This is a genomic window from Leptospira vanthielii serovar Holland str. Waz Holland = ATCC 700522 (assembly GCF_000332455.1).
GTDB classification, from domain to species: Bacteria; Spirochaetota; Leptospiria; order Leptospirales; family Leptospiraceae; genus Leptospira_A; species Leptospira_A vanthielii.
The window spans coordinates 114,085-171,755 of record NZ_AOGY02000014.1; the positions used below are offsets into that span (position 1 = coordinate 114,085).

Annotated in this window: 51 protein-coding genes and 1 pseudogene (2 of these 52 only partly in view); 23 read left to right on the forward strand and 29 right to left on the reverse strand. The window is 39.4% G+C overall.

Annotation, left to right across the window (positions count from 1 at the left end):
- Nucleotides 1–1,161, forward strand: the 3' portion of a protein-coding gene (locus LEP1GSC199_RS02810) for a sigma 54-interacting transcriptional regulator (protein ID WP_002977203.1). The gene continues 336 nt to the left of window position 1, outside the view; only the last 1,161 of its 1,497 coding nucleotides appear in the window; its start codon lies beyond the left edge, outside the window; it ends in the stop codon at nucleotides 1,159–1,161.
- 62 nt (nucleotides 1,162–1,223) lie between these two features.
- Nucleotides 1,224–2,273, forward strand: a complete 1,050-nt coding sequence (locus LEP1GSC199_RS02815) for an OmpA family protein (protein WP_002976881.1) — start codon at nucleotides 1,224–1,226, stop codon at nucleotides 2,271–2,273.
- Between the two features lies 1 nt (nucleotide 2,274).
- Here LEP1GSC199_RS02815 and LEP1GSC199_RS02820 read toward each other — a convergent pair whose 3' ends face one another.
- The 3 genes from LEP1GSC199_RS02820 to lepB are packed head-to-tail and all read right to left on the reverse strand — an operon-like array spanning nucleotide 2,275 to nucleotide 6,599.
- A complete protein-coding gene (locus LEP1GSC199_RS02820; protein WP_002976805.1) occupies nucleotides 2,275–4,179 on the reverse strand; it encodes a motility associated factor glycosyltransferase family protein in 1,905 nt (634 codons plus the stop codon).
- On the reverse strand, nucleotides 4,180–5,991 hold the full coding sequence (locus tag LEP1GSC199_RS02825; RefSeq protein WP_002977041.1) for a penicillin-binding protein: 1,812 nt from the start codon (nucleotides 5,989–5,991) through the stop codon (nucleotides 4,180–4,182).
- Between the two features lie 2 nt (nucleotides 5,992–5,993).
- Entirely contained in the window at nucleotides 5,994–6,599 is a 606-nt protein-coding gene (gene lepB, locus LEP1GSC199_RS02830; protein WP_002977223.1) for a signal peptidase I, read from the reverse strand.
- An 89-nt stretch (nucleotides 6,600–6,688) separates the two neighbouring features.
- Between lepB and thrC the strand changes: the two genes are divergently transcribed.
- The 3 genes from thrC to LEP1GSC199_RS02845 are packed head-to-tail and all read left to right on the forward strand — an operon-like array spanning nucleotide 6,689 to nucleotide 9,959.
- Nucleotides 6,689–8,038 carry a threonine synthase gene (gene thrC, locus LEP1GSC199_RS02835; protein WP_002976814.1) on the forward strand — a complete coding sequence of 450 codons (1,350 nt, stop codon included), beginning with the start codon at nucleotides 6,689–6,691 and terminating at the stop codon, nucleotides 8,036–8,038.
- A 50-nt stretch (nucleotides 8,039–8,088) separates the two neighbouring features.
- Complete coding sequence (locus LEP1GSC199_RS02840) at nucleotides 8,089–8,799, forward strand: hypothetical protein (RefSeq protein ID WP_002976848.1); 711 nt, start codon at nucleotides 8,089–8,091, stop codon at nucleotides 8,797–8,799.
- Nucleotides 8,799–9,959 (forward strand): LIC10486 family protein, encoded by a 1,161-nt coding sequence (locus LEP1GSC199_RS02845; RefSeq protein WP_002977243.1) that lies wholly within the window; start codon nucleotides 8,799–8,801, stop codon nucleotides 9,957–9,959. The genes LEP1GSC199_RS02840 and LEP1GSC199_RS02845 overlap by 1 nt, the downstream gene beginning before the upstream one ends.
- A gap of 137 nt (nucleotides 9,960–10,096) precedes the next feature.
- Here LEP1GSC199_RS02845 and leuS read toward each other — a convergent pair whose 3' ends face one another.
- Nucleotides 10,097–12,700 carry a leucine--tRNA ligase gene (gene leuS, locus LEP1GSC199_RS02850; protein ID WP_002976834.1) on the reverse strand — a complete coding sequence of 868 codons (2,604 nt, stop codon included), beginning with the start codon at nucleotides 12,698–12,700 and terminating at the stop codon, nucleotides 10,097–10,099.
- A gap of 553 nt (nucleotides 12,701–13,253) precedes the next feature.
- On the opposite strand from leuS, the gene LEP1GSC199_RS02860 reads away from it, so the two are divergent.
- Together LEP1GSC199_RS02860 and LEP1GSC199_RS02865 are read left to right on the forward strand one after the other, a co-directional pair.
- Nucleotides 13,254–14,030 carry an ABC transporter ATP-binding protein gene (locus tag LEP1GSC199_RS02860; protein WP_002977073.1) on the forward strand — a complete coding sequence of 259 codons (777 nt, stop codon included), beginning with the start codon at nucleotides 13,254–13,256 and terminating at the stop codon, nucleotides 14,028–14,030.
- Nucleotides 14,027–16,570, forward strand: a complete 2,544-nt coding sequence (locus LEP1GSC199_RS02865; protein ID WP_002977262.1) for an ABC transporter permease — start codon at nucleotides 14,027–14,029, stop codon at nucleotides 16,568–16,570. Before LEP1GSC199_RS02860 ends, LEP1GSC199_RS02865 begins: the two co-directional genes overlap by 4 nt.
- Before the next feature lie 58 nt (nucleotides 16,571–16,628).
- On the opposite strand, the gene fcpA is transcribed toward LEP1GSC199_RS02865, so the two are convergent.
- The gene (gene fcpA / locus LEP1GSC199_RS02870) at nucleotides 16,629–17,531 is read right to left on the reverse strand and encodes a flagellar coiling protein FcpA (protein WP_039925880.1); all 903 of its coding nucleotides are present in this window, start codon (nucleotides 17,529–17,531) and stop codon (nucleotides 16,629–16,631) included.
- Nucleotides 17,532–17,764: 233 nt separating this feature from the next.
- On the opposite strand from fcpA, the gene LEP1GSC199_RS02875 reads away from it, so the two are divergent.
- From LEP1GSC199_RS02875 to panB, 3 genes are read left to right on the forward strand one after another with little or no spacing between them, the layout of a single operon-like run.
- Nucleotides 17,765–18,628 carry an ATP-binding protein gene (locus LEP1GSC199_RS02875; RefSeq protein WP_039925882.1) on the forward strand — a complete coding sequence of 288 codons (864 nt, stop codon included), beginning with the start codon at nucleotides 17,765–17,767 and terminating at the stop codon, nucleotides 18,626–18,628.
- Between the two features lie 4 nt (nucleotides 18,629–18,632).
- The gene (folK, locus tag LEP1GSC199_RS02880) at nucleotides 18,633–19,106 is read left to right on the forward strand and encodes a 2-amino-4-hydroxy-6-hydroxymethyldihydropteridine diphosphokinase (protein ID WP_002976798.1); all 474 of its coding nucleotides are present in this window, start codon (nucleotides 18,633–18,635) and stop codon (nucleotides 19,104–19,106) included.
- Complete coding sequence (panB, locus tag LEP1GSC199_RS02885; protein ID WP_002977088.1) at nucleotides 19,081–19,887, forward strand: 3-methyl-2-oxobutanoate hydroxymethyltransferase; 807 nt, start codon at nucleotides 19,081–19,083, stop codon at nucleotides 19,885–19,887. The genes folK and panB overlap by 26 nt, the downstream gene beginning before the upstream one ends.
- Here the strand turns inward: panB and LEP1GSC199_RS02890 are convergent.
- Genes LEP1GSC199_RS02890 through LEP1GSC199_RS21410 form a run of 4 tightly spaced genes read right to left on the reverse strand, consistent with a single transcriptional unit; the run spans nucleotide 19,884 to nucleotide 23,431 of the window.
- Nucleotides 19,884–20,936 (reverse strand): 3-deoxy-7-phosphoheptulonate synthase, encoded by a 1,053-nt coding sequence (locus LEP1GSC199_RS02890; RefSeq protein WP_002976923.1) that lies wholly within the window; start codon nucleotides 20,934–20,936, stop codon nucleotides 19,884–19,886. The two genes, panB and LEP1GSC199_RS02890, sit on opposite strands and share 4 nt — an antisense overlap.
- A gap of 2 nt (nucleotides 20,937–20,938) precedes the next feature.
- Nucleotides 20,939–21,280 carry a rhodanese-like domain-containing protein gene (locus LEP1GSC199_RS02895; protein ID WP_002977207.1) on the reverse strand — a complete coding sequence of 114 codons (342 nt, stop codon included), beginning with the start codon at nucleotides 21,278–21,280 and terminating at the stop codon, nucleotides 20,939–20,941.
- A complete protein-coding gene (locus LEP1GSC199_RS02900) occupies nucleotides 21,280–23,220 on the reverse strand; it encodes an ABC-F family ATP-binding cassette domain-containing protein (RefSeq protein ID WP_002976855.1) in 1,941 nt (646 codons plus the stop codon). Before LEP1GSC199_RS02900 ends, LEP1GSC199_RS02895 begins: the two co-directional genes overlap by 1 nt.
- A 49-nt stretch (nucleotides 23,221–23,269) precedes the next feature.
- Entirely contained in the window at nucleotides 23,270–23,431 is a 162-nt protein-coding gene (locus LEP1GSC199_RS21410) for a hypothetical protein (protein ID WP_002977273.1), read from the reverse strand.
- A gap of 110 nt (nucleotides 23,432–23,541) precedes the next feature.
- Between LEP1GSC199_RS21410 and LEP1GSC199_RS02905 the strand changes: the two genes are divergently transcribed.
- Nucleotides 23,542–24,378: a YihY/virulence factor BrkB family protein gene (locus tag LEP1GSC199_RS02905; RefSeq protein WP_002976930.1), complete on the forward strand. Its 837-nt coding sequence runs from the start codon at nucleotides 23,542–23,544 to the stop codon at nucleotides 24,376–24,378.
- On the opposite strand, the gene LEP1GSC199_RS02910 is transcribed toward LEP1GSC199_RS02905, so the two are convergent.
- Nucleotides 24,363–24,776: a hypothetical protein gene (locus LEP1GSC199_RS02910; RefSeq protein WP_039925935.1), complete on the reverse strand. Its 414-nt coding sequence runs from the start codon at nucleotides 24,774–24,776 to the stop codon at nucleotides 24,363–24,365. The two genes, LEP1GSC199_RS02905 and LEP1GSC199_RS02910, sit on opposite strands and share 16 nt — an antisense overlap.
- Before the next feature lie 152 nt (nucleotides 24,777–24,928).
- Between LEP1GSC199_RS02910 and LEP1GSC199_RS02915 the strand changes: the two genes are divergently transcribed.
- Genes LEP1GSC199_RS02915 through LEP1GSC199_RS02930 form a run of 4 tightly spaced genes read left to right on the forward strand, consistent with a single transcriptional unit; the run spans nucleotide 24,929 to nucleotide 27,807 of the window.
- Nucleotides 24,929–25,369 (forward strand): hypothetical protein, encoded by a 441-nt coding sequence (locus LEP1GSC199_RS02915; RefSeq protein ID WP_002976990.1) that lies wholly within the window; start codon nucleotides 24,929–24,931, stop codon nucleotides 25,367–25,369.
- Nucleotides 25,350–25,922, forward strand: coding sequence for an LIC12231 family lipoprotein (locus LEP1GSC199_RS02920; RefSeq protein WP_002977119.1), 573 nt, complete (start codon nucleotides 25,350–25,352; stop codon nucleotides 25,920–25,922). The genes LEP1GSC199_RS02915 and LEP1GSC199_RS02920 overlap by 20 nt, the downstream gene beginning before the upstream one ends.
- Before the next feature lie 5 nt (nucleotides 25,923–25,927).
- On the forward strand, nucleotides 25,928–26,953 hold the full coding sequence (locus LEP1GSC199_RS02925) for a sulfite exporter TauE/SafE family protein (RefSeq protein WP_002977205.1): 1,026 nt from the start codon (nucleotides 25,928–25,930) through the stop codon (nucleotides 26,951–26,953).
- 53 nt (nucleotides 26,954–27,006) lie between these two features.
- A complete protein-coding gene (locus tag LEP1GSC199_RS02930) occupies nucleotides 27,007–27,807 on the forward strand; it encodes an EAL domain-containing protein (protein ID WP_002977065.1) in 801 nt (266 codons plus the stop codon).
- Here LEP1GSC199_RS02930 and LEP1GSC199_RS02935 read toward each other — a convergent pair.
- Nucleotides 27,804–28,988, reverse strand: a complete 1,185-nt coding sequence (locus tag LEP1GSC199_RS02935) for an Acg family FMN-binding oxidoreductase (protein WP_002976914.1) — start codon at nucleotides 28,986–28,988, stop codon at nucleotides 27,804–27,806. The genes LEP1GSC199_RS02930 and LEP1GSC199_RS02935 overlap by 4 nt on opposite strands.
- Nucleotides 28,989–29,040: 52 nt before the next feature.
- Between LEP1GSC199_RS02935 and LEP1GSC199_RS02940 the strand changes: the two genes are divergently transcribed.
- Together LEP1GSC199_RS02940 and LEP1GSC199_RS02945 are read left to right on the forward strand one after the other, a co-directional pair.
- The gene (locus LEP1GSC199_RS02940; RefSeq protein WP_002977146.1) at nucleotides 29,041–29,712 is read left to right on the forward strand and encodes a DsbA family oxidoreductase; all 672 of its coding nucleotides are present in this window, start codon (nucleotides 29,041–29,043) and stop codon (nucleotides 29,710–29,712) included.
- Between the two features lie 65 nt (nucleotides 29,713–29,777).
- Nucleotides 29,778–32,864: an efflux RND transporter permease subunit gene (locus LEP1GSC199_RS02945; RefSeq protein WP_002977213.1), complete on the forward strand. Its 3,087-nt coding sequence runs from the start codon at nucleotides 29,778–29,780 to the stop codon at nucleotides 32,862–32,864.
- A gap of 6 nt (nucleotides 32,865–32,870) precedes the next feature.
- Here LEP1GSC199_RS02945 and LEP1GSC199_RS02950 read toward each other — a convergent pair whose 3' ends face one another.
- The gene (locus tag LEP1GSC199_RS02950) at nucleotides 32,871–33,902 is read right to left on the reverse strand and encodes a DUF2804 domain-containing protein (RefSeq protein ID WP_002976934.1); all 1,032 of its coding nucleotides are present in this window, start codon (nucleotides 33,900–33,902) and stop codon (nucleotides 32,871–32,873) included.
- A gap of 132 nt (nucleotides 33,903–34,034) precedes the next feature.
- Here LEP1GSC199_RS02950 and LEP1GSC199_RS02955 point away from each other — a divergent pair, with 132 nt between their 5' ends.
- Nucleotides 34,035–35,783, forward strand: a complete 1,749-nt coding sequence (locus LEP1GSC199_RS02955) for a GMC oxidoreductase (RefSeq protein ID WP_002977120.1) — start codon at nucleotides 34,035–34,037, stop codon at nucleotides 35,781–35,783.
- 5 nt (nucleotides 35,784–35,788) lie between these two features.
- On the forward strand, nucleotides 35,789–36,700 hold the full coding sequence (locus LEP1GSC199_RS02960) for an ankyrin repeat domain-containing protein (protein ID WP_002977199.1): 912 nt from the start codon (nucleotides 35,789–35,791) through the stop codon (nucleotides 36,698–36,700).
- 5 nt (nucleotides 36,701–36,705) lie between these two features.
- Here the strand turns inward: LEP1GSC199_RS02960 and LEP1GSC199_RS02965 are convergent, their stop codons facing one another.
- The 8 genes and pseudogenes from LEP1GSC199_RS02965 to rpmH form a co-directional block, all read right to left on the reverse strand.
- A complete protein-coding gene (locus LEP1GSC199_RS02965; RefSeq protein WP_002976977.1) occupies nucleotides 36,706–38,340 on the reverse strand; it encodes a hypothetical protein in 1,635 nt (544 codons plus the stop codon).
- 66 nt (nucleotides 38,341–38,406) lie between these two features.
- Nucleotides 38,407–38,658: a hypothetical protein gene (locus tag LEP1GSC199_RS02970; RefSeq protein WP_002976972.1), complete on the reverse strand. Its 252-nt coding sequence runs from the start codon at nucleotides 38,656–38,658 to the stop codon at nucleotides 38,407–38,409.
- Nucleotides 38,659–38,739: 81 nt separating this feature from the next.
- The gene (gene mnmE / locus LEP1GSC199_RS02975; protein WP_002977249.1) at nucleotides 38,740–40,125 is read right to left on the reverse strand and encodes a tRNA uridine-5-carboxymethylaminomethyl(34) synthesis GTPase MnmE; all 1,386 of its coding nucleotides are present in this window, start codon (nucleotides 40,123–40,125) and stop codon (nucleotides 38,740–38,742) included.
- Nucleotides 40,118–40,849 (reverse strand): RNA-binding cell elongation regulator Jag/EloR, encoded by a 732-nt coding sequence (jag, locus tag LEP1GSC199_RS02980; RefSeq protein WP_002972218.1) that lies wholly within the window; start codon nucleotides 40,847–40,849, stop codon nucleotides 40,118–40,120. Before jag ends, mnmE begins: the two co-directional genes overlap by 8 nt.
- A gap of 28 nt (nucleotides 40,850–40,877) precedes the next feature.
- On the reverse strand, nucleotides 40,878–42,833 hold the full coding sequence (gene yidC, locus LEP1GSC199_RS02985; protein WP_039925885.1) for a membrane protein insertase YidC: 1,956 nt from the start codon (nucleotides 42,831–42,833) through the stop codon (nucleotides 40,878–40,880).
- A gap of 3 nt (nucleotides 42,834–42,836) precedes the next feature.
- Nucleotides 42,837–43,064, reverse strand: coding sequence for a membrane protein insertion efficiency factor YidD (gene yidD / locus LEP1GSC199_RS20660; protein ID WP_083901907.1), 228 nt, complete (start codon nucleotides 43,062–43,064; stop codon nucleotides 42,837–42,839).
- Nucleotides 43,061–43,366 (reverse strand): annotated as a pseudogene (locus LEP1GSC199_RS02990) (ribonuclease P protein component); the annotation flags it as partial. The gene yidD and the pseudogene LEP1GSC199_RS02990, both read right to left, overlap by 4 nt.
- A gap of 26 nt (nucleotides 43,367–43,392) precedes the next feature.
- The gene (gene rpmH, locus LEP1GSC199_RS20665; protein WP_002977245.1) at nucleotides 43,393–43,554 is read right to left on the reverse strand and encodes a 50S ribosomal protein L34; all 162 of its coding nucleotides are present in this window, start codon (nucleotides 43,552–43,554) and stop codon (nucleotides 43,393–43,395) included.
- Nucleotides 43,555–43,763: 209 nt separating this feature from the next.
- Here rpmH and LEP1GSC199_RS03000 point away from each other — a divergent pair, with 209 nt between their 5' ends.
- Complete coding sequence (locus LEP1GSC199_RS03000) at nucleotides 43,764–44,927, forward strand: MltA domain-containing protein (RefSeq protein WP_002976905.1); 1,164 nt, start codon at nucleotides 43,764–43,766, stop codon at nucleotides 44,925–44,927.
- A gap of 35 nt (nucleotides 44,928–44,962) precedes the next feature.
- Here LEP1GSC199_RS03000 and LEP1GSC199_RS03005 read toward each other — a convergent pair whose 3' ends face one another.
- The gene (locus LEP1GSC199_RS03005; RefSeq protein ID WP_002977269.1) at nucleotides 44,963–45,619 is read right to left on the reverse strand and encodes a TetR/AcrR family transcriptional regulator; all 657 of its coding nucleotides are present in this window, start codon (nucleotides 45,617–45,619) and stop codon (nucleotides 44,963–44,965) included.
- Between the two features lie 128 nt (nucleotides 45,620–45,747).
- Here LEP1GSC199_RS03005 and LEP1GSC199_RS03010 point away from each other — a divergent pair, with 128 nt between their 5' ends.
- Nucleotides 45,748–46,404, forward strand: a complete 657-nt coding sequence (locus LEP1GSC199_RS03010) for a DAPG hydrolase family protein (RefSeq protein ID WP_002977058.1) — start codon at nucleotides 45,748–45,750, stop codon at nucleotides 46,402–46,404.
- Complete coding sequence (locus tag LEP1GSC199_RS03015; RefSeq protein WP_002976868.1) at nucleotides 46,388–46,990, forward strand: glutathione S-transferase family protein; 603 nt, start codon at nucleotides 46,388–46,390, stop codon at nucleotides 46,988–46,990. Before LEP1GSC199_RS03010 ends, LEP1GSC199_RS03015 begins: the two co-directional genes overlap by 17 nt.
- On the opposite strand, the gene LEP1GSC199_RS03020 is transcribed toward LEP1GSC199_RS03015, so the two are convergent.
- Nucleotides 46,982–47,905, reverse strand: coding sequence for a cation diffusion facilitator family transporter (locus LEP1GSC199_RS03020; RefSeq protein ID WP_002977010.1), 924 nt, complete (start codon nucleotides 47,903–47,905; stop codon nucleotides 46,982–46,984). The genes LEP1GSC199_RS03015 and LEP1GSC199_RS03020 overlap by 9 nt on opposite strands.
- Nucleotides 47,906–47,988: 83 nt before the next feature.
- Nucleotides 47,989–49,881 (reverse strand): putative bifunctional diguanylate cyclase/phosphodiesterase, encoded by a 1,893-nt coding sequence (locus LEP1GSC199_RS03025; RefSeq protein WP_039925888.1) that lies wholly within the window; start codon nucleotides 49,879–49,881, stop codon nucleotides 47,989–47,991.
- A gap of 89 nt (nucleotides 49,882–49,970) precedes the next feature.
- Between LEP1GSC199_RS03025 and LEP1GSC199_RS03030 the strand changes: the two genes are divergently transcribed.
- Nucleotides 49,971–50,480 (forward strand): acyl-CoA thioesterase, encoded by a 510-nt coding sequence (locus LEP1GSC199_RS03030; RefSeq protein WP_002977187.1) that lies wholly within the window; start codon nucleotides 49,971–49,973, stop codon nucleotides 50,478–50,480.
- 22 nt (nucleotides 50,481–50,502) lie between these two features.
- Here the strand turns inward: LEP1GSC199_RS03030 and LEP1GSC199_RS03035 are convergent, their stop codons facing one another.
- The 6 genes in view from LEP1GSC199_RS03035 to pheT are tightly spaced (at most 47 nt apart) and all read right to left on the reverse strand, a layout consistent with a single transcriptional unit that may run on beyond the window.
- Nucleotides 50,503–50,880 carry a hypothetical protein gene (locus LEP1GSC199_RS03035; protein ID WP_039925889.1) on the reverse strand — a complete coding sequence of 126 codons (378 nt, stop codon included), beginning with the start codon at nucleotides 50,878–50,880 and terminating at the stop codon, nucleotides 50,503–50,505.
- A 47-nt stretch (nucleotides 50,881–50,927) separates the two neighbouring features.
- Nucleotides 50,928–51,542, reverse strand: a complete 615-nt coding sequence (locus tag LEP1GSC199_RS03040) for a class I SAM-dependent methyltransferase (protein ID WP_002977278.1) — start codon at nucleotides 51,540–51,542, stop codon at nucleotides 50,928–50,930.
- Nucleotides 51,535–52,758: an MFS transporter gene (locus tag LEP1GSC199_RS03045; protein WP_002976785.1), complete on the reverse strand. Its 1,224-nt coding sequence runs from the start codon at nucleotides 52,756–52,758 to the stop codon at nucleotides 51,535–51,537. Before LEP1GSC199_RS03045 ends, LEP1GSC199_RS03040 begins: the two co-directional genes overlap by 8 nt.
- A 44-nt stretch (nucleotides 52,759–52,802) precedes the next feature.
- Nucleotides 52,803–53,375, reverse strand: coding sequence for a gamma carbonic anhydrase family protein (locus LEP1GSC199_RS03050; protein ID WP_002976939.1), 573 nt, complete (start codon nucleotides 53,373–53,375; stop codon nucleotides 52,803–52,805).
- A gap of 11 nt (nucleotides 53,376–53,386) precedes the next feature.
- Nucleotides 53,387–55,348: a 7TM diverse intracellular signaling domain-containing protein gene (locus LEP1GSC199_RS03055; protein WP_002977034.1), complete on the reverse strand. Its 1,962-nt coding sequence runs from the start codon at nucleotides 55,346–55,348 to the stop codon at nucleotides 53,387–53,389.
- A gap of 47 nt (nucleotides 55,349–55,395) precedes the next feature.
- Nucleotides 55,396–57,671: the 3' portion of a phenylalanine--tRNA ligase subunit beta gene (gene pheT, locus LEP1GSC199_RS03060; RefSeq protein WP_002977128.1), read on the reverse strand. Its footprint extends 124 nt past the window's final position; the window shows 2,276 of its 2,400 coding nt (coding positions 125–2,400); its start codon lies beyond the right edge, outside the window — the gene reads right to left on this strand; its stop codon occupies nucleotides 55,396–55,398.

Genomic DNA, 57,671 nt, shown 5'->3' on the forward strand with positions numbered 1-57,671 from the left:
CTTGCGATTCCACTGGTCACTAGAGATTCTACCATTGGAGTTCTTAACCTAGAGTCAGATAAGGTAAATTTTTTCTCATCCGATATTATCAACCAAGCCACATTGTTTGCATCCCAATTAACAATAGTTATCCTGGAAGAACGAATTGCCAAAGAAGCTTTTGAAAAATCCAAACGAGAAGAAGACCCGGTAGAAGAAATTCTTGGTTATGATCCGAGCATACTTTTTTTAAAACATAGGATTAGGCAAGTGGGTCCCTCGGACACATCGGTGATGATCATTGGAGAAGAAGGTTCCGGGAAAAAATTAATCGCTAAGGCCTTACATTATATATCTCAAAGAAAAAATGGTCCATTTCTCTCTGTAGATTGTTCCGGCCTTAGTTATGAACTATTGGAGGCGGAACTTTTTGGTGCCCAAAGTGGAAAGATATACAATCCCGGAAAATTAGAGCAGACCAATGGTGGGTCCTTATACATTGAATCCATTGGAGATTTACCAACGAATCTACAAACTAGACTTTTTCAAACTCTGCGTGATAAAACGATGCCGAACCCCTCAGCTAAAAAGAAGGATGAGGTTCTCAACATTCGAATTTTTACCGGAAGCAAAAGAGATTTATTAGAAGATATCCAGAAAGAAACTTTTTCCATGGATTTATACTACCGCCTAGCGGAAGTTCCATTGCGTATGCCTCCGTTACGGGAAAGAAGAGGAGACGTTCCACTCCTTGCTCACCATTTTTTATACCAATACAACAAACAATACGGAAGGAACAAAACCTTTTCGACAGAAGCCCTCAAGGCATTAACAGGGATGCCTTGGAGTGGAAATGTTCGGCAACTTCAAAGTGTAATTCAATATGCTGTCCTTGTTCCCCCAGAAACGGTTTTGGAACCACATTCTTTCCTGCAAGATGGGAAACGAGAAACTGAATCGACCTCAAAAGTTCAAAGTTTTGCAGTAGGAGCTGAGATCCTTTCCCCTTCGGAAAATTTATCGCTCAACATTGCCATAGAAAGGTTGGAGGCCATCTGGATCAAAGAAGCATTCCAGCGAGTATCGACTCAGGAAGAAGCAGCCAAACTGCTTGGCATTAGTCGTGGTTCTTTGCAGTATAAGATCAAAAATAACCAATTTCTGGACGGATTCAACACTTAAGTCGAAGAAAAGAATGGATAGATTGGCCTGATCTGTCGATATGATTACAAAGGAGCTTTCACGTGGCAGATAGTTATTACCGTACCATAAGTGGTAAACAATATGATAATGAATTGTTAGAAATTGCAGAGAAAGCCACCAAACGTAGCAAAGCTCCTATTGGCAAAAATATTGCAAAGACCCTGTTTGATGCCATTAAAGATGGTGGGGACTATACAGATGTGGAAAAACGCACTGTAAAATACATCCGAGATAATTTCAAATTTAGCCCAGAGGCCGACGAATACCTTCGTTCAGAGATTCGTAAGTGGGCGGCAAAAATTTCTGTCCCTGCCGCAAAGAAAAAAACAACAACTAAGGGAACCACCAAAAAGGAATCCACTGTAAAACGTAATTCCTCTCGCTCTGCAAAATCCTCCTTTGAAGGTTTCACTCCTTATCATGAAAACTATGAAGTTGTTGATAGTTCGCAGGACGAAGTGGCACCAACGCCTGAATACAATGAATTAGTTGCTTTGAATAAATTTCAAATCACCCCTAAACAAAATCGAATCGGGCGGATCATCCTACTTTCGCTTATCCTTATATTCTTTATTGTTTTGATAGTTTTTGGAATTCGTAGTTGCAATCGAAGTTCGAAATCAACTGAAAACACCAATCAAAATACGAATGTTTCTTCGGAAGAGAATAATCGTTCTTTAGATAGAGTACCTTTATCAGAAGGAAAAGCTTCTGATAGATTTGAATCTCAAGGAAGAGCCATTCGATACATCAACGACCTTCAAATTCGTTTTATCAAACAAAGTATGCAGACAGAGGATCTTGCCGCAGACAAAATTGTTACTTTAGCAGAAGCTTTGAAATCCTATCCAGGAATTCATGTTCGAGTCAAAGGACATACATGTTTTATAGGTGAGATGGATGAAAACAAAATTTTATCTGATGAACGTGCTAAGTTTATTTATGATGAATTAGTGAAACATGGCGTAAATACATCTCAAATCGACTATCGTGGGTTTGGTGAGACTGCGGAGATTGAATCCAATTCTACTGAAGCAGGGCGGATCAAAAATAGACGTGTTGATTTTACTGTTTTATCCGTAACCGAATAGGTTACAACAATCTGTATAAAGACTTAGTAAGCATCCGTTTGGTGGACCGAACGGATTCATAAAGACCTTCATATAAAAGTAAAGACTTCTTTGCCACGCCGAGTTGCGTGTTTTCTTTTTCTTCTAAACTTAAGTGGTCATCATATCCTTCGGTGATGGTTAAAATGACTCTTTGGATTCCTAAACTCAAAATTTCATTTAGGCCTTTTTTTCCAGATACCTGTTCATCAATCGAATCCATTTGTTTGATATCTTCTGAAAAAGTTTTTGGGTTGATTTGATTTCGTTTGATTTGGTTATAAATTCTTTGGGAAACAGAGAGGCCATGTTTAACCGTTGTAACAAATTCCGACAATGCTTCTGTTGTGGACTGGATTTCTGAAACCAATTCAGTTTTATCGAAAAAAGGGACTTCTTTTCTGAGTTTGTTATGGATTTCATTACGAACTGATTGCACTAAATAGGTTACGTTTTTTATCTCACCCTCATCACTCGCAAATTCTTTTACAAATTCCGAATGGAGAATTCCTTCGAGTTTGGCACCAAACTTAGTTAAGTTGGTCCAAGGATTTTCTTTGGCATGGTCTTCGAACCATTTTTTAAAGATCAACATTTTCTCATTGGTGATATAGGTTTCTTCTAAATTCCCTGTGACTTTTTTCCTGGGCAAAGCAAAGAGTTGTTTGTAGTTATGTTTTTCTCTACGAAATTTTCTAGATTCTAAATAGTTCAACCGTTCTTCGAGAACTGCCCCTTTGGAATGGGCAAGGCCCTTGGTAAAACTCAAGTCCTGTCCGACTAAAAATACAGATTTTGCACCCATAAGAGTGGCAAGGCTTGCTGCATTGGTAGAAACAGACCCACCAAAAGGAACCGAACCAATCTCCGATGGACCTGTCCTTTCCAATAACCGAATGAGTGGAAAGGGAGAAGAGGTCACAAAACCTTTGTTTGGTCCTTTGTCTAGTCGTAGGCTTAAATAGGTAGAGGTTGGATCAAAGACTAAAATGGCATCTCCGGAATAATCTTCCAGATATTGGCTATTGAGTGTTTGCGGGTCGACAGAAAAAATCAAATCAGGTTCTACTCCAAAGGAAGTGAGGATGGGAAGAGCTGTATCCACTGCGAGCAACAAAAATTGGTTTCTATAAGTGACAAGATCCGGTATGGACTCGGAAAGGCTAGGGCCAGCGCAGGCGACAACAATAGAGATCCTACTTGCGATTCCAAAAAGGTCCGAGACAGGTCGAAACTGGGATAACTCAGGTAGGTTATAACAAATATTTTTTGCCCAAATTTTTTCAAAACGAGTGAGAGTGGCAAGGTTCACATCTTTTTTGTGAAACATCTGTTCGGCGGTGTGTTTCAGCCTTTGGTATTCGACTTCTTTCCATTGCCAAGAACCACGATGAGGAACAAAACTGATGGGATGGGTTCCTTTTCCTTTCACAGCTTCTGTGAGTTGGTCTTCCATTCCCTCACCCGTGATAAGAATTAATTTTCCCTCTAACAGTGGTTTGGAAAAATCAAAGATTTTGAATGTTTCCCAAATGAAAAAAGGATAGGGTTCCATCCAAATGATTGTGACTTTCTCTTTACTTATCAAATAGGGAAGAATATAACCCAAACCGGCACCAAACAATAGATAAATTCGTTCACTCCCGTCATGGGGAAGTTCGGTGGCAAACCGTTCGGCCTCTTTTTTGGGATCAAATCGACTATGGATCCAAACTCCATCTAATTCTAAAGTGAGATCTCCAGTTTTGGATTTTGTAAGTTCATAAGAAATTTTGGTTTCAGAACTTGAAGAGTTCATCGTACCAAATGTACTTTTTTGGTTACGCACCACTTCGGCCAATTGAGAAGGGAGGGCCGCAAGATTTTTTTCCAAGAAAGAATGATTCACTTAAGGTTCCAAAACAATTTTAATCGCGGCATTTGGGGTAAGCGTTGATCCCGCTTTCGGTTCTTGTGATTTGACAAATCCAGAACCTTCTAATTTGTATTCAGCTTTGAGTTGTTTTAAAATTTGGATGGTTTCAGAAGCAGTAAACCCTGTAAGGTCAGGCATAACAGATGGATCAAGTTTGTAGATTTTATTTTTTTCTCCTTTCAGTCGGTAAACTAGTGCCTTTTCACTTTTTTCCACAATGGGAATGATACTTTCGACCACCTCACGAAAGACTGGTGCTGCAATCCCACCACCCGTATGGGCATCCCCACCAGGTTCATCAAAAACAATAAGACCCACATACTTAGGTTTTTCTGCTGGGAAAAATCCAAGAAAACTGGCTGTAAACAAACCTGCTTGGTATCCGGCCCCAGCTTTTGCTTTTTGTGAGGTTCCTGTTTTCCCTGCGATAAAGTAGTTCTCTAAATAAGCTTTTTTCCCTGTTCCTTGAGAAACGGCCTTACTCATGGCGTTTAAGGTTTTTTTGGCCGCACCTTCTTTAATTCCAAGTAACTCGTGTTTTATGGAAAATTCATGGACCAGTTCCCCGTAAGAATTAGTGATTTGCGAAACCACAGAGGGTTCAAATAAAATCCCACCATTTACAACTGCGGCTGCTGCAGTGATGAGTTGGATCGGTGTGACAGATAAACCTTGTCCAATGGATAAAAAGTAAGGTGTACTTTTATTCCATTTGTTTAAAGGAGGTAAATAGCCTTTTGCTTCATGGATGGAAAAGTTGGTTCGTTTTCCGAATTTAAATTTATCCATATAACTATAGTAAGTGGCTTCATCAATTTTTTGGGCAGCTTTGATGATTCCTACGTTACAAGAGTATTGTAATATTTCATCCAGATTGACATGGCCATGGTTGTCTGTACAACGAATGGTTGTTTTCCCAATTTCGATATAACCCGGACAATGAAATCTTTCACCGGGAAGGATTTTACCTTCATTCAGTAACATCAGAGCAATGAAGATTTTCATTGTCGATCCCGGTTCATAAACATGGCGGATGGACCAATTGGAATGCGATTCTAAAGGAAAGTCTTGGAAATGGTTGGGATCAAAATTAGGATAAGAGGCCATTGCCAAAATTTTCCCAGTCTCTGTATCCATAATCATACCGATTCCTCGTTTGGAAGCCGTTTGGATAAAAGCCTTCTGTAACGATTTTTCTAATCGGTATTGGATGATACTATCAATGGTTAGATGGACATTGTTTCCTTTACTAGACTCTGCATCGGGTGTAGATAACAATTCCAAATTAAATAACATCTCAAGTCCTGAAAGGGCTTTGTCATCATCGTAACCAGTAAAACCAAGAAGGCTTGCGGCCAAACTTCCTTGGGGATAAATTCGTTTGTATTCTTTTTCGACTCGAACACCGGGAAGTGCCAAAGCTTTGATTTTTTCTGCTTTGGTAAGTTCTATCTCTCTTTTTAACAAAAAGTAGTTTTGTTTGTCTCTGATGGTTTCAATCAGTTTGTTGGAAGTGATTCCCAGTATGGGACCGAGCTCTTGTGCTGTGAGTTCCGGATCATAAATATTCGTTGGATCTATTCCAACGGTTGCCGACTCGCGAGAGATCGCCAGTTCAATCCCTCGTCTATCATAGATAGTTCCTCGTTGTACATACTTACTCGACTTTAGATTGATGATATTATCATTAAAATAAGTGAGATAAACAACACGAAAGAGTAAGATGATAAATAGCGAGAGTATAAATAGAATGATATACTTAAAACGTTGTTTGTATTCGGTCATTGTTAAAAATAGAAGATCACTTTGCCTTTGATTTTTTCCACAGGTACGAGTCCAAACGAACGGGAATCAGTTGAATACTGCCTATTGTCACCAAGAAGAAGATAATATCCCGGAGGAATTCTACCTTGTTTGTCCATAGCAAGAAAAGGTGAGTTATGACGATTGAGAAATATGGATGTACTTGGTTCGCTTGTGTAAGTGCCCTTCGGAAGGTAATTTTCTAACAGCTCGGTAGAATCAATCAGGACTCGTCCGGCTTCAATGGAATAAAACTCTCCCGGTAAACCTATCACTCGTTTGACGACAAGTTCCTCTTCCTTACTCACAAAAAGTACCAAATCTAATTTATCGATTTTGGGGTCCGTATACAATAGCTCGGTCCCAAAGAATTTGGCAGAAATGGCAAACCCACCCTTCCAAACAAAGACCACCGAGCCATGTTCCAAGGTCGGGTACATGGAATTTCCCTGAATGGAATAGATTTGGAATAGAAAAATACGCACAAAAAGGAGGAAACAGAGAAAGATAAAAATGAAAAGGCTGCGACGGGTGTATCGTTTGAATTTTACCCACCAGCGGGAGACTTTAGTTTCTGTTTCCATATCCATCAAAAAACGATAAAAATCATTCGTGCATTTTTCCCCTTTCTCCAGAATGGAAAAGGAACTTTCCGTAAATCTGAAGCCTAGAGAAGTCTATGTCACTTACAAAATATCAATTCCGAGCACAGTTTCGTTGCACCAATGACTCTTGTCGCAAAACCTACCCTCTCCACCAAGTGATTTATTCCTGCGAATCTTGCGGGGAACTTTTAAATGTTGAACATGATATAGACAGTCTGAAACAAGTTTCCGCGTCTGAATGGAAATCGGAATTTGAATCCAGGTTCCGTTCTAGCCAATTTCCCAATGCCTCTGGTGTTTGGGGGAAAAAGGAATGGGTGCTACCAGGAATCAGTGACGAAAATATCATCACTTCGGGAGAAGGGACTTCGCATTTGTACGATGCATCCCGTTTTGCTAAGGATTTGGGTTTGGCAAATCTGTACGTCAAACAGTGTGGTGTTTCCCATACTGGTTCTTTTAAAGATTTAGGTATGACGGTGCTTGTGAGCCAAGTCAAACAAATGATCGCTGATGGGGTTCCCATCCAAGCAGTTGCTTGTGCTTCTACGGGAGATACCTCGGCAGCTCTTGCATCTTATGCAGCAAAAGCAGGAATTCCATCCATAATCCTTTTACCAGCAAACAAAGTATCAACGGCTCAACTCATCCAACCTGTTGCCAATGGGGCCTTAGTTTTAGCGTTGGAGACAGACTTTGATGGTTGTATGGCAGTGGTGAAGGAACTTACCAAAGAAAAATCCATTTATCTTGCCAACTCTATGAATTCACTTCGCATCGAAGGACAAAAAACAATCTCTGTCGAAATCACACAACAGTTAGGTTGGAAGGTTCCAGATTGGATTGTCATCCCGGGTGGAAACTTAGGAAATGTTTCTGCACTCGGAATGGGATTTGAAATGATGTATGAACTTGGCCTAATCGATAATTACCCGAGAATCATTTTAGCACAGGCAAAAAATGCAAGCCCACTCTATGAATCGTTTAAGAGTGGTTTTGCGGACTTCTCTCCTGTGACCGCAGAAAAAACCTTAGCTTCTGCAATCCAAATTGGCGATCCTGTTTCCGTGAAAAAAGCGATCCGCATCTTAAAAAAATTCAACGGAATTGTGGAAGTCGCAACGGAAGAAGAGTTGGCAAATGCAGCGGCTCGCGGGGATCTTTACGGACTTTACAATGATCCACACACGGGAGTGGCACTTGCGGCTCTATTGAAATCGGTGGAATCGGGAGTTGTCAAAAAGGGTGAGTCGGTGGTTGTGATCTCCACAGCGAATGGACTGAAGTTCACTGAATTCAAACTTGCCTTTCATGAAGGGAAAATCCCTAATATTGATGAGAAACTGAAGAACCGAATCCAATCGTGCAAACCAAATTTCGGCGGAGTGATGGAAATCCTAGGTAAACAACTGAAGAAGCCATAAATCGCTAGACAAATCCCCTACATGTTGGCAAATTTTTTCAGTTTACCGGTATGTACCAAGAGATCCAACTAACATCCCAGTTTCGCACCTCTGTCGATCGTGCCGTTGCATTAGGGAAGAAGGTCTCTATGATCACCTACGTGCTGGGGGATATTGGAGAGGCAAAACTTAAGTACATTTTGTTCCGCATTTTAGGTTCTGTTGGTCGTGAAGATTTGATGGAGTTGTTTTATACAGCTGCGAAGGAACTCATTGTCAATTCGACAAAAGCGGCTATCAAACGAATCATCTTCGAAGAACTCAAACTCAACATCCAGAACTTACAAGATTATGAAGAGGGGATGAAATTTTTTAAGTCCAGCCTCAATGAAAGAAAGTTCCCTGCTTATAAAAAGCAAATGCGTGAGTCTGGTCTCTTTGTAAAGATCACTTGCATCTACCAAAAGGACAAAATTAACCTAGAAATTAGAAATAATTTCCCATTATTGCCAATTGAGGCAGAACGAGTAAAAGAAAAGTTTATTAATGCGAAAAAGTATGATAATCTATTCGAGTTCTTTATGGAACACGGCGATAGTACGGAGGGAGCAGGAATGGGAATCACAATGGTAGAAATATTGTTGTCTCAATCTGGTTTCGACCGTCGTTTACTCTCTATATATTCATCAGAAAGGAAAAAGGAAACAGTAGCGCGTGTGGAAGTTCATTTAAGTGGGATTCCAAAATCCTCTGAGACACACGAACAATTGTTTGTAGAATAATGTCCGAACTAAGCTCAAAAGCAGACCAACTCAAACGACAAGCAGACCTAATTGGTCTGACAAGAGAAGCCGTATTTACGGATGAACAAGCCAAAGAAGTTTTACAAGGTAAAATTACAGATGGTTACCTTGTGAAAATCAAAATTGACTTGGACAGTTTGAACGGAATGATCCTCATCCTAGTATCTTCCATTCGTAAACATCTTATGGAATTGTATGCCGTGGTGGGAACATCCCCAACGTTTCGAAGGATCCGAACTTTTGCGGACCATGTACAAATCTCAACGGACTTGGGTGATATTGGAAAAACCGGTGGGTATGATCCTGCGATTTCAGAAAATATTGGGCGTGCCGTTCACAGAGCCTTCACCAAAGAGAAGTTAGAGGAACTATTGCCCCTTTGGCAAAAAAAAGATCCTTCTCATATCGCAGAAATTTTAGAAATGCCCATCCTTGCGGCAACAAAAGGAAGAAATATAAAACTCCAAGCGGAAGTAGATAAAATTTCTACAGCAAAGTTTCGTTATGAAAACCCAATGAAAGGTATAATCCTTCCCATTCCTAAACCGGAAGATGAAACGGCTTCGGCACAAGATGTTTCGGTTCCAGGAATTTCCACCGAACCAGCGAAAGGTGAACTTTCCTCACTTGACCGTCAAATTGCCCAATTCCGGACAGCTTTTCCTAAAGAATTGAATATGAAAACGGTCATTTCACCCATCAACGGAGTGGAGTTTGATAATTTAATAGAAGGTATGGAAATTCTTTTTCGAGTTCCCACGGAAACCCCTGAAGGCCAAACGAATGCACAAATTCTTGGACTCATTGATGAAGAAGGGAAAATTTCCAAAGAACCAGTTGTCGGAAGGTTTCTTGGCATTGTCGGAAACAAAACAGAATATCATATTTTTGCAGAAGGACCAAATCAGTATTTACTTCATTCGATTGAAGAACATCCGGTGAAGGTGGCCATACCTAAACCTGCAGGTATGTCAGGTTCGGCAAACAAAGGTTCTGCGGCTCAAGGTCAAAAGAAAAAAACAGGTAATGCTTCGGCTCAGGAATCCAAGTCTTCTGGTGCCAACTTATTTATATTAATGGGTGTTTTTATCACTATCGTACTTTTTGGAGTCCTCATCTTTGTCATGGTGATTTTGTAGGCAAGAGTTTTAGAACTAAAACCCCTAACCATTCCAATGGCGAAAGGTAGGGGTTGTTTTTTAAAAGAATTTTGATTTTAGGATAAGTGATTCGATTGTAAAAGTAATTTGGATCTTCATTTCGGTCGAAATGAAACTTAACCTGCAACCACAATGTTCACAAGTTTTCCCTTCACATAGATTTCTTTTTTGATTTCTTTGCCTTCCCAAAACGGTTTTGCTTTTTCCACTGCTTTGGCGAGGGTCAAAACTTCTTTCTCTTCGATGTCCCTTGGAGCAAGAAACTCTCCTCTCATCTTTCCATTCACTTGGATCACAATGGTGATGTTGGCATCGAGTAAATACTTCTCCTCCCATTTGGGATAAGGCTGGTAAGCGAGTGATTCTTTGTGTCCGAGTTTTTCCCAGAGTTCTTCTGCCAAATGGGGAGCATAAGGAGAGAGGGCCAGAACAAACGGCTCCAAAACTTTTCTCGGTTTTCTAGGATTCGTTGTGAACTCATTGATGAAAATCATCATCTGAGATACGGCTGTATTGAATGAAAAATGATCGATATCGTCTTTTACTTTTTTAATCGTACGATGTAGTGTTTTGAGTTCGGCTTCGGTAGGTTCGATCTCTTCTACAAAGAAGGATTCGTTTTCGCCTGAATGAAAAAGTCTCCATACTCGATTTAAAAATCGAAAAACACCATCGACTCCGTTTTTACTCCAAGGTTTGGACATTTCAAACGGACCCATAAACATTTCAAAAAGTCGGAGAGTATCCGCACCAAATTCTGAAACTACATCATCTGGATTGACCACGTTGCCACGAGATTTGGACATTTTCCCTTTGTCTTCTCCCAAAATCAAACCTTGGTGGACTAACTTTTGGAAGGGTTCTGGTGAAGAAACATGGCCTAGATCAAAAAGAATTTTATGCCAAAATCTGGAGTATAACAAATGCAATACGGCGTGTTCTGCCCCACCCACATAGACTTCCACCGGCATCCAAGCTTTTTCTAGTTCTGGATCAATGAGTTTATCGTTGTTTCTTGGGTCAATGTAACGAAGGTAATAATAACAAGAACCGGCCCACTGGGGCATGGTATTGGTTTCTCTTTTTCCCACTTCTCCCGTTACAGGATCAGTGTAGACAAGCCAATCTTTCGCAAGGGCCAGTGGAGATTCTCCCGTACCAGATGGTTTGAATTCTTCTAAGTCTGGCAATACTAAGGGAAGTTCGGAATCAGAAAGAGCTTTGGAGGATCCATCGGCAAAGTGAACGAGAGGAATCGGTTCACCCCAATACCTTTGTCTGGCAAAAAGCCAATCTCTGAGTTTGAATTGGACTTTTTTGCGACCAATCCCTTTGTTTTCTGCCCAAGTGGACATGGTTTGGAAGGCATCTTTGTAAGATTTACCATCTAACTGCACTTCTGCGGAAGAAGAATTAATACAAATAGAGTCTTTGGAATCAAAAGCTAAATTTGGTTCCATCTTTCCATCGATGACTTGCTTGATCGGAAGTTGGAACTTCACAGCAAAGTCGTAGTCTCTTTGGTCGTGAGCAGGAACCGCCATGATGGCACCGGTTCCATAAGAAATTAAAACATAATCAGAAATATAAATGGGAACTTTTATAGAAGGATCTGTTGGCAAACTTGCGTAGGAACCTGTAAACACTCCGGTTTTGTCTTTATTCAATTCCGTTCGTTCCAAATCACTTTTTAACGAACAATCCTTTTGGTATTTTTCCACAGCCGATTTTTGTTCGGGAGTGGTGAGCAGAGAAACAAGTGGATGTTCTGGGGCAAGGACTAGGTAGGTGGCTCCAAAAATGGTGTCGGGTCTTGTTGTATAAACAGTGATGTCTTTGGAGAGTGAGGGAACAGGGAAACTAAGTTCCAATCCTTCGGATTTTCCAATCCAATTTCTTTGCATCTCTAAGGTGGAAGTAGGCCATTCACAAAGAGAAAGATCACTTAATAGACGTTCGGCGTAAGAAGTAATGCGCATCATATATTGGCGCATGGGTTTTCTTTCTACAGAATACCCTTTGGAAGTCCATTCTTCCACTTCTTCATTGGCAAGAACTGTTCCTAGGGCCTCACACCAGTTGACGGGAATGTTTGCCTCATACACCAATCGGAAATGGGAGAGGATATCTTCCTTTTCCTTTCGGGATTTGGACTTCCAGTCAGAAGCCGAGAATTGGATTCCTTTAGGCAGTTCCTTTCCTTCAAAAGCGGAGGAACCTTCAGTTTCCAAGGTTTTGATGAGTGTAGCAATAGGTAAGGCTTTGTTTTCTTTCCGATCAAAGTAGGAATTGTAGATTTGCAGGAAAATCCATTGGGTCCAACGGTAATAGTCTGGGTGAGTGGTAGAGATTTCCCGGTTCCAATCATAAGACAGACCAAGGCTTTTGATTTGGCGGCGAAAGGTATCAATATTGTTCTTTGTGGTGGCGCGAGGGTGAACACCCGTTGTCATCGCATACCTTTCAGCAGGTAGGCCAAAAGCGTCCCATCCCATCGGGTGAAGGACTTCAAATCCTTCCATTCGTTTGAGTCGTGAAATGATGTCGGTGGCTGTATATCCTTCAGGGTGGCCTACGTGCAGTCCTGCGCCACTTGGGTAGGGAAACATGTCTAAACAATAGTATTTAGGTTTGGTTGAATGGGCGTTTGTGCGAAAGGTCTGGTGGTCGTCCCAGTGTTTTTGCCATTTTTGTTCAATATCTTGGAATGGATAATTCATCGACTAACGTAGAGAAAGTGTAGTAATTCTACTTTCTCACGGAGTCGATGATTTTTACAAGCTTTTTGAAACTCTTCGACAAACAAACTTTGCAGAGATTGTATTGATAAAGGTTCGTGACGGATCCACATTCCGCACAAGGTTTAAGATTATTGATTTTCACATTCATAAAGTCTGCAGTATTTATCTTTGTATTGCATTCGAGCATTCTATATTTACCTGTATGAGTCCGCTTATCGACAGTGCTGTTCATAACTCCCTAAAATTCCCAAAAACAGGGAAAGGGGAAACACTACGATGAAGTTACTTTATATGAAACCCACCCTTTGGGGTCAAAAAAAATTAGGATGTACGCTCAAAAAGATAAGTAAAATTTTGTCAGATTTTTTTTCAATCTGTGCAATATAGTTGGAACGAAAATGAAAATTAAAAAAATTATAACTGTTATGGAAAAAATTGAAATATCGTTGTTAGGCGATAATTTTCTTATTAAATGCCCGTTATTAGTCATGTCTCTTTTGTTAGGTGATAAAATCTTTGGGGGAAAAACCTAGTGTTGGAATTTAAAAATGTGTTTAAATCATTTCACAATGAATCGGAAACGATTGATGTGTTGAAAAATATTTCATTTCGCATTGAAACGGGTGAATTTGTAGCGATTATAGGCCCATCTGGCTCAGGTAAGTCAACACTACTCGGTGTAGCGGCCGGTCTAGATAAACCAGATACTGGGGTTGTTGCCTTGGATGGAATCGATGTGACTTTGGAAAATGAATCGAATTTAGCTGATTTACGTGCTGATCGGATTGGTTTTATCTTTCAAAACTTCCAATTGCTTCCTGGACTCAATGCCATTGAAAACGTTGGGATTCCATTGTATTTAAAATCATCACTCACAGAAGCAGAGATCTTAAAAAAATCAGAGAAGATATTGGAATCTGTATCTATGTCCCATCGTGCGACTCACTTCCCAAAACAGTTGTCAGGTGGTGAAGAGCAAAGAATTGCCATTGCAAGAAGTTTTGTCAACGATCCTAAAATCATTTTTGCAGATGAACCTACTGCCAACTTAGATTTTAAAAACAGTAAAACAATTTTAGACCTACTTTTGTACAGAAACAAAGAACAAGGAACCACTCTAGTTGTGGTAACTCATGACCCCGATGTGGCAAAACTAGCCGATCGTGTGTTAGAAATGAAAGATGGTGAAATTATTTCGGATTCTCGGAACAAAAAGAAAAGTAAATCGGTTTCTTCCACAAAATCGATCTCAAAAAAGACCACCAAACAGACGAAAACGACTCGTATCTCAAAGCAGGCCAGTCGATGAAAGCATCTCTGTTTCGTTTTTATCTAAAACGGGAGCTCTTTTCCAGATTTCGGTATTCTCTACTCATCGTTGTTTCGATTACTCTCGGTGTGGGTTCTGTGATTGGCATCCATTCTTACAAAGACAATACCGCAAATGCCATCAAAAGAGAGGCAAAATCGATTATGGGTGCGGATATTGCCCTCCAATCCCCCCAAGAAATCACAAAAACTGCCGATACATTGGTGAAAACCACCCTTCCGAAAGGCGGAGAGACCAGTGCTTCCATCCAGTTTTTATCCATGATTTCCAATGAATCGGGAGAAGAGAATTCACTCAGTTTTATCAAAGCAGTCGAAACAAACTATCCCTTCTATGGAGAAATGAAAACCGAACCGGAAGCGGCGTACAGGAATTTAAAACCAAATCAAGTTTTACTGGATAAATCCCTGGTCGAAAACCTCAAACTCAAACTCGGTGACCGTGTGCGGTTGGGTGATAGTTTACTTGTGTTAGCTGGTGTTGTGGTGAAAGAACCAGGGGCTGTGGGATCTTTTGTGGGATCGGCTCCAGGCTCCATCATTTTGAGAGATACGGCAAACAAAACAGGTCTTGTGCAAAGAGGAAGTCGCATTCGTTATACTATCTATGCTAAATTTCCAGACACCATTGATAGTTTGGTTTGGAAGGACAAAGAGTTTGAATCTCTCATCAAAGAAGATTTAACCATCTATCACAATACAGAAGTAAACTCTGGCTCCCAACAGTTTATCAAAAACACTTTTGATTATATGGCACTCCTTGCCCTTGCTGGTTTTTTTCTAGGAACCATCTCTGTGTATACTGCTGTCAGGACAAGGTTACTGGAAAAAAGAAATGAGATCGCAATCCTAATGTGTCTTGGTGCGAAGCCAAATGTGATTTTACTTTTGGTCTTTGCAGAAATTTTGATTCTTTCTATTTTTGGAACCACACTTGGATTGGCACTTGGGTATGGAATCCAATCCATCTTACCTGATATCAGCGGGCTTATGTCTGTAGAAACAGGAATTGTATTTGGACTCTCTTTTTCTTCGATACTTTGGAGTGTTGTGCTTGGAGTTGTACTACCACTTCTCATCTCCATTCCTCTTGTGTTAGAAACAAGATCGGTGAAACCGCTTGCGGCATTAAAAGAAGTAGAATCACAAACCAGTGGAAATTTATCCACATCCAAATGGCAATTTGCCTCTTTTCTTTTGATTTATCTTTTGTTTACCAGTCTTGCGGTTCTCGAAACAGAAAGTATCTTTAAAGGAATTCTGTTTACACTGGTACTATTAACCCTACCCGTTCTTGTGTACGGATTGTACATTTTACTTGGCCTTTTCATCACAAAAATTTCAAAACTCGGATGGTTATCAAAAGAGTGGAGCCTTGTTACAAAAAAAGTCACTCGTAAATCGGGAGCTCTCAGGCTTTCCATCATCGGACTTGGGTCTGCTTTGTTTATATTGACATTGTCTCTGATCTTACAAGAGAGTTTACTCGAACTGAGTGGTGCGCGGGAAATTGAACGTAGACCGAATGTGTTTCTTTTGGACATCCGAGAAACTCAAAAAAATGACCTGCTAACAGCCATTAAAAAGTTTCCTGTGGAGAAACAATATCTGGCTCCCGTAATTGGGGCAAGGCTTTCCAAAGTCAATGGAGAACCCATCAAAAAAGAAGATACCATCAAAAACGCTATGGATCGCAATTGGCGTGCTACGGCAAGGACTCGGGAATACTTTTTATCGTATCGGGACACGCTCTATGATACAGAAGAAGTGACCAAAGGGAATTGGTGGAATGAATCGGGACTAAATGAAATTTCGGTAGAACGGGATTTTGCTGGGTATTTGCAAGCAGGAGTGGGGGATGAGCTTAGCTTCAATGTCCAAGGCCGTGAAGTTTCCGGAAAAATCACAAACCTGCGTTCGGTGAACTGGGCCGATATGAAACCAAACTTTGTGGTTCTATTTTCCAAAGGAATTTTAGAAAAAGCCCCTCGCTTTTATATTGTTTCCTTACTCATTGATACAAACGAAGACAGATACCAATTACAAAAAGTAATCGTGAATCAGTTTCCGAATATCACTGTGATTGATACGGAAAAAACCATCCAAGCCTTTATGGGAATTTTAGAAAAGGTAACACAGATGATGGCACTAATGACAGCTTTTATATTAGCAGCATCCTTTGTTCTCGTCTTTACAACCTTATATGCAAGTCAATCGGAACGAAAAAGGGAATTTGCTTTGTTACGAGTGATCGGTGCCAACAGTCGTTTTATGGGAAAACATTTTCTTAGAGAAGCACTGCTAGTTTCAGTGATTTCGTTTTTACTGGGACTCATCTACGCAGTTGTTTCCAACGAGGTGCTGAACCGGTCGGTTTTGGAGCTCCGAAGTGTGTATCCTTATGGACAACTCACTCTAGTTTTTGTGGGGATTTGTTTTGTGACGGTAAGTTTGTATGCACTCGGGCTTTTTAGTTTCTTTCGAATGCCAACAAAAACAGTTCTAAAAGAAATCAAATAAAAACAAAAAAGCCCGGGGATAAAGCCGGGCTTTCTCATTGAAAGAGATGTTTTCGGGGTTATTGTGCTACCGAAATAACCTCATCTCGGTTGATTACGTTAACAATATGTTTGTATTCAGGAGAATCTTTTCCATATTTTAACTCAGTGGCACGTAGTAAGTGAACGTTCTTTTTGTAACGATACTTGAAGAGCATATCATCTGGTCCTTTGGACTTTTTGATCATGTTTTCTTCGAAGCTATAGGCACTTGCTAGATATTTGTGAGCAGGATATTCTTTCTCGTTATCATCAATTTCGATGTAAAGTTCAAGAATTGGGATGGTTTGAGGAAGATTTTGTAGGTCATACTCAGCCATTACCCATGAACGGTAAACATCAGAAAGAAGTCTTTTAAACTCAGGTCTTTCTCTTAAGTCAGGGTTTTTAATTTCGTCAAGGTGGTTGATCGCTTTAGAGAAGTAGTTGAGAGCGTCTTGTTTCGCTTTCATTTTTTCACGGTAAACTACACGTTCTTCTCTGGATTTACGATCTACTTTTTGCCAGTACCATTTTTCATCCAAACGTTTCTTTTCCGCTTCTTCTTTGCGGTACTGTTCAACCCAATCTCTATTTTTCATAACGGTATTGATACCGGATTGGTAGTTTGAAAGAGCCAAACGGAATTGGTTGTTAGCGAAAGTTTTAGAAAGTTGGTGTAACTCTTGGAAAGTTTTGTTATACCCTTTGAAATCAGGATTCTTCCAAAGAGATTCCTGTTCCATAATTTCTTTCTTTCTCTTCTTTTGGTCTTCGGTAAGTTCCGCATCGTCATTCTCAGGAACGAGTTCGCCTTTGAGAAGTTCGTCGACTTGGTCTTTAGCCGCTTGGCTGTCTTGAGCGTTCGCAGGCTGAGTTTGTGCGAAAAGCACACTGAAGCCGGACACCAGTTGGAGAATAAGGAGATACTTTATAATCTTCATAGTCGTGTGACCCTTTTGTCTCTTTCAATATTTTGAAGGAATAGGTTTATCTATTTCTTCAATGAAAGTATCGGAATGGCAAGAGTCAATAATAACGATTTAATGCGGAAAAAAACCTAATCCTGAACTTTTTCTTTCGATTCTCTCGGATTTAAAGGGACATAAGTCCTTAAACTCCTAAAAAATCTCATTCCTTGACAGCTTAGTGAATTCGAGAAGATTGCTCCTTGGAGATGAATTTATCCGAAATTACTTCCATCCGAGACGGAAATCCGCAGTGTAAAACCTGTGGAGGGGTCGGAATTACCTTAGCAGAACATGTCCGGGGCTCACGTTCTGGGGCACTGGTACTTTGCCATTGTATAGGTAGCGACTGTAACACTTGTGAGTCGAAAGGGCAGGCCCCTTTTATGACTTTTGACAGGAAATTGGACAAAATGCTCCCTTGTGTTTGCCATAACGCTCGGTTTTCCCTTCGCAACTTAGAGAATTTGGTCGAAAAAGCAAACATTCCAGCACGGTACCGCTTCCAATTTTTGTCCACAATTGACATTGGAGACACTGCAAACGATCCCGATATGTCTTTTATCATCGCACATGACTGGGCCAATGAACTGGTTCATAAATTTAAAAATCCTGATTTTTCCCCACAAGGATTTTACCTTTGGGGTGGGACTGGGTCTGGTAAAACCTTACTGGCTTGTGTGATTTTAAACGAACTCATCTTTCGTTATGGGATCACTTGTAAGTATGCAAAGGTAAACAAAGACTTTTTGTCTGCGATTCGTGACACGTACCAGTCCGATAGCGAAACTCATGGACAAGAACGTTCCATCGAAAAGGAATTTGCAAACGTAGATGTTCTGATCATTGACGACTTTGGAGTTCAGAAGGAATCCGAATTCAACAATCGTAAGTTATACGATCTGATTGATAGTCGTTATGAACAAGAAAAACTCACACTTCTCACTTCCAACCATTCTCTTGTGGAGTGGAGGGATCGGGGCCAAGGTCGGATTTACTCACGGCTCATGGAAATGACCAAAGAAATTGAATTAAAGTGTCCGGACTATCGCACGAAGTTTGTAAAGAGGTAAGATCATGAAATATTCCAACATTGCCTTTTTGTCTCTCGGATCCAACATTGGTGACAGACATCATTTTATGGACCAGGCAATTTGGGAAATTTCGACTCTACCTGAATTACAAATTTTAAAACAATCAGAACGATTGGAAACCGCACCTTTAGAAAACACCAACCAACCATTCTTTTTAAATCAAATTTTAAAAGTAATGGTATCTTCTGCTTTTACACTTCCTTGTCTATTGGATTCATTACAAGGAATTGAAGACAAACTCGGTCGTAAACGTAGGTCTTGGAAAGGGCCTCGTGAAATTGATATCGATATCCTGACCTACGAAGCAGTGGTGATGAAAACAGATTTTTTACACCTTCCTCACCATTCTCTTTATTCTAGGCCTTTCATAAAACAATTGTTAACCGATATGGGAGAAATTGGAGTGTATACACTCTTTTTGGAACTAAACCATGAAAAACATTATTCTACAGTATAAAAAAAAGTATGATGCGGGAGAACCGATCTCCGTTGTCACTTGTTACGACTATACCTTTGCCACTCTTTTTAACCGAACCGAAGTGGATTGTTTACTCGTAGGGGATTCTCTCGGGATGGTGATCCAAGGAAACCAGTCCACACTTCCTGTGACTTTGGATGAAATCATCTACCATACAAAAGCGGTTTGTAAGGGAGCTCCCGATAAAACCATTGTTGCTGATTTGCCATTTTTATCTTACCAAACCTCCATTGAAGAAGGGATTCGTTCTGCCGGCCGTGTGCTCAAAGAAACCAATGCTTCTTGTGTGAAACTGGAAGGGGATTCTGATTTTATCATTGAACTTACCAAACGGATGACAGAATCGGGAATCCCGGTCTTTGCCCACTTGGGTCTCACTCCTCAGTCGGTTCATACTCTCGGGGGACACCGTGTCCAAGGAAAAACCGAAGCAGCTCGCTCCAAAATGATTCGAAAATCAAGGGAAATTGCAGAGGCAGGCGCCTTTGCTTTGTTACTCGAGATGGTTCCCGAATCCTTAGGGAAAGAAATTACCGAATCAATTCGCATTCCGACGATTGGAATTGGGGCTGGAAAGTATACTTCGGGACAAGTGCTTGTGATGCAGGATTTACTGGGTCTAACTGAAGACTTCCATCCTAAGTTTTTGAAGAAGTTTGGGAATCTCGGTGGGGCTGTGAAGGATGCGGTGAATCTTTACCACCGCGAAGTTTCCAAACGTGAGTATCCAGGTGAAACCCACGTTTTTTTAGATACTTAAACCTTTCTTTTTCTCGCCGCTTCCGCCAATCGTTCGAACATCGGAACGGTTGTTTCCCAAGAGACACAAGCATCGGTGATGGACTGACCATAAACTAGAGGTTTTGCATCGATGGACTGGTTTCCTTCTTTGAGATGGCTTTCAATCATTACACCTAAGATATGATTGCTTCCTTTCGCAAATTGTTCTGCAACGGCATCGATTACACCCGATTGTTTTCGAAAGTCTTTTTGACTATTGCCATGTGAACAGTCCACCATCACTTTTGCAGGAAGACCCGCTTTTTCGATTTGGGCACAAACTTCCGTTACGGAGACCTCATCAAAGTTAGGTCCTTTATTCCCACCACGTAAAATCACATGTGTGTCTTTGTTACCCGCAGTCCGAAAGATAGCACTACTTCCTTGGTTTGTTACAGAAAGGAAATGGTGGCTTGATCCTGCAGAACGAATCGCATCCACAGCAATTTGAACATTACCATCCGTTCCATTTTTAAAACCAATAGGTGCCGATAAACCCGATGCCAATTCACGGTGGACTTGGCTTTCGGTGGTTCTTGCACCAATGGCACCCCAAGCCACTAAATCAGCAATGTACTGGGGAGAAATCACATCTAAAAATTCGGTTCCGCAAGGGATTCCCATATTATTCAAATCTAATAAGAGTTTGCGGGCAAGTTGCAGGCCTTTGTTGATATGGAAAGATCCATCCAAATCGGGATCATTGATCAGCCCTTTCCAACCCACAGTGGTTCTTGGTTTTTCAAAATACACTCTCATCACAATGAGGAGTTCGTTTTTAAATTCTTCGATTTTTGGTTTTAGTTTTGATGCATATTCCATCACGGCACCAATGTCGTGAACAGAACATGGCCCAACAACAACTAACATTCGCTTGTTGTCTTTTCCGTGAATGATATCAGAAATTTCGCTTCTGGTGCGTACGACCACATCGGATGCTGCATCAGTTAATGGAAGTTCTTCGATGATGACAGAAGGAGGGATAAGACTGTGTTGTTCTAAAATTCTTAAATTAGCTGTAGGTTTCATAATTAATACTTTTGCATGGAAGGATCTACTAAATCGGAATAGGCTAAGGTTCCGCCAGCTACGTTTTTGTAGGATTTGAATCCTGCTTGGGCTAAAATTCCGCAGGCCATTCCTGACCTTCCGCCCGATCGGCAATACACTAAAATTTCTTTATCGATTTGGTTTTTTAATTCTTCGATTCGGGCAGCAAGTTCACTAACGGGAATGAGTTTGTCTGTGCCAGGAACGAGAGCAATTTGTTGTTCGTTCGGATTTCTTACGTCCAATACAAAAAAATCATCTTTGCCTTCTGCACGTGCATCCAATCGTTTCTTAAAACTTACTACATCAATTTCCGGTACCATTATGTAACTCCGCCCATTTCTTCTAGTTCTAGAGTTGCATCCTCCCAACGTTTTGTAAGGAGAGCAACTTCTCTTTTAATATCGTTATAAGTGTCCATTTCCAACTGAAAACTTCTGTTTTTAAAGAACTCCGGATCCTGTAAAAGTTCCTCTTTGTCCTTTTTATTTTTTTCCAGTCTTTCTATTTGGACTTCCAAATCGGAAATTTCTTTCTCTAATTTTTTTCGTTTATTTTTACTGGCTTGAGGATTAGCTTTTTTTTCCTCAAACTTAGCTTTGCCGACAAGGTTTTGGGCCGGGGATTCCTTTTCGTCTTCCTTATGGAACTTGAGGTAGTCGTCAAAACTACAATTTAGGTTTTGTAAAACTCCCCCTGAGAGTTGGAAGGTGCGGTTACAAAGTCCCTTCATAAAATCAGGGTCGTGGCTGATGATGAGTAGGCTTCCCGGAAAATCGATGAGGGATCTTTTGATGGCTTCCCGAATCACAATGTCCAAATGGTTTGTGGGTTCATCTAAAAATAGGCAATTGGTGGGGTGATTGACAAGAAGTGCCAATCGGAGCCGACTTTGTTCCCCACCTGATAGGTGTTTTACGGATTTAAACACTCCGTCCCCCGGAAAAGCAAAATGCCCGAGAAGGGTCCTTGCTTTTTCGTCACTCAGTTCTGGGTATTTTTTAATTACCGTTTCCACTAGGTTCAGGCTTTCGTCTAAATCTTCTCCGTGGGTTTGAGAGAAATATCCCAGTTTGGTTTTTGGGCCATAGTAGAGGGAACCGGAATCCAATTTATGTCTTTCCAAAAGACAACGCATAAGGGTTGATTTTCCGGCACCGTTCGGACCCACTAACGCTACTTTATCGCCTGCGGAGATTTCAATCTCTGCGTTTTCAAAGATTCTTTTTTTGATCCCAGTATTTTTATCAGGATAAGAGAAGGAGGCATCTTCTAAACGAAGGATGATATTACTCGAAGGGACAAATTGGAATTGGTAGTCCGGTTTCTGGTTCCAGAAGGATTCTTCTGGATTGTCCACTCGGTCTCTTTTTTCCAAACGTTTGATGACCGATTGGACTTGTCTTGCTTTGGTTGCCTGTGCGCGGAATCGTTCCACCCATTCCATTCTGGACTTAAGATAAGTTTCTTCTTTTTGAAATTGTGCTTTAAGTTGTTCTTGGATTTCGTTTTTTGCTTCAAAAAATTCTTCCAAACTTCCTTGGAACTCAAAAGTACCATGTGGATTGATTTCAATGATAGTATCAACAGTTTGGTTTAGAAATTCAGGATCATGGGTCACAAGAACAAAGGCTTGGTTTTGTGAAACAAGAAAGTCAGCTAACCAAGATTTGGTTTTATCATCCAAATGGTTTGTTGGTTCATCGAGTAGTAATAAATTATGTGGGTTGAGTAAGGCAATGGCAAGGCCAATGCGGTGGTGGTAACCCGGTGAAAATTCTCTGGTTTTGCGTAGGAAGTCTGCGGTGGAAAATCCAAGACCCGATAGAATTTTTTTGGCTCTTGCCTCTAGACCATGTAAGTCGTGTAAGTGGGCAAATTCTTCTAGATCACTTTGTTCGTGAAGCAGTTCTTCAAAGGCAGGATCTTCATGGTCTATGGTTTCGAATTTGGATTCGATGAGTTTTCGTTTGCCATCGTATTCTGCGTAGAGTTTGTTTTCATCGAGAACAGTATCGATGACCGAAGTTTCAGGACTAAATTCTGGGATTTGTTGGAAAAGAGAAAGGACTGTATTTTTGGAACGAATGACTTCCCCGGATTCGGGTTTCATCTTTCCGGCCGCCATTTGGAAGAGGGTGGTTTTCCCAGAGCCGTTTGGTCCGACAATCGCAACACGGCACCCTGGTTTGATATGCCAGCTAAATCCCTCAAAGAGGACTTTGGGGCCGAAGTGTTGGTGGATTTGGATGAATTGGATCAAGTGAGTGTGAAAACCCGCCGTAGAGGCGGGTGATTTAAGCGGACTAACCTTATTTTTTGGCTAGAAGTTCCGCCTTTCTTTCACGAAGGTGTCTTACATAAAGGCTGGATTCACCATTCATGGTTTCAACAGACTTTTTGATGGCTGCGTCAATTTCGTCTACCGTCATCTTCGCGATTTTTTTGTTCTTATTTTCTTTTTCTTCTGACATGGAAGTTTTCCCCTTTTAGGTACGTCACTGAGATTCTTCCAGGGTTTCCGTAGGAATGGAGACTGCAAGAAAAATAAGACAAAAATACAGACAAGTTCCAAACTGACCGCATGAAACGCCTCCGACGATTTTTCAGTGAAGTTTACCTGTACGATGTCCATGGCCTTGCTTCGGAACTTTCGTTTACCTTCCTTTTGACTCTGTTTCCTCTGCTCGTTGTCTTTGTGACCCTACTGGGACTTTTGCAAGATCCGAGAACCATCAATTTGATGACAGACCAAATCGGTAAGTTTCTGCCCGCACCCATTTTCCAACCCATAGACAAAAGTGTCGAAAATCTAACAAAGGTTAAAAGTTATAATGTAATTGCTCTTAGCATCGCAATTTCGTTTTTTTCTAGTTTGACTATCTTTGGAACGATCTCCAAGGCACTTCGTTTTATTTCGCGGGACGAAACCAAAGTTGGGTTTATCGCCTCACAATGGATTAACTTTCGATTGCTTGTGATCTCTCTTTTACTGCTTGTTTTGTATTTTTATCTGACTTATGGACTGGTTGCGACAGAACGATTTTTGTTTCAGAAATTTCGGTTTGGTTTTTTTCGGAACCATCCTTATCTAGCGGTATCACTTATCACTTTACCATACAGCATTGGACTTTTTACATTCTATTATGCTTATATTACGAAAGCAAAAACTACTTTAAAAGAAAATTTATCTGGTGCGATTTTAGCATCACTCCTTGTGCTTGGAATGAGTTTTGGATTCCAAGGTTATCTGAAAATGAAAAACGTGGGAGTGAATTATTCCTTAGCGTATGATTTGATTTCCAAAATGGTAGTACTTATGTTGTACACCTATATCAACTCAACCTTTTTTATTTGGGGATTTTTATGGAACCAAGTCCTTGCGGATGATCGTAATAAAAAGTCTCAATCTAAAAAATAATCGGGCTCTAAGATCCTCGGACAAAACGAAATAATGATTCCGAAGTAGTGGCGTGCCAAGGAATGGAAGAGCCATTCGCCGCCAGAAGAAAGGATGTCGTCGGCATCAAGATCGGTGTATCCTTTTTTATGAAACAACTGGTCGAGGCCCCAGTTTTCTTCACCGGGAATGACTTGGACTTTAAGGTGGGCGTAAAATTTATTATCTAACCTTTGATAACGAAATACTAACGCTCTTCCACCTAACGGATTCCTGATGGTGAAGGTGATCCAAGTGGGAAAATCATTTTCTGGTTCTGAACTTAAATGGTAGAGTTCCCAACCTATATCCTTAGCATTTCCAAAAAATTCTTGAAAGCTGGAAGTAAAAGCAGATTGGTATTCAGCTGTGATCCCCATTTGTTTTTGATGGAAATGGAACCCCATATTTAAGGCAAATTTTATCTTAATTTTCCTATTAAAGTTTTGAAATGTTTTTTGAAAAAGAAAAGGAAATTCCGGTTTCCCTAAGAATGAGATTCATTAGGATGGGGACTTGAGGTTTGTAACCTATGATTGAAACCATCAATATCAATTGGCCAAGCGGAGCCATCGATCCCGTCATCCATTGTCCTGCTTGCGGTAGTCTTGTTCTTAGTCCTTTAGAAGAGGAAGGGCCTGGTTGCCATCATATTCAGTTTATCATTGATAGTGAGTCTGGCGAATTTAACTACATCACAGAACCCTTCGATGAAATTTTAAAAGAATTCCGTAAACCTGAGGTAGAGGGATTTGACGAGTGGGATGCCACAGAAGTTTTTTTAGAAGAAGCAGAATCCAATACATTCTATGTAATGAATTTGATTTTACCTAGTAATGTTTCGATTGAGGATGATCCTGTTTGTTTACGCATTGGATTCGAATTATTTTTTTCGGAAGACCAAGAAGAATTGTACGAAGAATTAGAAAGAAGACATGACGAGGAAGGGTTACATGACCACAGCCAAAACTAAAGTATCAACTATTGCGACAGTAATCGTTGCACTTTTCATTTTTACCAATTGTTTGATCAGTTATAAGGACCATCCAAAAATCCTTCCCCTTCCTTCGGAAGAAAAAACAAACGATACCAATTTTGTTTATGCCCTCCCTACATTTCCTCAAATGAATTTGGGGGGAAGGGAAGCTCTCAAGAATTACTTTCAAAACAAAACTCGTTTTAAAAATACTGTGGAAGGTGTGGATGTTCCAAAGTCCGGGTATTTGGTGAATGTAAAAGTAAATTACCGTTCCCCGTCCCCTGAAGCGACGGTTTTTCTCGGAATTTCTACTCTTACCGCCACATTACTTCCCGCTTGGTCCACACAAGATGGTTATGATGTACAATACCTTCTCTACAAAGATGGAAAGAAGGTAGGAACGTATGATTATCATATCTTTAGAAATTATGCGCAGTGGTTACTGTTTGTTCCTATTTCTTGGTACAATTTTGAAACAGCAACCGAACGAGAAGTATTTGAAAGAACCACACTGAAGTTCTTTGAGGACGCCAAGGAACATTTCTAAAACATTTGGACTTTAACTTCCAAATTTATCATGATTTTGTTTGGGGATTTTGGCCCGGGATCATTGTAGTATTTGGAGTTGGGTTTTTTGTTGGGTATTTAGCTTCATTTTTAGGACTGGGAGGAGGGTTTATTTACACTCCCTTCTTCCATAGTTTTTTCCACCTAACTGCTGTCCAAGCCGTTGCCGTCTCTTTGGCGCAGATGCCGGTCTCGGCTCTTTCCGGGCTTGTTGTGTATCACAAAAACAAGAAAATCCGTTGGAAACAAGGATTCCTTTTGTTATGTACATCCATTCCTGCGGCCCAATACACGGCCTATAAATTTGGTAGATTTGAAGACACAGAAATCGGCAAACAGTTGTACTACGGGATTCCTTTGTCGGAATTTATTTATCTCATTGTGTTCACTGTTTTTTTGGGAATCCTTGCAGTTTATAATTTAATCACAGCGTTAAAGAGAAGGAGGAAATACTACCAAACTCTGGCAGTCCAGACTGAAAATTTAAATCCAGCTGCCATTGAGGTTTCTGCAAAATCTGATTCTGATCTGGAAACAAAATTAGATTCTGATGTGAATATGGATTTGTCGGTTAACGTAGATAAGACGAATCTGAAAGTAGAAACAGATAAAAACCAAGCTGATTTGTTTTTCTATTCACCTAAATCTGTTTTGATTGTACTTTTCACTGGAATTTTTTTCGGTTTGTTTTCTTCCCTTTTTGGGATTGGCGGAGGATTTCTTGCGGTTCCTCTCTTTGTTTACTACTTTCGTATGAGTCCCGTGGAAGCGGTCGCCACTTCCTTTTTAGGAATTTTTCTCACCTCTTTTGGAACGAGTGTACTATTTTTTCTCCAAGGAAAGTTGCATTTGGAACTTGCCCTTGTCGGAAGTTTTGGAGGGATCTTTGGTGCGAGGATTGGTTCTCTAAAAGCTGTGAATGCAAAACCATATAGCATCTTACTTGTCACTGCCATCTTCCAATTTTTGGTAGTGGTTTGGTATGTGCTCGGAAAACTTCCAAAATTCTAGTTGTCGAAATTCGTTTTTTTATTTAGATTTCGTCTAAATTGAGTAACGGTATGATGAAATTCAAATTTCCCGAAGACCAACTTGTTACCACACCAGAAGGTAAAGTTCCGAAATTATATAGTTGTGCCGAATGTCGCAGCGGTGCGGGCCTTGACTTTTCTTTTACGATGGCTTTCCAGCCCATCGTGGACTGGAACAAAAAAACGGTTTATTCGCATGAAGCTTTAGTTCGGGGAATTTCAGGAGAATCTGCATATTCGATTCTTTCTAAGGTAAATGCAACTAACAGATATCAGTTTGACCAGGCCTGTCGGATCAAAGCGATCCAACTCGCAAGCCAGATACAAATTCCCTCTTACTTAAATATTAACTTTTTACCCAATGCCATTTACCAACCGGAAACTTGTATTCGTACAACTTTAGAAGCAAGTCGTGAATTCCAATTTCCACTCAACCGATTGGTGTTTGAGTTAACCGAAGGGGAAGAAGTTCAAGACCACGACCATATCATAAAAATTTTTAAAGCATACAAACAGTATGGTTTTTTAACTGCGATAGATGATTTTGGTTCTGGTTATTCTGGACTCAACCTACTTGCAAAATTCCAACCTGATCTCATCAAATTAGATATGGAATTGATTCGAAACATTCATCTGAATCCTGTGGCCCAAAAATTAACGAATGCAATTGCGGGAGTTTGTCGTGAAATTGGAATTGCTGTCATTGCCGAAGGTGTAGAGACTATTGAAGAGTTAAAAGTTTTGGTAGATATGGGAATCCATCTCTACCAAGGGTATTTGTTTTCCAAACCTGCTTTTGAGTCGACAGGTGTAGTTCATTTTCCCAATCTCTAAATTAAAAAACTTTCTATCTCCCGTCTCGGAGAATCATATTCATAAGAACTTCTTCCCATTCTTGCAATCAATTGAATCTGTTCGTTTGGTTTTAATCCGAGTATCGTTTTTAATTGTTTGGTGAAGGTTCGACTTTCTGGATAATCTTCGACAGCTTGGTTCATTGTGTGGAAGGCAATGTTACGCACAGCACAGGCCAATGTGAAGCGTATAAAATCCCTTCCCGTTTCTATCCATGTTCTCTCATCGTCGGATCCTTCTGTGATAAAGAAAACTAATGCTTTGGATGAATACACTTGGTTCTGGAACATTTGGATTCCCGCTTCTTTGGCAGATTCGGAATGCCAACCCTCTTTCGATAAATCCACAAAGAATGTTTTGGCAAACCAGAGTTTGATTCCTGAAAGTCCGTTTCCTTCTAGGGTGAGTCCATCTCGTTTGTTGTAGATGTCTTCTTTGGACACTCGAAACCACTTTCGATTTAACTCATTGGATGCAGTACGATTAGTTTCCATCGCAAAAGCAGAATCGAGTAAGGGAAGGATGGATTCTAACTTTTTTGGATCATTGAGAAAGAGTAATTTATGTTTGGATGGTCCTGTTAACATTTTTAGGTCAGCCATTTCTTCCTCAGTAATCATTGGGCCCGAGTAAACGGACCGATTCATTCGGCGGTGGGGAAGACCGGCAAACAAAAAGTCATGCACACATTTTGACTTGGGGGAAATTTCAAATTTGGCAATGGGGTTTAGGGGAAAGGTTTGGGAGCTAGGTTTTCCTTTGGGGAAGTAAGTAATTTTCGTATCAAACATAAGTTTATCGGCCGTTAGATGAGCTAACTCTAAAAAAGCTCCATGGGTATGAAAGAATTGGCGGTTTAGGGAATCTATTTCCTGGAGTTGTTTTTCCCTATCCCCAAAAAGTAAAAACGCAGAATCCGATACCCGCTTGATTTTCCAAGGTTGGGAATTATGAGAATTGGGAGCAAGGAGGGCTGTGATGAGGATTTGGTCTAAGGGTTTGGTAAAACCCAAAGATTCCGCATACCCGAGGGGGTCTTTCCTGTGAAGGGTCGCATCCCCCGACGAATAGGCATACAATTCACTTTGTATTGTGGACAGGGAAACCAAGGCACCGGAGGCAAAACTGTTAAATAGAAATCTTTTTCTTGTGAGCTTCATAATTTTCCCATTTCTGGATTTAGACCTTAATTGAAAGGGAGTCTAACCTTAAATGTCAACCAACTCTGAACCTTTTTCCATTGATATCGTCTCCGATGTAGCTTGCCCTTGGTGTTATGTAGGAAAAAAGAAACTGGAGTTGGCCCTCCAAACAGTAGGAGATAAAATCGATCCACAGGTTCGATGGAGGCCTTTTCAATTGTCTCCCGAAATTCCTGAAGCCGGAATTGATTATAAAGAGCACCTAACACAGAAATTCGGAAGTTTGGACCGCTTGGATGGTGCTTGGCAAAGGCTGACACAAATTGGAAAGGACGTTGGTATTTCTTTTCAGTTCGATGCCATTCCAAAGGCTACGAACACATTGGTATTACATGCTCTGGTTGCTGGGCTTTCTAGCTTAGAAGAACAAGCTAAGTTGGTAGATTTGTTTTTTGCTGCTAACTTTACCGAGGGAAAAGATCTCACGGATAAAGAAATAATTTGGAAGGTAGCCGAACCAGTTTATAAAGATCGTATCAAGTTTGATGCAGTATTTGCAGATCCAGAACTCAAAGAACATATCAGGCAAGAAATTTCCTACTACCATCAAAATGGAATCAGCGGTGTTCCGTATTTTATCGTTGGAGGAAAGTATGCGGTGAGTGGAGCTCAAGACACTTCGGTTTTTGTAGAAGTGATTGAGACTGTATTAAAAGAACGCGAATCAGAAAAACAAAGTTAATAAATTTCCATTTCATCTTGACCAGGCATTCAAAATCATTAGGTTGATTAAATCGAATTATATTTATGAAAAAAATTATCCATTTCTTCGTCTACAAACCATTAGTTGCTAATTTGGTTTTTATATTTTTGTTCCTTGCGGGAATGATCTCTGTGCTTTCTATGAAACGAGAAGCATTTCCGAGAGTAAACTTTCGTCAAGTGCGTGTTCTTACTGTTTATCCTGGTGCCAGTCCCGTGGATGTGGAAAAAAAAGTAACCATTCCCATCGAAGAAAAGTTACGCGAGGTAGAAGGATTAGACTCGGTTCGTTCTATCTCTCGAAACTCAGAATCCGATATCAGTATCAAAATCGATTTAGAACACAATAACCCTGACGGTGTTGTGAACGATATCAGACGTGCTGTAGATCGTGTGACCAATTTGCCAGCAACTGTGAAAGATCGTCCGATTGTAACAGAACAAAAGAGCTCCAACTTTCCTGTGTTAGAGATGGCAATCCATGGTGCAATGGATGAGATGGAACTTCAGGAAATGGGTCGTTTCATTGAAGATGAGATGCGTAAAGTCTCTGGGGTATCTAGAGTGGATGCTTTTGGAAAACGAAAAGAGGAGTGGCGGATTCGTGTGGATCCCGACCTGAAAAAAAAGTATACTCTTGGTTTTTCCGATATCATCAATGCAATCTCCAAACGAAATATCAGTGTTCCAGCAGGATCTTTTTTGCGGCCCATCACCCAAGACATTCGTGTGACCGGTGAAATCAGCGAAATCAATGATATTAAAAATATCCCCATTCGTTCGAATGAAACAGGAAATACGATTCTTTTATCACAAGTTGCCAATGTAAAAGATACTTATGAAAGGCCACGGGTGGTTGCCATTGTGAATGGGGAACCTGCTTATGTTTTACAAATCATTAAAAAAGATAGTGCGGACATCATTCGCACAGTGGAAGCGGTTCAGGCAAGAGTTGCAGAATTAAAGAAACAAATTCCGGCTAACATTCAGTTTACGGAATTGAACAATGAAGGGGCTCGTGCGATCAAACGATTGGATGTGGTGATTACCAATTCACTTCAAGGTTTGTTTTTGGTTGTGGTGGTCCTAATTCTCTTCTTTAGTTTTAAGGATTCCCTACTCACAAGTCTTTCGTTGCCATTGACTCTTTTTGCAACTACCATCGCTTTTCCTATTTTTGATGTTTCCTTTAACTTAGTGTCCATGCTTGGGATTATTATCTCCCTGGGGATGTTAGTTGATAATAGTATTATTATTTCAGAAAATATCTATAAACATAGATCCAGAAAAATGGATTCAAGAGAAGCCGCAGTTCTTGGTGCCAGCGAACTTTTTGTTCCCATCATTGGGTCTTACCTAACAACCGTTGCTGCCTTTTTGCCAATGGCATTTATGTCAGGAATTATGGGTAAATTCATTTGGCAGATTCCTTTTATGGTGATTGTTGCTTTGACTTTATCCTTATTTGAATCGTTTTTATTACTTCCTGTTCGGTACGCACAGTTCACATCACATGAAGTCAAAAAACGTTCCAAACACCGCGATCGTTTTCGTGCGATTTTAGACAATGGGTTTGAGTCTTTAAAATCAGGATTCACACGTTTCATTACGCGAGTTGTCAAACGTCCATTCCTTACATTAGGTTCGATCCTTATTGTGTTTTTGTCCTCTTGTGGACTTGTCGGACTGATGAATTTCAATTTGTTTCCGAAAGAAGGGATTGATTATGTTTTGGTTCGTGCGGAATTTCCTCCCGATTTTTCTTCTCAAGAGACCGCAAAACAACTGCAATACTTCCAACCGATTCTGGATAAAATTCCAAAATCAGAAGTGCAAAGTGTCATTCTAAAAATAGGAATCCAACAAACAGATCCTACGGACCCACTCACTCGGATTGGGGAACAACTCGGAATGGCACAGATCATTTTAGTTCCAGAAACAGAACGTAACCGCACTGCTCAGGAAATTTTTGGCGAATTAGAACCCGAGTTAAAAAAGTTACCCAATGCGGTTTCTGTGATGGTAGATTTGGTTGTGAACGGTCCACCAATCGGTGCTGCTGTAACGGTTGCCATCGAAGGTCGTGATTACAAAGTTTTAAAACAAATTTCTAATGAGATGCAAGGTTTCCTAAAAAAACAAGAGGGAGTGATCAACATCAATGATGATTACAAACCAGGTAGAGAAGAAATTCAAATTCGAGTGAAGGACACGGCCTCAGCCATTACCGGAATCGATACAGAAATTACTGCCTACTATGTTCGCACAGCTATGGACGGACTTGAAGCATCTAACCTTCGTAAGGGAAAGGACGAAGTTCGAATCATTATCCAAAACGATGACCGGTTCCGAGATGGAATCGAAGATTTAGATACGATTCAGATTTCAAATAAATTTGGTCTCCTAACACCGATTACGGCAGTCACTACAAGAACCATTGTCCAAGGGATAGAGGCTTTATACCATAATGATTATGAAAAAGCCATCACTGTCCTTGCTGATGTCAATGAAGCCGTTACAAGTTCCTCTATTGTGAATGGAAAAATTGTAGATGAGTTTGGAAATATTGGAAAAAAATATCCGGGTTATAAAATTAAATTTAGAGGGGAACAAGAAGAAACTGCTAAGTCCATGGTTTCCCTTCTGGTAGCAGGGGTGTTGGCACTCTTTGGAATTTTTGCCATCCTTGCGATTATTTTCAATAGCATTAAAAAACCAATTCTCATTTTGCTCTCCATTCCATTAGGTTTTGTGGGAGTGGTATTTGGATTTTTGATTTCCGGTAAGGCGCTTAGTTTTCTTGCAATGATTGGTATCATTGGTCTTGCTGGAGTGATTGTAAACGCATCCATCGTACTTGTGGATACCATCCAAGAATTCCAAGCGAAAGGGGAAGGGTTGTATGAGTCGCTCATCACTGCATCTTCGGAAAGATTTCGTCCCATCCTTGTGACTACAATGACGACTATGGCAGGTATGATCCCGACAGCCTACGCTATTGGCGGATCGGATCCACTCCTCATACCCATGACACTTTCCTTGGCTTGGGGACTTGGATTTGGAACCTTTGGGTCCCTGATCTTTATCCCGGCCAGTTTCTCCGCTTATTACAAACTAAAGAAAAGAAAGTAAAACTCTTTAGTAATGATTCAGGACATCTTCGGCAAAACCGAGGATGTTCTCGAGTTTCAGTTTTTCCCCATTATCTAAAACTACTGTTCCGTTAAACTTTCCAAACACTTGGTGTTGGATTGTTTTTATGACTAAAAAATTCATATATGATTTTCTATCGACAATGGGTGTAAAATCCAATTCCAAACGGTTGTTATTGGATGTGAACTTCCAGGGAGCCATATAGTTTTCGGTATCAATGATAAATTTGACTTCATCCAATTTATGAATTTTGCCATCATAAAGGATAGTATTTTCTGAAGCCGGTGTTCTATCAGTAAATCCATATCCTAAATTGAGGCCAAATGGTTTTCCTCCAATCCATGCGGATACAGAACTCCAATACCATCTATTTTTATACGTCCATACACCTCGGCCCCAATCTAATGCTCCAAAATCTTTTTTGGGATCAAATTGATACATTGTATTCCCAACTTGCACTTGGCCTGAGGCCGGCATACAATTGATTTTAGTATTATAATAAAATGCTTTGCGGTTTTCTTTCCAAGAAGTGGCAATATTCATCGATTCCATTTTTGGTTCTGTGAGTTCAATTTTTCCATGAATTCCTTTGGAACCATCCGGTGCATCAAACGATTTGGATTCAAATTCCAAAATTCGTTTTCCATTGATCACTTCAAATCGGAGGCGAAGTTTTTTGTCTTCAAACTGAACAACCCCACTACTGTTCACACGTGGGAATCCTGTTTTTCCTAAAGGTAGAACAGAAAGAGTATCAATTTGTTTGAATGTTCCTCGTTTGAAATCTAAAAAACAAATGGCAAATAGTCCCGCATAACCTAAATCAGATGCAGTGAATGAAATTCCAAAATCTTTAGAAGGAGAAAGAACCGAATAATAATCCCATTCTTTAATTTTTAGTGCGGAGGCCGCAATATTTTCGCGATTGTAAGTCCAAAGAGGGGACCGTGCCCAACCTTCTTCTGTGAGGGTTCCGTCAGATTTGAGTAGAGGGATTTGTTTTTTGATCTCAGGCATGAACCGATTTAAAAGGATTTATAACATTCGGCTAGAAGTTTTTATCAGATTCCGTAAGAGCGAATTGACAGGAATTGAATTCCTTTGCAGACTCGGTTTCGCTTACGCACCACAAACAAGGAAAAACGAACCATGAGTCAATCCATTCCAAAAGAGCTAAATTATGAGTACGACTTTATTATAGTCGGATCTGGTTTTGGAGGATCCGTATCTGCCTATCGGTTATCTCAAAAAGGTTATAAAGTTTTGGTGATTGAATCAGGAAAACGTTGGAAGGCCACAGACTTTCCAAAAACCAATTGGAGTTTACGTAAGTATCTTTGGATGCCGAAACTAGGTTTTTATGGAATCCAAAGAATCAATTTACTCAATGACTTTTTACTTGTGAGTGGGTCTGGTGTTGGCGGTGGTTCATTAGTGTATGCATGTACCTTGTATGTGCCTTCCTCAAAAGTATTAAACTCTCCTTTGTATTCAAAAATGGGTGGGGAAAAAGCTTTATTACCTTATTATGATGTAGCAAAACACATGCTTGGTGTTACCGAAAATCCCCAACTTTGGGAACCAGACCGTCTCCTTTTAGAAACAGCAAAAACTTTTGGTAAGGAAGATACTTTCCGTAGAACTCCTGTGGGAATTTATTTTGGAAACAAAAAAGATCCCAAGGATCCTTTTTTTGGTGGGGATGGTCCAGACCGTGATCCATGTAACTTCTGTGGTGGTTGTATGGTGGGTTGTCGCCATAACGCAAAAAACACTTTGGATAAAAACTATTTATACTTAGCCGAAAAGTTGGGAGCTGTCATCCTTCCTGAAACTAAAGTCACTTCACTCATTCCAATCAATCAAAAAGGCATTCCTGATCCAGAAGCGAGTGGAGAATTTGGATATGAATTGGAAACAAGGAGCACAACCGGTTGGTTTGGTTCTCCAAAAAGAAAACTTCGTTCCAAACAAGTGGTGTTATCTGCTGGTGTGATGGGAACCGTTGGTCTTTTACTTAAGATGCAACAAGATAACAAAATGATTCGTTTATCAGAGAAGTTAGGTGATACAGTTCGAACTAATAGCGAAACGGTTTTACCTGTGACTGTCCCTGCAAGTAAGGGCGCCGATTATTCTAAAGGCATTGCGATCACCTCTTCTGTCCATCCCGATGAAAATACACATATCGAACCGGTTCGGTATTCGAAAGGATCTGATTTTTTTGGAGTCCTTGCCAGTGTGATGACGGATGGAGGAGGGATTTTTCCAAGACCACTCAAATTTTTTTGGACGATGGTTCGCCATCCTCTTTATTTTTTGAAATCTCATAACCCCATTGGATTTGCAAAAAATTCTATCATTTTACTTGTGATGCAAACGGTTGATAATAGCGTACGACTTGTACGAAAAAGACGATTCATTTGGCCTTTTCAAAAAACAATTACCTCTGCTCTCTCGACTGGAGAACCAACACCCACTTACATTCCTATTGCCAATGCGTTTGCTCGGAAACTAGCTGAGATTGTTGGTGGGATTCCGCGAAGTTCTTTTAATGATACCCTTCTCAATGCACCTGTTACAGGTCATATTATGGGAGGTTGCATTGTGGCGGATTCTCCGGAACGGGGTGTGATCGATATGGAAAACAAAGTGTTTGGTTATAAGAACCTACGTGTTTGTGATGCCTCCATGCTCACTGTCAATTTAGGAGTGAATCCAAGTTTGACCATCACCGCACTTTCTGAACGGGCGATGAGTTTGGTTCCGACAAAAGACAAAGCACCAATACAATTTCTAACCTTTGAAACCAAAAAAGGTTTTGATAAAATTCTTGGATCCTTTCCAAAGAAATCTTCCGTTAAAAAATCGACTTCTGTGAGGAAACGCGTATCATAACCTAAATGAGTTTGATAAACGTTGCCAAGTCGGGAAGTATCGAAGAATGGGAGAGTGAGATCCGTGCAGGCGCTGATCCTAATGAGTTAGATTCCTATGGAACAAATCCTCTCTCTTGGATGTTCAAGATGGAGAATGAGGATTTGTTTCGGTATGCTATCTTACAGGGTGCCGATCCCGCTTTTCCTTACCGCACTCCAGGCAATGTAATCTTTGATATCATCAGTCAAAACAAAGAATCCTTTCTACATATACTTGTAGAAACGTTTTCTGTTTGGAAACACTCACCTCACCTTCATACGCGAGACAAAAATGGAAACACCATCTTTCATCTCTCTGTCCTTGAATCCGCCGAACCACTTTGGGAAGTGATCTCTGATTCCTTAACAGAGGAGGTTCTCTCTTTACGAAACGAGGAGGGTCGATCTGTATTTTTAGCAGCGATCACGGAAGATCGAATGGAAATTGTAACAAATCTTCTCCATAAATTTCCTAAAACAATCGAAGACAAAGACAGTGAAGGAAAAACGGCACTTCATTTAGTCGCAGAAAGAAATTTATATGATCTTTGTTCTTATCTTTTGGAGGAGGGAGATTTTTCTTTAGAAACAAAAGACAATTTGGGGAACACCGCTTTGTTTTTAGCAGCTTCTGCCGATGCCGTTGAATGTTTGATAGATCTACTAGATGCAGGTGCGAATCCCTTTGTTTGGGGAGAGAATGAAGAATCCATCACAAGGCTTTTGGACCGCGAAAAGTTTGGCCATAGTTTGAAAACTTGGAAAGACTTTGTCATCAAAAAAGCAATCCTCGGTGCCGGGTATTCACACCGAGAAGAGATGATCGATTACATCAAAAAAGAAAAACCATTCAAACCAGAAGAATTAACCAAAGCAAAGTTAGTTGATTTAATCTGATCCAATTATTTTTGCGGAGTGGAATTATCTCCCAAAAACTTAGGTCCATAATTTCCTTCTCGGTCTGTGTGAGTCCGGTCAGACTTTGGACTTTCAAAGGTATAGTGTTGTTCTATATTGGTTTTGAAAGGTGCATTCTCTGGCGATTCACCGTATTGGTGGAGTTCACCAATTCTTAAATCCGACCGGGGGTGTTTGCCGAGCCTACCTGAAAATCGAAAGAAAGATGCCAACTTGGGATCTACCCTATGATGGCCGTCAGGGTCTTTGTCTGCAGTTTGGCCGACCCAACCCGGTTCTTCCCAAGCTATTAGTTTTTCAATTCGTCCTTTGATCATAGAACGTGCATCTACAAACTGAGTTTCTGACTTCTCAGTTTCCGGTTCGGAAATTTCATGAGGACTAGAATTCTTTTTGATTCCAGAACCAATTTTAACATTCGTTAAATCTTTCTCGGTTATATCTTTTGGAACAATCAGGATAGATGTTTCTGGATTCAAACTTGGAAACACATCCCAAGGATCAGAAATATAATTAAACAAGGCATTCCCTGCATGCAGTTTAACCGTATAATCGCCATAAGCTGATGTTGGATTCCCTCCATCGGAACCCATATTGCCTTTCGCCACATAAAGAATAGGGTGATTTTTTACGGAATTGATATTTCGAAAATCTGTATCGAGTAGGATATGATCATGTCCAGTCAGTAGTATTCTTTTTGGTTTGCCCTCTTTTGAGATGAGGAGAGCATAGGATTCTAAATCTCCTTGGTGGATGTTTCCAAACTTTGTGGGTCCTTCGTTCCAATCATACCAAATCCAATAGGAAATGACCATATCTCCATTCCCCACTTCATACCAATAGTTACTGTTGTCTCTAAATCCAGGAAGCGCTTCCTTCTGTGTTCCCGAGACAGTTGTATTGGCATAACGCACGTGATAGTATAAATGGGTTTGTTTTTCTGTTTCTCTTAGGTCAGGAAATTCCACATAGTTCCATGTGGTTTGGCCTTTTGTTTTGCGGCGAATGTCTTTATTGGGAAGTATGTATTCTTTGGGCTGAAAATAGTTTGCATACTTTTCGATATTAGTCGGTAAATATTTTTTATCTTTATGAAAGACAAGAATGGGCGAAAACTTTGCAGCGAGCTCCTGTTGTTTGCGATCGGAAATTAAGTTCTCTTGGCTTACAAAAGTAAACTCATGTTTTATGTTAGGATTTTTGAAAAGAGAATCTGTATTTTGAATCCAATAAGGATTGTGGCCAGGAGAGTACTTTCCATGGACTTTTTGAATTCCTTCAATGCTAATTGCGAGATGGGTCCAATTGTTTGGTAATTCTTGAGGAAATGTAATTTGTTCCAGAGATGATCCAATGATAGAATTTGATTTATATGAATGTATTGATACAGGCGTATAACAGTCTTTAGCAATCGTTGAAGGGCAAAAATAAAATTTCAGTGAATAAGAAATAGTTTCCCCTTTTAATTCCTTGGGAATCGATTTGAGTTTTAAATCAAATCTAATGGTCTTTCTTAGAGAGGATATGGTTTTTTGTTCATTCGAACTAGAACAAAAAACTGTTATTAGAATAAATACAGCTAACGATAGATAAATGGTAATTTTGGCGAATGGTTTCATTTGGTTTTTTAAGGCATAAAAAAACCCCTGTTTCCAGGGGTTTTGGTTTGAGATGAGACGAAAAGATTACTCAGCGTCTTTTTTTGCTTTTTTCTCTTTTTTGGCTTTCTTAGCTTTTTTAGCCTTTTTTGCGCCATCTTTGTTATTCTTTTTCTCTTTTTTCTCACCGTCTTTGTTGTTCATTTTTTCTTTTTTAGGTTTAACGGTTTCAGAAGCTTCATCGGCTTGCATAGTCGGTTCTTCGTCTGCTTCTGTTTGAGCAAACAGACCAAAAGTGCTGAAAGAGAATAGAGTGAGAATCACAAGAAATTTTTTCATTTTTTACCTCGTATCGAATGTGCGACCAATTAGATACTATTTGGACGATTAGACAATCGTAAATTTAGAGGTTTTTGTGAATTATTTACCTACACAAAATTTACTAAAAATTCTGCCAAGGATTTCTTCATTATCCACATGACCGTTGACTTCACCAATTTCTTTCAGGGAAGAATTGATTTCTTGGATATAAATTTCTGCGGGAGCTCCATCTTCCATAAGATGAATGGCTTCTGATAAACTAGATTCGATTTTTTGAATGTGATACCTTTGTCTATCTTCTAACAAAACTACATCTTCTGCGTTATCTTGGGATGTGAGTTTTGTTTTTAAAAGTTCTAATAAATGAGAAATTCCCACTTTTGTTTTACAAGAAATTTCCGTAATCTCTAACTCAAATTCTTTTTGTAGGCTTTCCAACTGATTCGGATCCCAATCATTCTGCTTTTGATCAATTTTATTGGCAACAAGGATGGCACCATGGAGTCTTTCTTTATGTTTTGATAAAAACGAACTTTTGTCGAATGGTTGGGAGCTGTCAATGAGAAGTAGTTTCACATTAGCACTGTCGGCTTCTCGTTTGCTTCGTTCAATTCCCATCTGTTCAATGTTATCCGATGTTTCTCGGATTCCTGCGGTATCCACGAGCCGAATGGGGATTCCATCCAAACTCAATTCTTCGGCTATATAATCTCTGGTTGTACCGGGAATGTCGGAGATAATCGAACGATCCTTGCCAATGAGTAAATTCATTAAGCTGGATTTTCCTGTGTTGGGTTCTCCAAATAAAACGACGGTAGATTGTAAAATTAAAGTTTCTGCTCGTTCTGAATCTTGGATTAACTTCGAACAAAGATTCTTGAGTGAGATCATCCGATTTTTTCTTTCTTCCAAACTTTCAAAGTTAAGGTCTTCTGTGGAAAAATCAATTTCAGCTTCGCACTCTGCTTTGAGTGAAATGAGATCACTTCTGATTTTGGAACTTAACTTTGTGATTTCCCCAAACACATTTTTTTGAGCCAATTCCAATTCATATCGAGAACGTGCTTCAATCAGTCGACTGATGGCTTCTGCACCGGATAGATTGATTTTTCCATTCAGATACGCTCTTTTGGTAAACTCACCCTTCTGTGCCGGGCGGGCTCCCTTTTCAAAAAGGATTTGTAAACCACGTTTGAGAAGGATTGGATTTCCATGTAAATGAAACTCAGCTAAGTCTTCACCTGTATAGGAGTTAGGTGATGGGAAATAGAAAAAAACAATTTGGTCGAGAGGTTTTTCTGCATCTACAAAATCGCAGAAAATAGCAGTTCTTTTTTGGTTTTTAATAAATTCTTCGGTGAGGGGAGCGGCGTTCTTTTGGAGAACAGAAAGGGCAATGGGCAATACGGCAGAACCCGATACCCGAAGGATGCCAATCGCTCCGGGACCTGAGGCAGTGGACAATGCCGCAATGGTATCAATCAAGATCTTCTTGGTCTACTCCGTCTGCAAAGTCTTCTACAGGAAGGCCTTTTTTAGAAGGATCTTCCAAATCTTTGTATTTATGTTTTTCTTTTGCAGAGATAACACGGACTCTTTTGAAAGTTCCGTTTCCTTCGGATCTAGTGAAAACTCTTTCGTCTTCTTGGATTGCCATGTGAACAATTCTTCGTTCAAAAGGATTCATTGGATCTAAAAGTTTAGACCTTCCTGATTTGATGACCGATGCCGCCACAGATTTTGCCAATCGAATGAGAGATAACTCGCGTTTGTCGCGGTAAGATTCAATATCTAATACAATTTTTCTATTGTGGCGAATTCTTGGGTCTACCATTAAGTTCAAAAGGAACTGGAGAGAATCTAATGTGCCCCCTCTTTTTCCAATAATGAGTCCAGATTCTTTACTAGTAAGTTCGACATAGATTTTTCCATCTACATCACCCATTCCCACTACTTCCGCAGGAATTCCCATTTTTTTCAAAATGGTGATGATCACTCCATGGATGATTTTTTCGGATGGGATGTCGTTGTTGGCAACAAACGCGCGTACAACGGCTGGTTTTTTTTGTGTGATTCCCAAAAATCCGGATTTTCCGGAATCAACTACTTCGAATCGCAAATCGCCTGGTTGGAGGCGAAGAGTTTCTAAAGAGTATTCTTCCGCCTCACTTTTAGTTTTTCCTTCGGCTTCGAAAATGTAATTATTCATCTGTGATCTTCCTTGTTAAACAATGATTTCATTTTTTCTTTTTGTTCTGGTTTCTAAATCCAGGTCGGGCAACCGTCGTAGCGTTGTTTGCTGGTTCTGGCCCATTATTTTTTGGTTTTTTGTCTTCCGATTTTCCAAACTTGTTTGTATACACTTGTTGGGCAATGGATAGGATGTTTTGCATTGTCCAATACATAGTCACACCGGCAGGCATCGACCAGAAGAAGTATAACATGATGACAGGCATCATATACATCATCATTTTTTGGTTAGGATCTGTAGACACTGTTGTCATTCGAGACTGAACTACTTGAGTTGCTACCATGATGAGTGGTAGGATGTTGATGGCAAGGGCACCAATAAAAGCTAACTTGGGAGTTGTATAAACCGTGTCTGGTTCACTTAAATCTTTGATCCATAAAAATGGGGAATTCCAAAGATCCACTGTATCAGAAAATGCGGTATAAAGGGCGATAAAGATAGGAATTTGGATGAGCATCGGAAGGCAACCCGCCATTGGGTTTGTTCCGTTCTTTTTGTACAACTCTACCGTTTTTTCTTGTTTGAGTTTTGGATCATCCGCATACTTTTCATTGATGAGTTTAATTTGTGGAGATAACTCTTGCATCTTCTTCATGGATTCCGCCTGTTTTTTGTTCAGCGGATAAAATGCTAATTTGAAGAGGATAGCAAAAATAACAATGGCCCAACCGTAGTTAGGAATGACCAAGTAGATCTTTTTTAAGATCCAAACAATTCCGTTTCGAAGTGGGGTTGTAATCCCTTGGTTGAATGATTTGTCGAGCGAATCACTGAGACCAGCAAACACCGAGTCTTTGTTGATTTTTGGATCTAGTTTACCATCTCTAAAAGCAGTTCCGTCAAGTTCTCTCACTCCTACGTAGGCTGCATAATCCAAATTTACTTCTTCGCCTGGACCAAGTTTCCAATTGTCATAAACAAGAAGAACTCCCGTTTCATTTCCTTTGCGGTTATCGAGAAGCACTCCTGCGGGGTTCTCATTTAAAGGGTCAATGACACCAATGAAATAACGACTTCCTGTTCCCACAAAGTCCACTTTATCAGTAGAACCTTTTTTGATTTCGTAACGAGTGTCTTTTCCTTCATTGGAACCAAATAGATTATCAAAAAATCCTTGGGTGCTTGTTCCGTCTACGTGGTCTTTAAAACTTCCATCTAAATAGTAGTAACGAAAGTAATGAGCATTGTCCCTATCATTAAAGTCTTCTTTTTTCTTAAGGACTGGTCCAAGGGAACTAAACGATCTAAAGTATACATCCGACTTGGATGGAGAAACATTGATGGTTTCGTTAGTTCTATTTTTTAAAGCTAAATGAAATTTAAAATAATTTTCGGAAGGGAAAAATTGAAATTTCTTTTGAATCGTAAATTTGCCATCTAACGAAGGTGCTTCGAAGATTACTGTTTTTGTTTCTGCATTATAACTAGAACTAAAATTTACTAAGTTATAAGCGGAAAAAGGAATGGTGTCTTTGTCTTCAATAATGTTGAAGTCAAAACCTTGTCCTCTTGTAAGTTCAACAGCCTTTTCTTTTTTTCCATCAAATTCGATTTCAAACTTAGGATCTTTCGCTATCGCAAATTCTGAACCGTCTGGTTCTTTATGGTCTTTGATATAGTATTCAGTGATTCGTCCACCTAAACTAGAAAAATGCACTAGGAAGGAATCTGTTTTTAGAGAGAACGTTTTTACATCTTCTGTTTTTACAGGATTTAATTTAGTAGTTTCCGTTGTAGGTTTTTTTAGTTCTGCTTTTGGATCTGCAGGATTTCCCACAGGTTTCTCTTTTTCAGAGCCTTCTTGTTTAGAAGTTTCGTCAGCAGCTTTTGGTTTTGGTGTTTGTGGAGGAAAGAAGAAATAGTTTATCCCCATCCATACTGCTAAACTGAGGAATAGCGCGAGGAATAAACGACTTTGTCTGTTAGTGGAATCATTTTGCATAAGTTAACTCTTGTTAAAGGATTTCGGTAAAGGGTCATGCCCACCTTCGTGATAGGGGTGGCATTTAGAAATTCGAATCACACTAAGAACAAACGCTTTGTACCATGGGTAGGTTTCAAATGCTTGTTTGGCGTACTCGGAACAACTTGGGGTAAACCGGCAAGCCGGAGGCAATAGGGGGGACAGCAGTTTTTTGTAGAGGTAAATAAGAACCAAAAACAGCCGATTCATGGGAATTGTTTTAGAACCGAAAGGAAAAAAACCTCTCGGTCTTCCTTAGATAACTTCGCAAATCCTACCTGCGCCAATAAAGCGTAATCGTATCCTATTGGAAAAGCAGGAAGATGTTTCCGAACCAGTTCTCTCAGGATTCGTTTGGAACGGTTACGTTCAACGGCTGTTTTGTGAGTTTTATCGGGACAAAATAAAAAACTGGCAAACGGAAGGCCGTTTTTTCGAACAAGCCATCGCATCGGTGGCCTGCCCATTTTACGATTCTGACGAAAGAGTTCCTGGATTCTGGTTGGGTCGTGAAGGGTCTCCGAAGGAAGCTCCTAAATTAGAACTTTCTCCCGATTTTTTCGTCGGAAACAGTCAATTTAGCGCGTCCTTTTCTTCTTCTGGAGGCTATCACATTTCTTCCACCTGGGGTAGCCATTCTAGTTCGGAATCCGTGAGTTCTCACGCGTTTAATATTACTCGGTTGGTACGTACGTTTCATGAAACACCTAATTTATCTATATATGATCGCAAAAATATGAGGTCTTTTGAAAGGTTTTTGGTACCCTCATGGAAGTCAAGGGGAATTGGGAAAAATGATTGGACAGTGACTTTCTTATGAGACATAAGGTAAAAAACTTTGAATCAGGTAAGTGCCTTTCTTTGGCACGACCTTTCCTGGGTGATTGGCTTTCTTGGGAGTTCCGCTAGATGAGGAAAACTGCCTCCAATATTTCCTTTGTTTCGATTTGGAAAAATCCCTGCCATTTAAAATGGAGAGAGATCCAAAACCTAACCTTTTTTTTACTCCTGTTCTTCTCTATTGGGTCGAAACCACTTCTTTCTGAAACAACCCAAATTATAGATCAGAAGCAGACTCTCCCTGACTCCCAGAATGCCCGCAATTTTCAGACGGCCCTCACTGAGTCAGTTCGGTATTTTGAAAGAATGCCACCAAATACCAAAATTCGTTTGGGTGAGATTACATATTCAAAATCGGAGATGGTTGAATCGTTATTGGAACTAAAAAAAATAATGAATCCATCTTCTTTGGTGGTAGATCAAAGTTTACTTAAAAAACGATTTGAATTAAAAAATTTGAGTCCTTCCGTTGGACCACCAACTATAACAGGATATTATGAAGTACGAATCTATGGAAAAACAAAACCAGAAGGAGAATACCAATACCCAGCATTATCTCCACCATTGCTGAAACAAACCAATACTGCTCTAGAAAATCCAATTCACTTTTCTCGGGAAAAATGGAAAGAAAAATCGGTTTGGGAAAAATATTCAAAGCCTATTGTGTTTTTGCGTTTGACCGATTTACATTTAGCACAATTGGAAGGATCAGCCTTGGTTCAGACGGAAACAAACGAATTGTTTCGTATAAATTATGCAGCGGACAATGGTCAAAATTATATCAGTCCATCCGTTTACCTTAAGGGAATTTGTCCCAGTTTAAAACCATACCAGTTAACCAATTGTATCCAATCAAAACCGAAAGAAGTTACGGAAGCGATATTTAAAAATCCAAGGTATATATTCTTTGAGAAAGAAACTCAAACAAATCCAAAAACAAAGGAAGAGGAACTTGGGCCATTGGGAAGTGGTGGAATTCGATTAGTGGCTTTTCGCTCTGTTGCGATGGACAAAAAAATTCCATTAGGATTTCCTGTCCTTTTATCCTTTCAATCGAGTGATGAACAGGCAAACGATCGTTTGGTGTTTGTGCACGACCGTGGCAATGCGATTACTGGTGAAGGTAGGTTAGATTATTATCTGGGAAATGGAAAAGGAGTGGAAGAGGTCGCAAACAATTTATTAACTAAGGGAAAAGTAACTTTGTTACTTCCAAAAAAGAAAAACAGATAACGGAAGAGAAAATAAAAAATAAATAAATTCAGAGATTATTGCTCCTTTTTAATTCCATGATAAAAAATTTCAAAAAGAGTTTCGATTTCTCCTATTGGATCCATTGGCAATTTCGGAGCCAATACAAATTTAGTAATGAGTAAACTAGCACCTAAACTAAAGGAATTCCTTACGATTTGATTGGGATCTAAATCCTTTCTAATTTCCCCGATTTCTTGGAAGTAGCGAATTGCTTCGAGTGAGGTATCATATAAATTTGTTTTCCAGAGATTCCCAAAAATTTCAGCGAACTCCTTGGAGAAAAGAAGAGCACCTAGCAGTAGTTTTAATTTTTTTGGTTCTTTGGCTACCGCTTCCCATCTTGCCTTGAGAATCATAATATACCAATCCTTAAAATTTGGTTTCAATGCTTGTAATCGTTCTTTTAGGTCTGACATATGACCGGGAACAATTGTGGACAATAGTAAACCAGATAAAATCCTTTTGTATAAATCAAACTTTGTAGGAAAATATTTAAAGAGAGTACGTTCTGTAACACCTGCTCTTTTGGCTAATTCCGCAGTTGTGGCACCGGAAAATCCTAATTCTGCAAAAATATCTTCTGCGGCCTTGATGATGTCTTCTTCCTTCTCCGATTGCGGATTTTTATAGGCATTAAATTCATTTTGTAATAGTTTTAAGGTCAGTTTCATCAAGTTCCATTCGATCCTTTTGGATCATTTTTTCCCTCCTGTCAATTTTTTCGATTGATTTTTTGTATAGTAATTACTTTACAATTGAATTATGTTAGTATAGTGTTTACTATATCAAGGAGATGAATATGAAAAAAGTCAAATTGGGACTGTTGCCAAAGTTAGAAATTAGTTGGAATCGGAAGTCTGTGGATTCTGCAGAATCAGGCAGGAATGTTTTGCCCGATGGGCGCATTAAATATTGGATTCGACATGAAACGTTAAAGGGAATCCATCCTAAAATGTTAGTTTGGTGGTTTCAGCATTTGGAAGGGGATATCGAATATGAAGGGAGTGTTTATAATCGATACCATGTATGGCATCCGGAAGACCATGTTCATTTAAGTTACGAAAAACGAAAGCCGGATGGTAGTGTTGGGCCTGGTGCTGAACTTAGGATCGTTGAATACTTAGGTAGGCAAAAGAGTTATTTAGTGAATGTTGTGAGTTCTATTGAGAAATTGGATGAGGAGGGATTTATTCATAATCCTCGCCTGGATGGGATTTTGCCTATTGCTCGAATGGAATATAGTTTTAAAGAAACGGAAAATGGAACCCGTTACGAGAACTGTTTGCTTGTGGGATGGAAAGGTTTTACCTTTCAGTTGCTTAGACCATTCTTTGAATTTTTGTTCTTTGACAAAAAACACGGATTTGCATGGATAAAACATAACATAGAAGAGGTGGGTCAGTTCGAACGTTTTTTACCTGATCTCTATAGGAAGGAAAATGAAAATTTACGGTGATAAACAATCTGGCAATAGCTACAAATTAATCCTTGTGACTTCCTTTTTAGAAATACCTTATGAATGGCAAAACATTGACACAAAAAAGGGAGAAACCAGGACAGATTCTTTTTTGCAAATGAATCCGAATGGAAAAATCCCAATTTTAATTTTAGACGATGGACGGATTTTGTCCGAGTCCAATGCCATTCTAAATTTTTTAGCAGAAGGAAGTGATCTGATTCCTAATGATTCATTCGAAAGAGCAAAAGTTTTTCAATGGCAGTTTTTTGAACAGTATAGTCATGAACCTTATATTGCAGTTGCAAGATACATTCGTCATTATCTTGGAATTCCTGAAGAGAGACGTGCCGAGTATGAATCAAAACAAATGGGAGGTCATAAAGCTTTACAAGTTATGGAAACCCAGTTAGAAAAAACACCTTATTTAGTTGGAGATCACCTGACAACGGCCGACATTTCGTTATTTGCTTACACACATGTGGCCGAGGAAGGCGGATTTGATTTATCGTCGTATCCGAAAATTTTAGATTGGATCAAACGAATCCAATCTTTAGAAAGATTTGTTCCTATGAAGTCATTCTGAATTTAGTTTACAAGCTTCTGCATCTGTTTCAAGTTCGATGGTTGTATGGATGATTTCAAAATCTAGGGCAACCTTTCGAATTTTTTCTTTGATCTTTGAAAACTCATTTAGCTTCACAGTTTTATCTATTAATACATGTAAAGATGCCACATGGTGGTTCCCATCTAAACTCCAGATTTTAATGTCATGCACTGAATGAATTCCTTTGATTTTTTCCCATCTACTGATTAAGTCTTGTCTATCGATCGATTCGGGAACCGCCTGCAACATGACTATCATCACTTGTTTGATGTTTCCATAAGCATTCCATAAAATCCATAAGGCAATTGCTAGAGAGAGTAAAGGATCAAACCAAGGTAATTGGAAATACATCATTACAATGCTACCGATAAGGACGGCAATCCATCCAAGAATATCTTCTAAAAAGTGCAGAAACACTGCTTTCTCTGTTAATGATTTGCCATGATTCAATCGGATCATGGCGGCTCCATTGACCACAACACCAACGATTGCCAATACAAACATAACATCAGCTTTGGTTTCTTCCGGTGTAATGAATCTTTTGATTGATTCAATAATCATAAAAATTGATCCAACGGAAAGAATTACAGAGATGATTAGGGCACCTAGTATAGAGAATCTTTTGTAACCATAATCAAAATAGAGGTCTTTTGGTTTCGTTGAAACCTTTTGGAGATACCAAACAAGAGCAAGAGACAATGCATCACCGAAGTCATGGAAGGCATCGGATATAATGGCGATACTATTAGAAAAGATACCACCGACTAACTCTAAGATAGAAAAACTTAAGTTAAGTGCAAATGCCCAGGCTAAGTTTTTAGATGATGATGTGGAATGGTTGTGGTGATCGTGCGAGTGATGGTCGTGGTTAGAATGATTATGACCTTGTCCCATAGAGGCTATGGTTTCAGATTAGTTTTTTCTCTGCAACTAAAGAAAGAGTAGAAAATAATCTGAATTCGCGGATTTGAATACAATCAATCAAATAGAATTTGCGGTCTTGAGTAAAGATATCCTTGGACAATGTGACAAGAGGTTTGTTTTAGGCGGAGAAGTTGCTCTTCGTTTTCAATACCTTCTGCAATGGTTTTGAGTCCCAATGAATCGGCCAAATGACAAATAGATTCTAAAAGAAGAAAGTTCCGATCAGAGCAGGCAATATCATCTAAAAAGGATTTATCAATTTTTAGTTCATCAAATTGTATTTTTTGCATATAATGAAGTGATGAATAACCTTTCCCAAAGTCATCCAAGGATACCGAGATACCTTTGGACCTGAGTTCGGATACAATTTGTTGGATGGTTTCTATTTCATCCAAGAATACATCTTCAGTGATTTCGAATATTAAGATTTTTGGATCAATGTTGTGATCTAATAGATAACGAATTATGTATTCGTTGAAGTTTGGATACAGAAAAAATATGGGTGAAATATTAATAGAAACCTGAATTTGTTTTCCATAAGATTCTAATAAACGAGGAATATGTGAAATTACTTTTTCGAAAATACATTTCCCGAAGGGAACAATTAATTCGGATTTGGTGATGATTGGGATAAATTCATCGGGAGTTACATCCCCAAATTCCGCTAAACTCCACCGAGCAAGTGCCTCAAGTCCCACAGTTTTTTTGGAAGTAATATCTACTTTTTCTTGGTAAGCAATCTTGAAGTTACCTCCATTGATGGCTTTCTCCAAATAATTCTTTAGCTTTTGTTCTCTTTCAATCTTCGATTCCATTCCTGGTTGAAACCAAACCAATTTTGTTAAAATTCCATCTCTTGCCACATTCATCGCTATGGAAAGTTTACGTATGATTTCATCTAGGTGGGTTGCATCTTGGGGAAATTGAATTCCAGAAACCCTATATTGTAGTCTATGTCCTAACCGTTCTGGTGTTAGGATCTCGTTATTGTTGAGGTCGAATTTTATAATAGCCTCTTCGATTTTGGATTTGTTTGAGTTTTCGATCCAAAGTATAAATTCATCGCCACCCAAACTCGCAACTAGTACATCTGGTTTTTCATCAGTATATAACTTTAATACACAGCCTGTTAAGGTAAGGATCTGGTCTCCAAATCCAATTCCATGTAAAGCATTGATTACCTTGAGTCCTTTCAAATTGATCAATAGAAGAAATGATTCTGATACACCAGAATTGATTCTATTTTGAATTAATTTTTCAAATAAATATCTGTTTGGTAGATGTGTTAATGAATCGTAAAAAGCTAGTTTATCAATATGTTTCTGCGATTTTAATATTTTGCTTCTTGATTCTTTGAGATAAACTATATTTTTAATTAATTTTGCTCGTAGTCTTTGGATTAAAAAGCCAGTTAAAACGGAAAATAGTATTAGGCTAACAGAATTAAAAACCCATTCTCTAGGGCTATTATTTCTAATTCCTAAAGAATCAGGGAATCGAATCCATGAAAAATAAACGAGTCCACCAAATAATGCAGGAAGTAAGGATAGGATGAGCGAAGAAACCAAACTTAAGATAGGTGGAAGAAAAACAAAAAAAGAAACAATCATAAAGGTCAATGAAATTTCAGCGCTGCCCAAAAGGCCACTTCTCATATAGGACAATACGGATATAAATATTGTTGCACAAATCAAACTAAAAACGCGAATGATTAATGGTACTTTGTTCTTTAAAAGAAATTCTAAAAATAAAATCGCTGCGAAACTAAGATCTACCGCAAAAAAAAGATAATCAACTTCACCTTGATGCGTTAAAAGGGGAACAATGTGTAAACCTGCTGCAACGACAAACAAACCTGATGCGGCTAGAAGAAATCGCCGAAGTAGGGGACTTGTATCCTTTTGGAATTTCGTCCAGTAGACATATTTATGTTTATCTGTCAGCATCTGCTTTCTATTGGACGAATGAAACTGGCCCCAAGAATCCTTAAAAAAGCCTTTCCTTCGTGATTGGTCAAGAGGAAGTTAGCCTCATTGTGACGAATCCTAACGATTTACCCGCTAAGTCACCCCAAGAATCCGCAGTTGAAACAAGGCATATTGTTCTACCCAATGATGCAAACCATTATGGAACAGCTTTCGGTGGGGCCATCATGAGTTGGATCGATTTAATCGCCGCAATGTCTGCGCAAAGGCATTCCGGTCATGAAGCTGTAACAGTAAGTATCGATCGAATTAATTTCATAACCCCAATTCAAATTGGTGACCACGTTAATTTAAAGGCTATGGTGAATTATGTTGGCAACACTTCTATGGAAGTGGGAGTTCAAGTCAATCGCGAGAATCCCTATACAGGTGAGATGGTACGTGCCACCACAGCCTATCTCTCGTTTGTTGCTTTGGATGAAAATAAAAAACCTTGTCGTGTCCCTCCCTTACGATTGGAAACAGACTTAGAAAAACGTAGGTTTGCTGAAGGGAAACTCCGGATTGAAATGGCAAAAGATTTTTCTGCCAAAATCAAAGCCGGAAGAAAGATTATTTAACAAACAAGTGTTACTTTGTGGTTTATTTAGTTTTGAATACGATCAAAGTTGCTATATAGGTTTCGAAAATGCTGAGAGGAATGGCGTACAAAAGAATCGCAAGTGGTAGGACACCTAGATTCCAGGTTACGACCCACATTAGAACAAAACCTACAAACCAACTAAATAAAAAAGTTTGTATCCACTTTAAATGATTAGATAAGAAAAAAATAGAGACTGCTAACAGGAGAGACCATACACCCCAAACCGCGCCATTGATGGGTTCAGAAGGGAATGTAAGTCCTAAGTGGGAGAAATGATCGAGCCAAATGGATTTGAAAAGAAATTCATTTCGAAAGAATTCTGACAAACTGATCCAAATTGTAGCATAAATTACTGGGAGAATTTTGGTTTTAATCATAAAATCAAAATCTATCGTTAGGTGAAGTATTGACAATTCTTATTCGATCAATTCACCCTTTTAAACCTACCAAATACAAAGTTTTGAATTGTATGAAATGGGGTTTCATGATCCTCTCTCTGAAACTCAATTGGTTCCAATTCAGGAGAAAAACAGTCTGTTAAGCTTTCTTCTGTATATTGTTTGATATCCAATCCACTACATTTTTTGGGGCCTTCCGTACTAAATGTACCTATGATGAATTCTCCATCTGGGCTTAGTGTTTTTAATAAATTCGCTTTGTATTTAGCAATCGCAGTAGGTCCGGTAAGAAAATGAAAAACAGCACGGTCGTGCCAAATGGAAAAGGAAGTTTCCGGATGATATTCTGTTATATCAGATACAACCCAATTCAAATTTTTACCTTTGTTTCCTATCCGATTTTTGCAGCGATCCAGGGCATTTTTACTGATATCTAAAATCGTAAGGTTCTCAAAACCGAGATCTAAGAGATAATCAACTAACAAAGATTCGCCGCCACCGACATCGATGATATTTGCTGTTTTCGATGGATTTGCATTTTGAATCAATTTCAGGGATAAGGAAGGAGTTGATTGTGTCCAACTCACTTCGTTTGGTTGTTTATCTTTATAAATGGTTTCCCAATGTAATTGTTTATCCATAAACTTTTAATTTCCTTCGATTGCGTTCGATATAAACAATAATAAAAATCGTAATCAAAACTAAAAAAGGAATACTTACTAAATTAAGACGAAGCCAACCAATTTTATTTTCCAAGTAACCCGCACTATATGTTGAAAGGATGGCCATAGAGTAAACAATAGTGTCATTAATTGCTTGAATGGTATTTTTTTCCGAAGGATGGTATTGTTCCACAAGTAGATTTGTTCCACCCACATACATAAAATTCCAACCAATGCCGAGAAGAATGAGGGCCACAGCAAAAGGCAAAAATTCGGTTCCTTGTAAGGCGGCAAAACTTTCTAGTCCCATAACAAAAATTCCGAGGAGAATGAGATAAGGAGCTGTCATCTTACGCACCAATTGTCCTGAGAAAAAAGAAGGGATGTACATTCCGAGGACATGCCATTGTAAAACAGTGGTTGAGGCATGCATAGCATGACCATGTGTTTTCATTGCCACTGGCACAGCCGACATAAGCATTGCCATCAGTCCAAAACTAAAAGCAGTCGCTAAAACAGAAACCCAAAGTCCAAAGTTTTTGATATGATAGGAGAGAGGTCTTACGGCTTCTCTAGGAGAGGATTCTGTTTCTATCGTATGAGCTTCGTTTGTTGGTTTAGAAGGTGTGGGAAGAAAACTGATAAAAACAAACTGAAGTGACAAACTTAAAATAAGGATGATATAACATCCCAAGTACATTGCATTCGGAATGAGTTGGATTCCGTGAAGTCCTGCCAATGGACCAAGAAATGCCGCAGGAATTCCCGCAATTAAAATCCAAGACAAAGCACTGGCCCTATCATGTGTGGGGACCGATTCCATTGCCACAAATCGTAAGTATTGTACAAAGGCTTGATGAAACCCATATAACAAATGTGCTACGGAAAAAAGTAAAAAATTTCTTTCATACATTGCATACGATGCAAGAGCAGCTCCGAAAATTCCAATCACCGTTCCTGTGAGCAAACCAAACTTACTACCTTTCCATTTCATAATTCTTGATGCTGGGACTAAACCAAGAAGGGTTCCAAGAATCACAAAAGAAATAGGTAAGGATGCTGATTCGGGAGAGGGTGCGATGCTTTGGCCGGCTAAAGCAGAGACGGCCATGATCATTACGGTCCCAATTTGAAAAACAGTTTGGGTAATGGAAAAAATTCCCAGTATTTGGATTTTATCTATAAATTTTTTCATAAGAGAGGTATCACTTAGACAATACAAAAATGAATTTGGGTATGTTAGATACCTAACTTTGTTATGATTTCTTTTGCTTGTGTTACAAAATGAACTTCTTCCTCTTTTTGAAACGGTACAAAGAGATTTTTTTCAAAACGAACGGATAAATGGGCATATTCGATACAACCTGCTACGGTTAATTCTGGTTTTGCTTTGCCTGGAAAAATTTTGATATCAGATCCATCAGGCACAACGAGAGATCGTGGAGGGATTTTTTTACCGCCGCGAATCATACATCCTGCGGCAATTTGAGAACCATCACCGATTTCTGCATTGTCAAGAACGATAGAGCCAATACCGATAAGAACACCTCTGCCGATTCTACAACCGTGAATCATAACATTGTGACCAACTAATGTCCATTCGCCGATAGAGATAGGACTTGTGCTATCTGTATGGAGTGTTGAATTGTCTTGAATATTCACATAACTTCCTAATCTGATGGTGTTCATATCGGCCCGAACGACTGCTCCTGGCCAAAGAGAAACAGAAGTTCCATACTCTATCATACCAAAGGCGGTAGCGGAAGGGTGGATGAAGGGCTTTGTAAACGCTGGAATTTCAGAATAGGACATGGATAGCAAATTCAACCTAGACTTTGAATTTCGCAACCGATAAATGTAATGTCGTCTTGTTTTACATCCCCTTCCGTAAACGAAGCTAGGTCACTGAGTACTTTTGCCATTGTATGATCCAAACTCATCTTTAGGTTCTCTTTTAAAATTTCATACAACCGGTCTTCACCAAATAGTTCTTTTTCTTCATTGAATTGTTCAAAAATTCCATCAGTAAACAAAAAGATACGATCGCCTTCTTCAATTTGGTGTTCAATGATTCGGTACTGAGTATGATCCATAAGACCAATAATTTTCCCTGTTCTTGGAAGGAGTTTGATATCATAAATTCTCTGATGAATTTGGTCTGGGTGGCCTGCAGAGGCATAGAAAAGTAATTTGTTTTTTAAATCAATATCGCAGACAGAACAAGTAAAAATAGTTTGAATATTGCTATATTTATTAATAAAGATTTGGTTCATATGAAATACCAAATCATCTGGATGGTCATAAATCATTTTTAATGATTCATATTCGGCTTTGATTGCCATTGTGATAAGGGCTGCTTGGATTCCATGCCCTGTGGCATCGGCCACAAAAATTCTATAGTAATCAGGTTTTACTTGTGTTAGGTCATAAAAATCGCCGCCAACTTCTGACATAGATTGGTAGTAGGAATGAAAATGGATTCTAGGATCGCTGGTTTTAATATCCGAAAACAAAGTTTTTTGGATTTTTTTAGCAACATTCAAATCCTTTTTAATCAAATTCAATGATTCATCTAAAGTTTTTGTACGTTCTCTCACTTTTTCTTCGAGAGTGACTAATGCCTCGGCTTGTGTTTTGGCCTTTTCTTCTTTTAGTTCATTGATTTTATTTGCGAGGGCTAAAGATAAAATGGCTGCTTCCAAGGTAGATCCAATTTGATTTCCATAAATTGTAAAAACATTCACAGGCAAAATTCCGTTTTGCATCAAAGTATACATTAGTATCCCAAAGAGTAATGTACTCCAACCAATGAGAAATAACCTTGCTTGTTTGTTACCCGTGCTATAGTTTACTATGGCAACAAAAAGAGTGGACACAACAAAAACTTGCGCGATGAAATTTCCCAAACGAACTGCGATGTCGATGGGTAGATAAGCATACGGAATTAAAATATAAAATAAAACAAGGACTTTGAGCGATTGGATCAGTCTGTGAGGCCAAGGATTCAGTTCCCGAAGGTTTAAAGTTTGTTGTGCGAATGTCCAACCAGATAGTGCCGAACAAGTCACAATGATACTTCCAATACGATTATGAATTTCTGGATGATCTAATGTAATTACTTGGTTAAGAATTCCATTTAGATACATTTGTAACATTAGATTAAAAAATATAGAAATGGAATAAGTGATGTATGCTTTTTCTTTTAAGATAAAATAAATGAATAAATTGTAAATCACCATGATGAAGATGGTTCCGTAAAAAAAACCAAGAATGGTATTTTCTAAATTTTCTTTTAAGTAAAATGTTTCTTTCGAATAAAAACGAATCAAATAACTTGTATTAGATGATGATTTTGTTTCTAAAATAAGCGTTTTCGTTTCGTTTTCTTTCCAATCCAATTCAAAAGCAATGGATTTGGAGAAAGCATCCCAGTGAGAATGGGCGATAAAATCGCCACCTTCCTTGATTGGTTCTGGATTTCCCTCTTCATAAACACGAACCATGTCAAGGTGGGGGTTTCCTAAATCAAAAATCAATTTGTTAGCAGAGGTTGGGTTTGTGGCTTTGATGCGAAGGTAAACATGGTTTGATTGGAAACCCAAACTCAAGTTATTCTTAAATATAGGAGTCCAACGAAGTTTTTGAAAATTGACGTCAGTGCCCGCGGCGATTGCATAATCGATTTTTTGCGGAACAAAACTGTCGTCAGCAATGGATTTTTGAATTTCCAATCGTGAACAGGACAAAACTAAACCCGACAAAATGACTGTTAGGAGTGTCCGCATAAACTCGGATGATTTCCCGATAAAAATCGGGATTTGTCAAAGCAAATTTATCGTAAGCTGTATCCGTTTGCCTTAGCTGTTTCTACCAGTGAATCGGAAAGTTCTTTGAATCTTTCTTGGGTAAAGGTTTTGTCATAGGACATAAGTTGAAACCTGTAAGTGACAGATTTTTTTCCTTCACCCACAGAGTCCCCTTTGAAGATGGTCTGCACAAAGACAGATTCTAGTTCGGGAATTTTCATCGTTTGCACTAAGTTTGCAAAGGATTCTGTAGAATCTTTTTCGTTCATAAGTAAGGAAAGATCGAGTTGGCCTTGAGGAAAGTTGGAAGGAGGAATGAAATGAGAATTCCTTCCCTGTTTTTCCCAAACATCCACTAACTTTTCCATATTGATTTTTGCGAGAATGGCACGGCGTTTTAAATCGTAGTCGTCCGCATAACGCGTGTGAAGAATTCCTAATTCAACAATTTCAATTCCATCATAAGAAAGAACAAGAGAAGCATTGGGATGAAAGTAGTTTCTATTTGATTTGGACCATTGGAATTTTGGAAGGTTTAAATACTCGAAAAGTTCGGAAATAGTTTCTCTCAAACAAAGAAATTCTGATTCAACTGCGGCCAAGTCGCTGGGTTTGTTTTTGGAAAGAGATAAAATGGCAAGCCAACGTCTTTCTTCTGCTGAATCAGAACCTTTTCCTTCTTTATGGTAAGTTCTTCCTAACTCAAAAAGATTGACTGTTTCAAATCTGTCTTGGTTGACTTTTGCTTGTTTGATAAGACCTGGAAATAAACTATTTCGTAATAATGAATGTTCGTCGGGCATTTCGTTCGCAATTTTTAAAGAGGAACTTTCTTCTGATGATTCTAGTTTGGCATCTGTCGGGGAAGCAAATGAATAATTATATACTTCACTAAATCCCGCTTCCAAAGCGAGAAAGTTTTTGACTCTTCGTTCCAATTCACGGAGTGGATTTCGAATCGGTGTTTCCACTGCCATGGATATGGCTTGTGTCTGGATGGACGCATAACCAATGGTCCTTCCAATTTCTTCCACAAGATCTTCTGGGATGGTCACATCATAGTTTTGTCTATACCTAGGAACAAGAACCGAAAGTTCTTCTCCTTGGTTTGTGACTGTAAACCCGAGCCGATTTAAAATCTCAGTGACTTCATTTTGGGAAATGTCTTTTCCTAATTTATGACGTAGGAAAGTAAGATTTGTTTTGATGGTAACGGATTTGGATTCTGTATGGTTGAATCCTTGTGGCTCATAAACCTTAATGTTGGGATTTCCATTTTCTTTTAATAGTTGGACTGCCCTGCGAATTACTGGCAACGAAGTGAAACTATCTAAACCCTTTTCGTAACGAACTGCCGACTCAGTGCGGATATTTGTTTTACGAATGGAAAAACGCACATCTTCTCTTTTAAAAACAGCAGATTCCATCACTATATTTTTTGTAGAATCGATTACAGCCGAATCTTTTCCCCCCATAACACCTGCTAGTGCCACTGGATCGTTTCCATTTTGGATAAGAAGGAGGTCTTTTGGGAGTTTCGGTGTTGTGTCGTCCAATAAGGGGAAGGATGTCCCTTCCGCAGATTTCACAACCGAGAAAGTTGTGGATTGTAATCTTTCTTTATCAAAAAAATGAGTGGGTTGGCCCAGTTCTAACAGTAAGTAATTGGAAACATCCACTACATTGTTTATGGAGCGAATTCCACATTTTTCGAGTCTTGCTTTGATTTTGGGGATAGAAGGAGCGATGTTTACATTTTGGATGGAACAAACATAATAGGAATGAGCATGTTCCGATTGAGTAACCGACAGTCCATCATTCCCTGATTCTAATTTTGTTTCAGCTTGGAAAGGAAATTGGTTAAAAGGCAATTGGAGTTGGGATGCCAACTCACGAGCAAATCCAAAATGATTCCAAAGGTCTGGACGATGTGTGATCGATTTGTTATCGATTGTGAGGATGGTATCTTCCCATAAAAATAGTTTGCGAACAGAAATTCCAAGAGTCGTATCCGAGGGAAAAATCAAAACTCCCGAAGATTCTAAAGTTAGGCCCAATTCTTTTTCGGAACAGTACATCCCTTGGGAACGAACCCCACGTAGTTCAGAATCTAAAATTTCTTTTCCGTCAAGTTTAGTTCCAGGAAGGGCCAAAGGAACAATGTCTCCCACCTTAACATTTGTGGCTGCGGTGACAATTTGGTAATCTTTGGAACCATCTGTGGCGATGGTGGTTTGGAGTTTTTCCGCATTCGGATGTTTTTCAAGTGATTTGATTTTTACAGTGATAACCGATGATAGGT

Coding starts and splice junctions, on each gene's coding strand:
- LEP1GSC199_RS02825 (WP_002977041.1), bottom strand. CDS start 5,991: ATGACCGAATACAAACAACGTTTTAAGTATATCATTCTATTTATACTC.
- lepB (WP_002977223.1), bottom strand. CDS start 6,599: ATGGATATGGAAACAGAAACTAAAGTCTCCCGCTGGTGGGTAAAATTC.
- thrC (WP_002976814.1), top strand. CDS start 6,689: ATGTCACTTACAAAATATCAATTCCGAGCACAGTTTCGTTGCACCAAT.
- LEP1GSC199_RS02840 (WP_002976848.1), top strand. CDS start 8,089: ATGTACCAAGAGATCCAACTAACATCCCAGTTTCGCACCTCTGTCGAT.
- LEP1GSC199_RS02845 (WP_002977243.1), top strand. CDS start 8,799: ATGTCCGAACTAAGCTCAAAAGCAGACCAACTCAAACGACAAGCAGAC.
- leuS (WP_002976834.1), bottom strand. CDS start 12,700: ATGAATTATCCATTCCAAGATATTGAACAAAAATGGCAAAAACACTGG.
- LEP1GSC199_RS02865 (WP_002977262.1), top strand. CDS start 14,027: ATGAAAGCATCTCTGTTTCGTTTTTATCTAAAACGGGAGCTCTTTTCC.
- fcpA (WP_039925880.1), bottom strand. CDS start 17,531: ATGAAGATTATAAAGTATCTCCTTATTCTCCAACTGGTGTCCGGCTTC.
- LEP1GSC199_RS02875 (WP_039925882.1), top strand. CDS start 17,765: ATGAATTTATCCGAAATTACTTCCATCCGAGACGGAAATCCGCAGTGT.
- folK (WP_002976798.1), top strand. CDS start 18,633: ATGAAATATTCCAACATTGCCTTTTTGTCTCTCGGATCCAACATTGGT.
- panB (WP_002977088.1), top strand. CDS start 19,081: ATGAAAAACATTATTCTACAGTATAAAAAAAAGTATGATGCGGGAGAA.
- LEP1GSC199_RS02890 (WP_002976923.1), bottom strand. CDS start 20,936: ATGAAACCTACAGCTAATTTAAGAATTTTAGAACAACACAGTCTTATC.
- LEP1GSC199_RS02895 (WP_002977207.1), bottom strand. CDS start 21,280: ATGGTACCGGAAATTGATGTAGTAAGTTTTAAGAAACGATTGGATGCA.
- LEP1GSC199_RS21410 (WP_002977273.1), bottom strand. CDS start 23,431: ATGTCAGAAGAAAAAGAAAATAAGAACAAAAAAATCGCGAAGATGACG.
- LEP1GSC199_RS02905 (WP_002976930.1), top strand. CDS start 23,542: ATGAAACGCCTCCGACGATTTTTCAGTGAAGTTTACCTGTACGATGTC.
- LEP1GSC199_RS02910 (WP_039925935.1), bottom strand. CDS start 24,776: ATGGGGATCACAGCTGAATACCAATCTGCTTTTACTTCCAGCTTTCAA.
- LEP1GSC199_RS02915 (WP_002976990.1), top strand. CDS start 24,929: ATGATTGAAACCATCAATATCAATTGGCCAAGCGGAGCCATCGATCCC.
- LEP1GSC199_RS02920 (WP_002977119.1), top strand. CDS start 25,350: ATGACCACAGCCAAAACTAAAGTATCAACTATTGCGACAGTAATCGTT.
- LEP1GSC199_RS02930 (WP_002977065.1), top strand. CDS start 27,007: ATGAAATTCAAATTTCCCGAAGACCAACTTGTTACCACACCAGAAGGT.
- LEP1GSC199_RS02935 (WP_002976914.1), bottom strand. CDS start 28,988: ATGAAGCTCACAAGAAAAAGATTTCTATTTAACAGTTTTGCCTCCGGT.
- LEP1GSC199_RS02940 (WP_002977146.1), top strand. CDS start 29,041: ATGTCAACCAACTCTGAACCTTTTTCCATTGATATCGTCTCCGATGTA.
- LEP1GSC199_RS02945 (WP_002977213.1), top strand. CDS start 29,778: ATGAAAAAAATTATCCATTTCTTCGTCTACAAACCATTAGTTGCTAAT.
- LEP1GSC199_RS02950 (WP_002976934.1), bottom strand. CDS start 33,902: ATGCCTGAGATCAAAAAACAAATCCCTCTACTCAAATCTGACGGAACC.
- LEP1GSC199_RS02955 (WP_002977120.1), top strand. CDS start 34,035: ATGAGTCAATCCATTCCAAAAGAGCTAAATTATGAGTACGACTTTATT.
- LEP1GSC199_RS02960 (WP_002977199.1), top strand. CDS start 35,789: ATGAGTTTGATAAACGTTGCCAAGTCGGGAAGTATCGAAGAATGGGAG.
- LEP1GSC199_RS02965 (WP_002976977.1), bottom strand. CDS start 38,340: ATGAAACCATTCGCCAAAATTACCATTTATCTATCGTTAGCTGTATTT.
- LEP1GSC199_RS02970 (WP_002976972.1), bottom strand. CDS start 38,658: ATGAAAAAATTTCTTGTGATTCTCACTCTATTCTCTTTCAGCACTTTT.
- jag (WP_002972218.1), bottom strand. CDS start 40,849: ATGAATAATTACATTTTCGAAGCCGAAGGAAAAACTAAAAGTGAGGCG.
- yidC (WP_039925885.1), bottom strand. CDS start 42,833: ATGCAAAATGATTCCACTAACAGACAAAGTCGTTTATTCCTCGCGCTA.
- yidD (WP_083901907.1), bottom strand. CDS start 43,064: ATGAATCGGCTGTTTTTGGTTCTTATTTACCTCTACAAAAAACTGCTG.
- rpmH (WP_002977245.1), bottom strand. CDS start 43,554: ATGAAACGTACGTACCAACCGAGTAATATTAAACGCGTGAGAACTCAC.
- LEP1GSC199_RS03000 (WP_002976905.1), top strand. CDS start 43,764: ATGAGGAAAACTGCCTCCAATATTTCCTTTGTTTCGATTTGGAAAAAT.
- LEP1GSC199_RS03005 (WP_002977269.1), bottom strand. CDS start 45,619: ATGAAACTGACCTTAAAACTATTACAAAATGAATTTAATGCCTATAAA.
- LEP1GSC199_RS03010 (WP_002977058.1), top strand. CDS start 45,748: ATGAAAAAAGTCAAATTGGGACTGTTGCCAAAGTTAGAAATTAGTTGG.
- LEP1GSC199_RS03015 (WP_002976868.1), top strand. CDS start 46,388: ATGAAAATTTACGGTGATAAACAATCTGGCAATAGCTACAAATTAATC.
- LEP1GSC199_RS03020 (WP_002977010.1), bottom strand. CDS start 47,905: ATGGGACAAGGTCATAATCATTCTAACCACGACCATCACTCGCACGAT.
- LEP1GSC199_RS03025 (WP_039925888.1), bottom strand. CDS start 49,881: ATGCTGACAGATAAACATAAATATGTCTACTGGACGAAATTCCAAAAG.
- LEP1GSC199_RS03035 (WP_039925889.1), bottom strand. CDS start 50,880: ATGATTAAAACCAAAATTCTCCCAGTAATTTATGCTACAATTTGGATC.
- LEP1GSC199_RS03040 (WP_002977278.1), bottom strand. CDS start 51,542: ATGGATAAACAATTACATTGGGAAACCATTTATAAAGATAAACAACCA.
- LEP1GSC199_RS03045 (WP_002976785.1), bottom strand. CDS start 52,758: ATGAAAAAATTTATAGATAAAATCCAAATACTGGGAATTTTTTCCATT.
- LEP1GSC199_RS03050 (WP_002976939.1), bottom strand. CDS start 53,375: ATGTCCTATTCTGAAATTCCAGCGTTTACAAAGCCCTTCATCCACCCT.
- LEP1GSC199_RS03055 (WP_002977034.1), bottom strand. CDS start 55,348: ATGCGGACACTCCTAACAGTCATTTTGTCGGGTTTAGTTTTGTCCTGT.